Below are 55,342 nucleotides of genomic sequence, written 5' to 3' on the forward strand. Positions count from 1 at the left end.
CGAAGGGCCCGGCGGAGTCCGTGACCTCCAAGAAATCGCCAATGACCTCGGCGCACTGTCGATCATTCGTCCCGCTATCGAGGCGGTGCTGGCCTGATGCCGAACCCCACCCGTGACACCACGGCTGGTCGTATCTACAACGACCTGCGTAACCTGGCTCGTCGCACCGGGCGGTCCACCGATGAGGTCATGATCGAGTACGTGCTCGAACGCTTCCTCTACCGAGTCAGCCTCTCCCGTCCGGTGGACGACACTTCGTCTTCAAAGGCGGCCTTCTGCTCGCTCAGTTCGGCGCACGCCGCATGACCCGTGACATCGACATCCTGGGATGTGCGTTCCGCAACGACGAAGCCGAGATCATGCAGAGAATCGCGACCATCGCCGCCACCGAAGTGGACGACGGTGTCGAGTTCGATCCCGGCTCCCTCAAGACCGTCCCGATGCGAGCGGACGAGAAATACAACGGATTGCGCCTGACAATGACCGCGGCGATCGCCCGGGCGCGCCTCAAGCTGCAGCTCGACGTCAGCTTCGGGGATCCGGTCACGCCGAATCCTCAGATCATCCACTATCCGCAGCAGCTCTCCGCGGAGAGATTTCAGATCTTCGGTTATCCCTTGGCCACGGTCATCGCGGAAAAGCTTTCCACCGCCATCTCGCTCGGCGACCTCAATACCAGGGAACGCGACTACGCCGACCTTTACCGCCTCGTCACCCTCCACGAACTCGACGGCGGCGAACTCACCACGGCGTTGACGGCGACCGCCGAGCACCGCGGCATTCCACTGCGATCGCTCACATCGTCGATCACCGATCTCGGGAAACGCCGCCAGTCACCCTACGCCGCTTGGCGACGTCGGCAAGGGGTGGCGGCGAAGGGCTACCCGGACCTCTTCTCCGACGTCGTGTCGATCGTCACGGCCTTCGCGGATCCTCTCCTCATCGGTGATGCGGCGGTCCTGACCTGGCATCCCGAGTCGAATGCCTGGTCGTGAACACCGAGTGACCCTTCAGGGGATCGACCGGGCTCGGCGGGGAGCGGTTCAGTGGCAGAGCCCGGATCTGTCACATCTCCGTGGGCACCGTGGAGCGTCCTCGGAGCCGGACGGTCCGCAGGGCGCTTCCCCAGGCGATGAGCTGGTCCAGCATGAGGGTGACCGCGTCCTCCTGGCGGGCGGCCGGTTTGAAGACGCTGAAGTGCTCGAAGTCGGCGGCCAGCGTGAGGGAGACCTGTGCGCTCACGTCGGCGACCTGCAGTTCGCCCATGACCAGGCGCAGGTGCTCCACCGCCCGGATCCCGCCGAAGACGCCGTAGCCGACGAACCCCGCCGCCTTGTTGTGCCACTCGGCGTACAGGAAGTCGATGGCGTTCTTCAACGCGCCGGGGATCGAGCGGTTGTACTCGGGCGTGACGAATACATATGCGTCGAACTCGGAGATCTTGGCGGCCCACCGCCTGGTGTGCGGCAGGCCGTACCGCCCCATCGCCGCCGGTGACGCCTCGTCCAGGTGCGGCAGGCCGAACTCCTTGAGGTCCACGAGTTCGAACCGGGCGTCGCCGCGCTTGGCCGCGAGGTCGTGGACCCACCGGGCCACGGCCTCTCCGTTGCCTCCCGGGCGTGTGCTTCCGGCGATGATCGCTACGTTCATCACGGCTTCCTTCTCATTTCGGTGAATGGTCACGGACGGGTGGTCGCCGCGTCAGGGCAGGTCGCTGTCGCCGCCCAGATTCTCGATCATCCGGCGCAGGACATTCAGAGTGACCGCGTACTCCTCCGGGGAGACGCCGTCGTGCGTCCGCTCGTGTGCGCGCAGGGCGCGTTCCTGCGCTCGCGCACGCCCGGCCCGTCCCTCCTCGGTGAGGGTCAGCACGCCTGACTCCTCGGCCAGCCACCCCCGGTCCAGCAGGTCGTCGTAGACGCCGTCGAAATCGGTCCCCTGGTCGTCGAAGGACGCCAGCCGCTCGGTGAGCCGGGCCCGGGTCCACTCCCCGGGGGCCTTCTCGACGTGGTTGAGGATCCACCAGGCCGGCTGGTTGAGCCGCTCGACCGCCAGATCCGCCCTGATGCGCCCGACCACGGTGCGGTACGCCTCGCCGCTCCAGTAGCCGATGGGCTGCGCGGTGAGTTCGTCCAGCGTGTATTCCCTCATGACAGGGCTCTTCCTCCTCGACGGGACAGGCGGAGATCACGCTAAAATCTCAACGATGCTTGAGGTCAAGCCGGAGCCGCGACGGAGTCCGCGCCGGGGACGGTGACCTCGCGACGCGCATCCGGAGATCCAACGGTCACCCGCCTGCCCGCGGCCTCGGACGAGGCCGCGCTCGCCGCCGTGCGGGAGGCCCCGGCGCGCCGAGGACGCCGGGCTCGCCGCCGTGTGAAGGCCCGGCGCGCCGAGGACGCCGCCGGCGGGCGGCGATGAGTTCCGGGCTCCCCCGCGGTCGGTATGGCGGCACATCCGCATCCCGCGGATGTGAACGACCTCCGGGAGTTCTGAATGAGCGCCGTCATCCTGCACGTCACCATGTCCCTGGACGGCTTCGCGGCCGGACCGGACGTCAGTCCCGAGAACCCGATGGGCGTGGGCGGCCTGCGCCTGCACGAGTGGGTCTTCGGGGCCGCGGACGACGAGGTCGACTCCAAGGTGATCAAGGAGCTGTCCGCCGCCACGGGGGCGGTGGTGCTGGGCCGGCGGACGTTCGACGTCGGCATCGACGTCTGGGGCGACACCCCCTTCCCCGCAGCCTGCTTCGTCGTGACGCACCGGCCCCAGGACGACCTGGCGATGCGGAGCGGGACCTTCGCCTTCGTCGGCGACGGGGTCGAGAGCGCGATCCGGCGGGCCCGCGCGGCGGCGGGCGGCCGGAACGTCAACCTCATGGGCGTCGACGTCGCCCGGCAGGCCCTCTCGGCCGGCCTGCTCGACGAGATCCACCTGCAGGTCGCGCCGGTGCTGCTGGGCCGTGGGCGGCGACTGTTCGAGGAGATCGGCGCCGGTCCTGTCGAGCTGGAGCGCACGGCGGTCGCCGCGTCGTCGCGCGTGACGCACCTGCGTTTCCGCGTCGTACGGTGACCTTTGCTGGGAGGCGGGACCTGAAACCACCGCGCGGTGACCAGCCGTGGGAGGCGGAACCAGGCACCCCACCTGCAACCACCGCACGATGACCGGACGGTGGGAGGCGGAACCAGGCACCTCGCCTCCCACCGTCCGGCCCGCGACGCCCACGGTTCGACCCTCCTTCCGGAAGGGCGGGACCACCGGCAGACTGTGGAATGAAGCATTCCGTTCTGCTATAGTTGGAACAGAACGATCCGCTCCGCAGAGCGGGTCGGTGAACCGCGAGAGAGGCACGCCGGCATGACGAGCACCGAGATCCGCCGCTTCCACATCGACGTCCCGCAGGCCGACCTCGACGACCTCCGCGACCGGCTCCGCCGTACCCGCTGGAGCGGCGAGATCCCCGGCGCGGGCTGGAGCCGGGGCGTGCCGGTGGACTACCTGAAGGGGCTCGCCGGCCACTGGGCGGACGGCTACGACTGGCGCGCCGCCGAGGCGAGGCTGAACGAGCTCCCGCAGTTCACCACCGAGGTCGACGGCCAGACCATCCACTTCGCCCACGTCCGGTCCGACGCCGCCGACGCGCTCCCGCTGCTGCTCCTGCACGACTGGCCGGGATCCTTCACCCAGTTCACCGAGGTCGTCGAACCGCTGACCAAGGACTTCCACCTCGTCATCGCCTCGACCCCCGGCGTCGGCTTCGGCGGGCCGCTCACCGCCCCCGGCTGGAACACCGGGAAGATCGCGAGCGCGTTCACCGAGGTGATGGACCGTCTCGGCTACGACCGCTACGGCGTGCAGGGCGGCGGCGGGGGCGCCTGGATCGCCGCCGAGATGGGCCGCCAGGCCCCCGGGCGCGTCGTCGGGATCCACCTGAACGGGCTGGTCACCTTCCCCTCCGAGGACCCCGCCGACTTCGCCGGCCTGACCGGGGACGAGCAGGAGCGCCTGGCCCGGCTGCAGAACTTCCGCGACGACATGATGGGGTTCAACGTCATCCAGTCCACCCGCCCGCAGACCCTCGCGTACGGCCTGCACGACTCCCCCGTCGGGCAGCTCGCCTGGATCACCGAGAAGTTCAAGGAGTGGACGGACGCGGCGGCCGAGCTGCCCGAGGACGCCGTGGGCCGCGACGCCCTGCTGACGAACGTCAGCGTCTACTGGTTCACCGGCACCGCCGGCTCCTCGGCGAACCTCTACTACGAGATGGCCCACGACCCGGCGGCCTGGGCGCCCAAGGGTCGCGGCACCGTCCCCACGGCCGTCGCCCTCGCCCGCACCACCGACATCACGATCCGCCGGTTCGCCGAGCGCGACCACAACGTCACCCGGTGGACCGAGTTCGAGCGCGGCGGCAACTTCCTGTCCCTGGAGCAGCCGGAGGCGCTGGCCGGCGACGTCCGGGAGTTCTTCTCCGACCTGCGCTGACCGGGCGGCGAACGTCCCGGTGCCCGGCCCTCCCGGCCGGGCGGTGAGCGCCCCGGTGCCCGGCCCTCCCGGCCGGGCACCGGGGCGCCGGCGTTCCGGGCCTCATCGGGACACCCGTCCCGGACGAACCCACGGCGAGGTCAACTAGGCTGGGACCACCGATCCGGAGTTCGCCGCCGATGTCGTCTGTTCGACGTTCGTCCGGCGCGCGGCCGGGCATGTCATGGGAAACGCACCCTGACCCGCCCGTCACCGCCGGATCGGCGGCGCCGGTCCCTTGAGGTGGGACCGGCCGACGGGTCCACCGGCGTTCGCGCCCGGCCGCTCACGACGGCCGCCGTCCGGGGAGGCGCGCCGTGACAGACCGGTGAAACCGGTGGTCCGGCGGCGCCCCGAAGACGGAGCATGCGGTCACGGGGTGGAACTTGTCGTCACCGTGAGCCCGTGCGCGTCCGTCCAGGAGTGAGGAAACCCGAAGCATGACCACCCCGAACACCGCCCCCGCGTCCGACGACGCCGCCGTCCCGTCCGACGCCTCCGTGCCCGGCGCCTCCGCGACCGACGGCGTCGCGACCGGTTTCGCCGATCTGGAGCTGCGGCCCGAGATCCTGCGCGCGCTCTCCGGCCTGGGCTACGAGGAGCCCACGCCGATCCAGCGGGAGGCGATCCCGCCGCTGATGGAGGGCCGCGACCTGCTCGGCCAGGCCGCGACGGGCACCGGCAAGACGGCGGCCTTCGCGCTCCCCGTGCTCCAGAGCCTCGACCCCGAGGCCGAGAGGGAGGACCCGACGGCGCTGGTGCTGGTGCCCACCCGGGAGCTGGCCGTACAGGTGTCGGAGGCGTTCCACCACTACGGCCGTGAGCTGGGCGCCCGCGTCCTGCCGATCTACGGCGGGCAGCCGATCGGGCGGCAGCTCCGCGCGCTCGACCGCGGGGTCGACGTCGTGATCGCCACGCCCGGACGCGCGCTCGACCACATCGGCCGCGGCACGCTCCGGCTGTCGAACCTGCGCATGGTCGTGCTGGACGAGGCCGACGAGATGCTCGACATGGGTTTCGCCGAGGACATCGAGGCGATCCTCCAGGAGACCCCCGAGAACCGCCAGACGGTGCTCTTCTCCGCCACGATGCCGCCGCGCATCAACGGCATCGCCCGCCGCCACCTGCAGGACCCGGTCCGGATCGAGATCGGGCGGGAAGCGCCCGCGCCGGGTGAGTCCCCGCTGGTGCGGCAGACCGCCTACGTGGTCCCCCGGGCGCACAAGCCCGCGGCGCTCGGCCGCCTGCTGGACGTGGAGTCGCCCACCGCCGCGATCGTCTTCTGCCGTACCCGCGACGAGGTGGACCAGCTCACCGAGACCCTGAACGGCCGCGGCTACCGCGCCGAGGCCCTGCACGGCGGGATGGGCCAGGAGCAGCGCGACCGCGTCATGGGACGGCTGCGCAGCGGCACGGCCGACCTGCTGGTGGCGACCGACGTGGCCGCGCGCGGCCTCGACATCGAGCAGCTCACCCACGTGGTGAACTACGACGTTCCCTCCGCGCCCGAGGCGTACGTGCACCGGATCGGCCGGGTCGGCCGGGCCGGCCGCGAGGGCGTGGCCATCACCCTCGCCGAGCCGCGCGAGCACCGGATGCTCAAGACCATCGAGCGGGTGACCAAGCGCCGGATCCCGGTCGAGAAGGTGCCGACCGTGGCGGACCTGCGCGCCCGGCAGCTGGAGATGACGCGCGCCGCGCTGCACGAGAGCCTGCTGGAGGACGACTTCGACCGCTTCCGCGTCGTGGTCGAGACCCTCACCGACGAGTTCGACATCATGGAGGTGGCCCTCGCCGCGGTGAAGCTGGCGCACGAGGCCAGCGGGGCCGCCGCCGACGAGGAGGAGATCCCCGAGGTCACCCTCCGGGCCACCGAGGGCCGGGGCCGCCGCGACGGAACGGGCCGCGACGGCGGGCGGGACGGTGGCCGGGACGGCGGGCGCGAGCCTCGCCGCGGGCCGCGGGCCGCGACGGGCGGGATGACCCGCCTGTTCGTCGGCGCCGGGCGCAGCGCCGGCGTCCGGCCCCAGGACCTGGTCGGTGCGATCGCCGGTGAGACGGGCCTCAGCGGACGGGACATCGGGGCGATCGAGATCTTCGACCGCTTCTCCCTGGTGGAGGTCCCCGACCCGGCGGCCGAGCAGGTGATCGCGGGCCTGCGGGGAAGCACCATCAAGGGCCGCCGGGCGACGGTCCGCCGCGAGCGCTACTAGGTCCCCGTTCTCCGGCCTCCGGGCCCGGGTGCGGGCCCGCGCCCCGGCACCCGGGCCGGGGCGGTGCCGGCGGTCTCGTCGGCACCGCCCTGGTCCCGGCCCGGCAGTGGACGCCCGGCCCTCGCGTCGCCTCGGCCCCGCCGGACAGGTCCCGGTCCGGCCGGTCCTCAGTCGCCGCGCCGCGCGCGGAGCAGGTAGGCGGTCAGGACCGCCGCGCCGGTCAGCGCCTGCCCGGCCAGGAACGCGCCCGGCCCGGCGGAACCGCCGGTCAGCGCCGTCGCCAGGGGCAGGCACCCCGCCACGGCCAGGTCGGCGCCGGTCAGACCCCACAGCAGCGGTCCCGTGGGGACCGCGCCGCCGCCGGTGTCGATCACCGGCATCGAATGGTCGACGGGCCGTCTGCGGGCCATCCGCAGCGCGCCCGCGGCCAGGGCGGGCGCCGCGGCCGCGCCCAGGAGCCACCACGGGCCCGCCGGGAGCGCGCCCGTCAGCGTCAGCCCGCCCAGGGCGACGGCCAGCCATCCCGCGCCCAGCAGCGCCGGGAGCAGCGCCCTGGCCGCCAGGACCGATCGGAACCCCGTCCCGAGGAGCCGGGCGAGGGCGGGGTCGTCACCGTCGCGGCGCGCGCCGGAGACGCCGGACGCCGCGGCGGCCAGCCCGCCGGCGAGCACCGCCGCCGCGGTCAGCGGGGTGAGCCCGCCGGACGCCCGCGCGACCAGGGCGGGCAGTACGGCGGCGCCGAACAGTACGGCGAGCCGTCCCGGCCGCCGGGCGAGCCTGCGCCAGTCGTGCCACGCCGTCGCCAGCGGGGCCGGCAGCGACGGCCACGGACGGGACCGCAGGCGGCGCCCGCGCCAGTGGGCCTCCTCGGCGATCCAGGTCAGCAGGCTGGGATCCAGTCCTTCTGCCGCCCGTGTCACATGCCCGGCCCGGGTGGAGGCTCCGAGCACGGATCGCGCGGGCATCGCCGCCGTCGCCGCGCGGGCCCGCCGTACGAGCAGCGCGGCCACGGCGGCGGACGCCGCGGCGAGGGCCGCGCCGTACGCGGGGGGAGCGGAGGAGACGGCGAGCAGCCACCGTCCCGCGCCGCCGAGCAGCGCGACCGCCGCGGCCGCCACCACCGTCACGGCGACGGCGGCCTGCAGCCACGAGTCCCAGGCCTGCGACGCCTGGGCCGTCACGGCCGCGGCCATGCCCGCCGCGCTCGCCGCGAGGCCGAGCGCCACCGCCGCGGCCAGCCGTACCGCGGGCTGGCCGGGCGCCCCGAGCACGGCGAGCGCGACCACTCCCAGCGCGATCCCGACCGGCACGCAGACCAGCGCGAGGACCCGCGCCGTCCGCCCCAGCACGGCCCGCCGGTCCAGCGGGGACAGCAGCAGCCAGGAGGCGTCCGGCGCGGGCAGGACGACGGGACCGGCGGCGCGGGCCAGGGCGAGGAACCCGGCGTAGGCCAGCAGGACCAGCGCGGTCCCGGCCGCCGCCCGCGACGGGTCGCGCGGGTGGCCGAGCGCGGCCAGCGCCGACGAGAGCGGCTCGGCGAGGACCGCGAGGAGCATCACCAGCCCGAATCCGGCCACGTAGCGGTCCGACCAGCTCATCCGTCCGCGCCGGGGGCGGGTGAGCGCGCGCACGGCCCGGACCGCGGCCGCGCCCTCGCTCATCGGGCCCTCCTCGCCGCGCGGCCGCCCGCCGTCCCGCCGGTACGGCGGCCCGCCCGGCGTCCGGGGTTCCCGCGGGTGACCGGACCGCCCGCGACCGGGCCGTCCGCCGGGCCGCTCACAGCCGGGCCGTCCGTCGCCGGAGCGTCCGCGACCGGGGCGTCGGTCAGCTCGACGCGGCGGGCTCCGGTGGCCTCGGCGAGCCCGGGGTCGTGGGTCGCCGTGACCACCGTCCGCCCCTCGGCCGCGTAGCCGGTCAGGAGGGCCGCCAGGCGCTCGCGGAAGCCGGTGTCGAGCCCGCGTTCCGGCTCGTCGAGCAGGAGCAGCCGGCTCGGCCGGAGCAGCGCCGCGGCGAGGGAGAGCCGCTGGCGCTGGCCGGTGGACAGGTTCTGCGGCACCGCGTCGGCGCGGTCTCCCAGGCCGAAGGTCTCCAGCGCCTCCTCGACGTCCGTCCGCGGGGAGGGATGGACCGCGCGCACCAGCTCCAGGTGCTCTCTCACCGTCAGCCCGGGGTACCAGGCCGGCTCGTCGGCGACCAGCACCACCTCGCGCCAGAACGCGGGTGTGTCGCGGGGCGGGCCGCCGAGGACGGTGATCTCTCCCTCGTCGGGAGGTTGCAGGCCCGCCAGGCAGCGCAGCAGGGTCGACTTGCCCACGCCGTTCTGGCCCGTCACGGCGATGATCTCCCCCGCCGCGGCCGTCAGTTCGACGCCGCGCAGGACCGGGTTGCCGCCGAGGGCCACCCGCAGGCCGCGGAGCGTGATGATCGGTTCGGTCACCGTTCGACCCTAGCCAGGGACGGGGTACGGCGCGCTCCGGCCGACGTGCCGCGGCGGACGCCGCCACAGCGGGACGGGGCGGGCCGCACGGCGGACGAGGGCTCGGTCCCCGCGGCCCGGACGGCGGACGAGGGTTCAGTCCCCGCGGCCCGGACGGCGGACGAGGGTTCAGTCCCCGCGGCCCGGACGGCGGACGAGGGTTCAGTCCCCGCGGCCCGGACGGCGGAGGAGGGTGGCCAGCAGGAGGACGACGGCGGTCTGGGCGAGCGCGCCCGAGGCGAAGGGCGGCGCGGGTCCCACCGTCTCGCTCACGGCGTACCACCAGCGGGTGAGCTGGGGGAGGCTCTCCCAGGTCGCGGCGTACCGCTGGTCGAGGAAGCCCGTGTCGTAGTTGGCCGCGACGTGGAAGTAGACGCCGAGCGCCCCCACCGCCAGCGCGATCACCGACAGCGTCCGGACCACGGCGACCGCCCGCCGGGAGTCGCTGAGGGCCGCGATCACCAGCCCCGCCGTCAGGAGGACCAACGCCCCCCAGGGAGGGAGCTGGTTCCACGCCTGCCAGTGCCGCTCGGCGGCGAGTTCGAGGCCGGTGCCGAGGACGCTCACCGCGACCAGGGCGAGGAGGCCGGGGCGCAGCCAGACGGACCGGTCTCTCAAGGCTGGAGCACTGAGATGATCTTGTCGATCGTCTCCTGGCCGGGGTTGTACTTGGCGAGTTCCTCGCGGAGCTTCGTGAAGTTCCGGTCGTCGGCGGGGTACGGCCGGTACTCGACGACCTCCTTCGCCCACCGTTCGGCGTTGGGCACCCCGGCGGCCCGGAGCGCGGTGGCGATCTGGCTCTCACTGGCGGTGTTCGCCGACACCTTGGCGGGCTGCGAGCTCGGGGCGCCGCTGGGGGCACCGCCGGGCGCCCCGGCGGAGGCGGAGGCAGAGCCGCCGGGCGCGGAGGTGGCCGTGGGAGCGGTCGTGCCGCTGCCCGTCGTGGCCGCGGGGGCGGGGGCGGTGGGGCCGCCCGACTGCTCTCCGCCGCACGCCGTCAGAGGGACCAGGGCGGCGAGCGCCACCGTGACCCAGATCGTTCTCCTGGCCTCCATGCGAAATCCCCCGCGTCCCCTGTGAATTCCCGGTGCGATGCCGATGCCGTGTCAATCATGAGATTGCCAGCGCCGGATCCGGAGAACCTTCGCGAAGGGCCAAGAGCGTCTGAGGATGCGGTCATCAAACCAGGGCAGGCCAGGGCAGCCCAGGCCGAGTTCGGGTGCCGGGGACACGTCCGGCCGCCGGGGCCGCACCGGACCCCGTCGCGGCCCAGGCGGCCGGTCCAGGCAGCCGGCCCCGGCGGCCGGTCCAGGCCCGGTCGCACCGGGTTCGCCTGCTTCAGGCCGGCTGGTCCAGGCCGACGGCGGCGGCGCTGGCGTCCCAGAGGGCGCGGGCCAGTTCCGGATCGCTCATCCCCCGGGGGACGGCGGCGGGGGCGCGGTCGGCGAAGTAGCGGCCCGGGTGGTCGGCGCCGTCCGGGTGGGTGGCGAGGTGGACCATCGTGCTCGCGCCCTCCTCCGCCGTCCGTCCCACGCCCGGGACGTGCATCACCAACCACATCAGGAACGTTCCCGGCGCGAAACCCGTCTTGATCACACCCGGGTGGAAGCAGGTGGCGCTCACCCCGGTCCCCGCCAGCCGCCGGGCCAGCTCCACGGTGAACAGCGCGTTGGCCTGCTTGGAATCGCCGTACTGCAGCCAGCCGTTCCACTTCCGCCGCTCACGGTCGAGGTCGGCGGGGTCCAGGCGGCCCGACCTGCCGGCCCGGGACGAGGTGGTGATCACCCGGCCGCCCACCCGGTCCAGCAGCAGGTTCGTCAGGAGGAAGGGGGACAGGTGGTTGACCTGCATCATCGTCTCGTGGCCGTCGCGGGTGAGCGTCCGCCGAGTGGTCATCACGCCCGCGTTGTTGATCAGAACGTCGATGCGCGGGTAACGTGAGCGCAGTTCTGCGGCGAGCGCCCGGACGTCGTCGAACGAGGCGTAGTCGCACGTCAGCGTGTCCGGCGTGGCGCCTGCGGCGGCATCCGGGCCGGAGGCCGCCGCCCGGCCGGCCTCCTGGGCCACCTCGGCCAGTCGTCCGGCGTCGCGGCCGACCAGGACGAGCCGGTGCCCGCGGCGGGCCAGCTCCACCGCGGCGGCCGCGCCGATTCCGGCACTGGCCCCGGTAATCACACTAATCATCAGATCCTCCACTGCGCCGAAACCTTAATCGGTGCTAGTCTCCTGTGCGATCTTCCGGAGGCGCATTCCACCCCAGATTCAGTCACGAGCCTCCACATACTCACAGGTTGGGACGAGTGGGCATGGGCTCTGGAAACCGATCCATTCGGTTCAGAATCGTCTTGCTGCTGCTCCTGCCCCTGGTGTCGCTCAGCGCCCTGTGGGGCTTCGCCCTCAACCTGACGGTCGGCGACGGTGTCGCCCTCCTGCGTTCCTACGACCTCTACCAGGGCGTCGGGGTGGCCTCCACCGAGTTAGGGCTCCAGGTCCAGGCCGAACGGACCCAGGCCTCGGTGGCGATCAGCTCCGGGGTCATCACGAGTGTGACCGGTGAGCAGCGCGGCCGTACCGACCGGGCGGTGGAGGCGTTCCAGGCCGCCGTCCTGACCGCCGACCCCGGCGGCCCGGAGACGAGCACCGCGCTGGACGGCGTGCTCCGCCAGCTCGACCGGCTCCCCGGCATCCGCGCCGGCATCGACGGCGGGCAGCGGGACCGGCTGAACGCCCTGACGCAGTACAACCAGATCCTGGACTCGGTCTTCCTGCTGTACGACCGGCTCGTCGCCGTGCCCGACCTCGGCATCTTCCGGCAGGCCGTCGCCATGCAGTCGATGGGCAACGCCCGGGAGATGATCGCCCGGGAGAACGCCCTGGTCAGCGGCGCCCTGATCGACGAGCGACTGTCCCGGCGGGAGCGGGAGGCCTTCGGCGAGTACGTCGCCACCCGCAGGTTCCTGCACACGCGCGGCCTGGCGTCGCTGGACGGCGAGCTGGCCGGGCCGTACCGCGACGTCTTCGCCTCCGCGGCCTTCAAGAGGTTCGCCGAGCTGGAGAGGGCCGTCGTCGCGGCCCCCGGCGACCGCCTCCCCGTCGAGCTGGACACCTGGAAGGCGACCGTCGACGGCCTGTCGGCCTCGCTCGACCAGCTCGGCGTCTCCGCCACCGGTGTGCTGTCCGACCGGTCCGCGTCGGTGGCCACGGGCATCCTGGCCCGGATCGCCGTCGCCGGCGGTGTCGGCCTGCTGGCGGTGATCGCCTCCATCGTCATCTCGGTCCGCTTCGGCCGCCGGCTGTCCGGCGAGCTGGCCGGGCTGCGGTCGGCCGCGCTCGACCTGGCGGACGTGCGGCTCCCGCGCCTGGTGGAGCGGCTGCGGCTCGGCGAGAAGGTGGACGTGCGCGCCGAGACCCCGCCGATCGAGACCGCGGGCGACTCCGCCGAGGTCCGCGACGTGGCCCACGCGTTCGACTCGGTACGGCGCACCGCCGTCGAGGCCGCCGTCGGCCAGGCCGACCTGCGCCGCGGCGTCAGCCAGGTCTTCGTGAACCTCGCCCGCCGCAAGCAGGGGCTGCTGCACCGCCAGCTCACCCTCCTGGACGGCATGCAGCGCCGGACGAACGACCCGGACGCCCTTGAGGACCTGTTCCGGCTGGACCACCTGACCACCCGCATGAGGCGGCACGCCGAGAGCCTGATCATCCTGTCCGGCGCCGCGCCGGGCCGGACCTGGCGCAACCCGGTGCCGGTGCTCGACGTCGTCCGGGCCGCGCTGGCCGAGATCGAGGACTACCGGCGGGTCAAGGTGACGCCGATGCCCGCCGCCTCGGTCGACGGGGCCGCGGTGGCCGACCTCACGCACCTTCTCTCCGAGCTGATCGAGAACGCCACGGTGTACTCGCCGCCGCAGACCTCGGTGACCGTGCGCGGCGACGTGGTGGCCAACGGGTTCACCGTCGAGGTGGAGGACCGCGGCCTGGGGCTCAGCGCCACGGAGTACGCGATGGTCAACGAGCGGCTGGCCAGCCCGCCGGAGTTCGACCTGGCCGACAGCGACCGTCTCGGCCTGTTCGTGGTGGGCCAGCTCGCCGCCCGGCACGGCGTCCAGGTCACCCTGCGCAACTCGCCGTTCGGCGGCACCACGGCGATCGTGCTCATCCCCCGGGCGGTGCTCGCCGAGAACGACTCGCCGCTCGCCCCCGCCGTCGCCCGCGACCCGGAGGCGCCTGCGGGCGACGCTCCCCGGGCCGTCGCGCCGTCCCCGCTCACCGCGGCGGGCGGCGCCCGCCAGAACGGCGGCCGGCCGAACGCGGGCCGCCAGGGCGGCGGCCTGCCCCGGCGGACGAGGACGACGCCCAGGCCCACCCCCGGCGGCGTCCCCGACGGCTCCCCCACCGGACGGCCGCCCCTCGCCGCGCCGACGCTGACCGTGGTGCCCGGCTCGCCCGTCCCGGAGACGGCCCCCGGGACGGATCCCGGGCAGACCCGGGAGACCGCCCGCCGGGCCGACGGGACCGGCGAGGAGCGTGCGGGGCGGGGCGCCCACAGGGCCGCCACCGCGGAGACCGCCGCCACCGCCGGGGGCACCGCGGAGACCGCCGCGGGGAGCGCCACGGAGACCACCGGCCCCCGGGAACTGCCCCGCCGGGTCCGGCAGGCCAGCCTCGTGCCGCAACTCCGGCAGGAGACACAGGCGCCCGCCCCGCCGGAACCCGCCCGGCCGGGACCCGAACCCGGCCCGCCCGCCGAAGGCCGCTCGCCGGACGAGGTGCGGGCCCTGTTCTCCGCCTTCCAGGCGGGCACGCGACGGGCACGCGAGGAGAACGAAGACTTGGCACACCACACGACAGCCGACAAGAGGGACTGATGACCGGGAAGTTCACCAACACCGGCGAGTTGAACTGGCTCCTCGACGATCTGACGAGCCGGGTGGCCGCGGTGCGCCAAGCTGTGATCCTGTCCACCGACGGCCTGGCCGTGGGATTCTCCAAGGGCCTCAGCCGGGAGGACGCCGAGCACCTGTCGGCGGTCGCGGCCGGGTTCCAGAGCCTGGCGCGCGGGGCCGGCCGCCACTTCGGCGGGGGCGAGGTGCGCCAGACCATCGTGGAGATGGAATCGGCGTTCCTGTTCGTCACCGCCGCGGGGCAGGGCACGTGCCTCGCCGTGCTGAGCGACTCCGACGCCGACGTCGGCCACATCGCCTACGAGATGGCGATGCTGGTCAAGCGGGTCGGTCCGCACATCTCCACGCTCCCGCGCCAAGGTCTCTCGTGAGCGAGCGGGACACCGGGCGCGGCGTGCCGGGCGATCGTCCCGCGATCCGCTTCCCCTGCGGCCGCGCGGCCCGCCCGCCGTACGGCCGGGCGACGGCCCGCGTCCGGCACGGCCTCCGCGCGATCCGCCCGCCGTACGGTCACCGTGCGGTCCACGGCCGCCGTGTGATCCACACGCCGTACGGCCGGCCCGCGGCCCGCGCGCCGTACGGCCACCGAGGGGAGCGGCCGTCATGACGCGGTGGATGGACGAGGAGGCCGGGCCCGTGGTCCGGCCGTACGCGCTGATCGGCGGCCGGACCCGGTCGTCCGGTGACGCGCTGGACCTGGTCTCGATGATCACCGCCTCGGGAACGGCCCCGTCCGACGGGTTCGTCCCCGGACCGGAGCAGGAGCGGATCCTCTCCCTGGTCACCACGGCGACCTCGGTCGCCGACATCGCCTCCGACCTGGACCTGCCTCTCGGCGTGGTCCGGGTCCTCCTCGGCGACCTGCACGACCACAAGCTGATCTCGATAGGGCGCGCCTCGGCGAGCGAGCGCATTCTCAAGGAAGTGATCAATGGACTTCGAGCCCTCTGACGAACCAGTCGCGCTCAAGATCCTCATCGCAGGCGGCTTCGGGGTGGGCAAGACGACGCTGGTCGGCTCGATCAGCGAGATCCGGCCGCTCCGGACCGAGGAGGTGCTCTCCGACCGCGGCATCGGCATCGACGACGTCGAGGGCGTGGAGGGCAAGCACACCACCACGGTCGCGATGGACTTCGGCCGCATCACGATCCGGGAGGGCCTGGTCGTGTACCTGTTCGGCACCCCCGGGCAGGAGCGGTTCTGGTTCATGTGGGACGAGCTGTCCTACGGCGCGCTCGGCGCGGTGGTCCTCGCCGACACCCGGCGGCTGACCGACTGCTTCCCCTCGATCGACTACTTCGAGCAGCGGGGCACGCCGTTCATCGTGGCGGTCAACTGCTTCGACGACGCCGAGCAGTACGAGGCCGAGGAGGTGCGCTCCGCGCTGGACCTCGACGAGGACGTGCCGGTGCTGCTGTGCGACGTGCGGCGCCGCGCCTCGGCCAAGACGGTCCTGGTGACGCTCGTCGAGCACTCCCTGAGGGTCCTGACGGCCGACCAGCACTGACGGATCGGGCACTCCACGAAGGCGCCGGCGGCCGGCCGGCGCCGCCGGGCCGCGCGCCCGACGTCCCGCCCGCGTGGCCGGGTCGGGGACCGGCGTGAACGGGCCCGTGGCCCGCACTCCCGTCACGGACCGCCGTTCCCGCCCGCCGCCCCACCGTGCCCGCCGCGAGGGCGCGGACGGGCTCCCGGACGGGCTCAGAGCGCCCGGAGGCCGTTGATCACTTCCTGCAGGAGGCTCTCCACGGGCGGCGTGGCGGCCGGGACCGGCGACCGCACCAGGACGAGCCCCTGGTCCAGCAGGTCGCCCAGCAGCACCCTGACGACCCCCATCGGCAGCCCGGCCTCCGAGGCGACCTCCGCGACGGGCCTGGTCCGCCGGACCAGGCCCAGCAGCCGCCGGTGCTCCGACCCCAGGTGGGCGGCGGTGGTGGCCGCCGCGCCGGTCGCCAGCACCATTGACAGCACGTCGAACGAGGCCGAGGAGGCGCGCGTGCGCCCGCCGGTGAGGGCGTAGGGGCGGACGACCGGCCCGGCCTCCTCGTCCACCCATTCGACGTCGTCGCTCATTGGCCCGCCCGGGGGGCCGTGGCCATGTGCTGGCCGACCCGGGTCACCAGGCGGGCCATCTCGTAGGCGATCAGGCCCACGTCGGCGGCGCCGGTGGTCATGACCGCCAGGCAACTGCCCTGGCCGGCCGAGGTGACGAAGAGGAACGCCGAGTCCATCTCCACCATCGTCTGCCGGACGGCTCCGCCGCCGAACTGCAGGCTGGTCCCCTTGGCCAGACTCTGGAACCCGGAGGCCACCGCCGACAGATGGTCGGCGTCCTCCTTGCTCAGCTCCCGCGAGGAGGCCATCATCAACCCGTCGTTGGACAGGATCAGCGCGTGCGAGACGTCCGCCACGCTCGTGACGAAGTCATCCAGAAGCCAATACAGCTCACCCGGCACGTGGTAAAACCCCTTCCCCTGTGATGGTCGCGCTCGTTCGCGTGTCTACGCCGGCCGCCGGCCGGTCTCCTGTTCGGTGATCGTCATCACCGTTCCCGGTCCGGCCTCAGTGCTCCTCACCCCCGTCCTCGGCCCGGCCGCGCCGCCAGCCGGCCTGGAGCGAGCTGAGCACCGCCCGCGCCTCCTCCGGCGACCGCTCTCCGGCCTGCCCGGACATGTCCGGTTCATGCGACGGCCGCGGCGGGCTCGCCCGGCGGATCCGGCGGGGCAGGCCGTTCGCCGGCGGCGTCCGCGGCGCGGCCTCCGGCGACGGCACGATCCCGGTCGGCCCGGAGGGTTCCCCGGTCCCGGCGAGCCGTACAGTCCCGGCGAACCCGGCCTTCCCGGACTGCGTCACGCCCGCGGCGGTCCCCGGCCCGGCGGTCCCGGCGGGCCGTACGGCCTCGGCCGGTTCGTCGCCGATCCCGGCCTCGGGGATCTCCCGCGGCGGCTGTCCCTCCGTATGCGGCTCTCCCAGCAGCGACCCGGGGATCAGCACGACGACCCCGGTCCCGCCGTACGGCGAGGGCCGCACCGTCACCTTCGCCCCGTACCGCGCGGCCAGCATGCCGACCACCGCGAAGCCCAGCCGGTCGGTCTCGGCCGGGTCGAACTCCGGCGGACTGGCCAGCCGCTCGTTGACCGCGGCGCGCTTCTCCGAGGTCATGCCGAGACCCCGGTCCTCGACCTCCACCGTGAAACCCCGGTGGCCGGCGCACTCGCCCCGGATCGACACCTCGCCCCCCGGCGGGGAGAAGGCCGTGGCGTTCTCGATGATCTCGGCGAACAGGTGCATCATGTCCGCGACCGCGTCACCGGCCAGGGTGGCGCCGAGCATGGGATAGATCCGCACCCGGGCGTAGTCCTCGACCTGGGCGGCGGCGCCGCGCAGCATGTCCTCGATCAGGACGGGCGAGCGCCACTTGCGACCCGCGGCTCCGCCGGAGAGGATCACCAGGCCCTCGGCATGGCGGCGCATGCGGGTGGTCAGGTGGTCGAGCCGGAACAGGTTCTCCAGCGCCTCGGGGTCCTCGGCCTGCTTCTGCATGCCGTCGAGGAGCTTGAGCTGGCGCTGCAGCAGCGACTGGCTGCGCCGGGCGAGGCTGCGGAAGGACTGCGCGACGGCCTCGCGCAGCCTGGCCTGCTCCACGGCGGCGTCCACGGCGCGGTGCTGGACGCTGTCGAAGGCGGCGGCGACGTCGTGGACCTCGGTGGTGCTGCCCAGCGGCTCCAGCGGGGGCGCCTCGGCGGCCACGTCCACCGGCTCGCCCCGGCGCAGCCTCTCCATGACGCGCGGCAGCCGCACCTCCGCCAGGTCGGCGGCGGCGCGCCGGACCCCGGCGAGCTCACGGGTGAGGTTGCGGCCGATCCGGTAGGAGACCAGCAGCGAGGCGATGACCGCGACGAGGCCGAGCGCGCCGGCGGTCCCGGCCTTGGCGAAGGTCGAGAGGGCCGCCGGCGTCGCCCGGTCGATCAGCCCGCGACCGGCCGCCGACAGCCCCTTCTGGTAGGCGGTCTCCAGGCGGTCGGTGGCGGCCCGCCAGTCGGCCTCGGCGACCACGCCGCCGGACATCAGGCGGCCCTCCATCTCGGTGAGGGCCCTCACCGGCTGCGACGAGGGGACCAGACCGGCGAAGGGGGCGCGCATCCCGGCGTCGAGCTGCGACATGCCCTCCTCCATGAGGAAGGCGCGTTTGGTGGCGAACTGCCCGAACAACCGCAGCTCGGCCGGCGTCAGACGGCGGCCCGTGGCCAGCGCGCCCGCGGCGAGCGCCCGCTCGTGGCAGAAGAAGGCCAGCGAGTAGCCGACCGTGTTGACACCGCGCATCTGCCGGGACAGGGCATGGTCGTCGGCGACGGCCGCGATGTCGATGAACCGGTAGAACGCCTCGGGCACCGGGCCGAACTCCCCGGCGAGCTCGATGGACCCGATCCGGCCGCCGTCCACCTTGGCCCGTACCGCGTCGAGCGCGTCGACCGCGGCCGTCAGGTCGGCGAACCGGGCCTTGGACGTCGTACCCAGGTCCGCGAAGCCCAGGCCGCGCCGCGCCCCGTCACGCAGCCGGGACCGTTCCCCGTCGGTGACGGCGCGCTGGGCGGCCAGGGCCGTCCGGGCGTCCTCGGAGCGGACGGCGAGATACTCGGCCGACAGCATGTGCTCGCGCTCCACGGCGTAGCTCAGCTCGTTGGCGGGCGCGATGACGGCGTCGTAGAGGTCGTCGGCCTCCAGCATGCTCACCGAGTCGCCCACGGTGACCGTCGCCGCGAACCCCCAGAGGGCGACGAGCGAGGTCAGCGGGATCGCCAGCAGAGCAGAGATCTTGAACCGGATGGACCTGCTCGATGCCATGTCACCTCAACGGTTCGGTCCCGGAGCGCGAGAACGGGAACCTCCGGACGATCTTCAGATCGCCGACGAGGATAGCATCGGACAGGAGAAATATTCTTGTCCTATTTGTGACCTGTCAGGAAACAGTCATGTTCCCGGACAAGTCAGCTAGAAGCGCCCGGCCAGCGCTCGGCACGCGGGCGGCGGCCGGCGCCCAGGCCAGCCACGCCAGCCATACGGCGAGCACCCCGAGCAGGGCGACCTCGGTGACCAGCAGCCCCCGCTCGGCCAGGCCGATCAGCACCCTGTCCCCCGGGAGCGCCACGTAGGTGAGGGCCAGCAGCCCGAACCCACCGGCCAGGGTCAGCCACTCCACCGGCCTGGCCACCGCCCGCCACCGCTCGTCCCGGCCCAGCCCGGGGGCCATCAGCGCGCCCGCCGCGGGCAGCGCGAGGAAGGCGGCGATGGAGACGTAGCGGTGCACCTGGGCGCCGAGGTCCAGCGCCAGGCCCGGGGCGACCGTCGGCACGACCGCGATCACGATCAGCGCCGCGCTCCAGGCCAGCATCAGCCGCCCGGCCGCCGCGCCGATCGGGGCACGGGCCGCCCGCAGCCCCGCCACCAGCGCGAAGGACGCGACGCCCAGGCACGCCATGGCGAACTCGGTGGCCCCGCCGCGGTCGAGCGCGGCGTACTCGCTGATCGTCAGGTTGAGCGGGTCCAGCTGCGGATCCGGGTCGATCTGACCGGCGATCGCGGCCACGACCGCCGCGGCCACACCGGCACAGGCGATCAGGGGGTAGAGCCTCTTCGACGCGAGCATGGACCCAGACTGTCCCGGGGACGCGGTTCCACACATCCGGCGGCACCCCTGATCCGACCCTGAGCGGCCCCCGAGATCCCACCCCGTGTCGCGGGTCCCGGGGACCGCCCGCCGGACCCCCGTCCAGGCCGTACCGCGGGCGGTTCCACGGGCCGGGGCCGGCCGTTCGCGGGTCCCGGCCCGTCGTTCAGGCCGTGCCGCGGGCGGTTCCACGGGCCGTCGTTCAGGCCGTGTCGCGGCCCCCGGTGTACCGGGCGCGCGCCTCGGCGTAGCGGTCCCTGATCTCCGGCACGGCGTCCGTCTCGAAGCTCAGGGAGCCGGCCCGCTCCCAGACGGGCGGCTCTTCCCCGCCCGCGACCAGCCAGGCGGCCTGCCGCGCCGCGCCGTCGGCGACGTACTCCCCCGCCTCGGGGACGACCACCGGCCGCCCGAAGACCGCCGGGGCGATCCGCCGCACCGCCTCCGACCGCGCCCCGCCGCCGATGAGCAGCACCCTGGACGGCTCCAGCCCGAGGGCGTCGAAGGCGTCGGCCAGGTGGCAGAGCATGCCCTCCACCGCGGCCCGCGCCAGGTGGGCGGGGGTGGAGGTGGCCAGGGTCAGACCGTGCAGCGTCCCGGTGGCCTCGGGCAGGTTCGGCGTCCGCTCCCCCTCCAGGTAGGGAACGCACACCAGGCCGCCCGCCCCGGGCGGGGCCTGCAGCGCCAGCCGGTCGAGGTCGGCGGGGCCGACCCCGAGCATCCGGGCGGCGGCGTCGAGGACCCGGGCCGCGTTGAGCGTGCACACCAGCGGCAGGAACCGTCCGGTGGCGTCGGCGAATCCGGCCACCGCGCCGGTCGGGTCGGCGCTCGGACTCTCCGCCACCGCGAACGCCGTGCCGGACGTCCCGATCGACACCACCACGTCGCCGGGCCCCGCGCCCACCCCGAGGGCGGCGGCCATGTTGTCGCCGGTGCCGGGGGCCAGCCGTACCGGGCCGGACGTCGCGGACGGACCCGGGACCCGCAGCTCGCCGGCCTCCTCGCGGGGGCCGAGCACGCGCGGCAGGCCGGGCACCGAGCCGAACGCCGCCTTGAGCAGGTCGGTGCGGTAGGAGCCGGTGGCGGGCGAGAAGTAGCCGGTGCCGGAGGCGTCGCCCCGGTCGGTGACGATCTCGCCGTCCCCGCCGCCCAGCCGCCAGGTCAGCCAGTCGTGCGGCAGGCACACCCGCGCCGTACGGCGGGCCGACTCCGGCTCGTGGGCCGCCAGCCAGCGGAGCTTGGCCACCGTGAACGACGCGACCGGCACGCTGCCGACCGCCTCGGCCCACCGCTCCGGCCCGCCCAGCTCCGCGACCAGGTCGCCCGCGGCGCCGGCCGAGCGGGTGTCGTTCCACAGCAGCGCGTCCCGCACGACCTGCCCGGACTCGTCCAGGCAGACCATGCCGTGCTGCTGGGCGGCGACGCTCACCGCGGCGACGTCGTCGAGCCCGCCGGCCTGGGCGACCGCCTCCTGGAGCGCGGCCCACCAGACGGCCGGGGCCACCTCGGTGCCGTCGGGATGGGCCGCGCGGCCCTGGCGGACCAGGGCTCCGGTTCCGGCGTCCCTGATGACCACCTTGCAGCTCTGGGTCGAGGAGTCGACCCCGGCCACGAGCGTCATGCCCGGTCGCCCCCGCGGACCCCGAGGAGGTGGTCCATGGCGAGCTGGCTGAGGCGGGAGAAGTGGAAGCCGCGCGCCGCCGCCGCGTCGACGTCGAAGTCGTCGTTCGCCAGGTCGGCCAGGGTCTCGCCGGGGGCCAGCGTGGGCTCGCCCAGCTCGTCGACCCGGCTCGCGGCGAGCGCCTCGGCGACCTCGGGGTCGGCGCGGAACGCCCGGGACTTCTCCTTCAGGATCAGGTACATCCGCATGTTGGAGGCGGCCGACACCCACACGTCCTCGACGTCGTCGGTGCGGACCGGCTTGTAGTCGAAGTGCCGGGGGCCGTCGTAGCCGCCGTTCTCCAGCAGGTCCACCAGGAAGAACGCGTTCTTCACGTCGCCGTGGCCGAAGACCAGGTCCTGGTCGAAGCGGGGGCCGTGCTGGCCGTTGAGGTCGATGTGGAACAGCTTGCCGTGCCACAGGGCCTGCGCGATGCCGTGGGCGAAGTTGAGCCCGGCCATCTCCTCGTGCCCCACCTCGGGGTTGAGGCCGACCCGCTCGGAGTGCTCCAGCTCGTTGATGAACGCCAGGGCGTGGCCGATCGTCGGCAGCAGGATGTCGCCGCGCGGCTCGTTCGGCTTGGGCTCGATGGCGAACCTGATGTCGTAGCCCTGCTCGATCACGTAGGAGGTCAGCAGGTCCATGCCCTCCTTGTAGCGGCTGAGCGCGGCCCGGATGTCCTTGGCGGCGCCGGACTCGGCGCCCTCGCGCCCGCCCCAGCAGACGTAGGTGGTCGCGCCCAGCTCGGCGGCCAGGTCGATGTTGCGCATCACCTTGCGCAGGGCGTACCGGCGGACGTCGCGGTCGTTGCTGGTGAACGCGCCGTCCTTGAAGACGGGGTGGGTGAAGAGGTTCGTGGTGGCCATCGGGACCTTCATCCCGGTCTCCGACAGCGCCTTCTTGAAGGCCGCGACCGCCCGGTCGCGGTCGGGCTCGACGGCCAGCAGGTCGTCGTCGTGGAAGGTGACGCCGTACGCGCCGAGCTCCGCCAGGCGGTGGACGGTCTCGACCGGGTCCAGCGCGGGACGGCTGGCGTCTCCGAACTGGTCTCGGGCCTGCCAGCCCACGGTCCACAGCCCGAAGGTGAAGCGGTCCTCCGGCCTGGGGGTGTAGTCGCTCATCGCGTCTCCTCCTATTTAATCCACATTATGGACTTAATATGGTCCGGCAGGGTGGGATCGTCAAGAGGTGGGTTCCATGGGTTCCATGACGACGGGTCGCACGACGGATCGCACGACGGGTTCCGCGACGTGCGCGACGGCCCGCGCGACGTACGCGGCGGGTCGCGCGACGTACGCGGCGGGTCGCTCGGCGACGCGGGCCGGGCGGGTTCCGTGACGGGCCCCATGCCGGGCTCCATGCCGGGTTCCGTGACGGGCCCCATGCCGGGTTCCGTGACGGGCCCCATGCCGGGTTCCGCGCCGGGCTCCGTGACGACGCGGGCCGTACGCCACGACTCGATGCGCGCCCGCAACCTCGCCGTGGTGCTGGGCGAGGTGCGCCGGAGCGGCCCGGTCACCCGGGCGGCGCTCGCCGAGATCACCGGGCTGACCAAGACCACGGTCTCCAAGATGGTCGGGGACCTGCTGGAGGCCGGGATGGTCGCCGAGTCGGCGGCGCCCCGCGACGGCGAGCGCGGCCGGCCCGGCACGGCCGTCTCCCTCAGCGGCGACCGGGTGGCCGCGCTCGGCCTGGAGATCACCGCCGGCCACCTGTCGGCCTGCGTGGCGGACCTCACCCTCGCGGTGCGGCTCCGTTGTGCACAGGCTGTGGACAACCGGTCCCGCCCTCCTGTGGAAACCATGGCCCATCTGCAAGAACTTGCCCACAGGGCTGTGGACGAAGCACGTACGGCGGGCCTGTCCGTCGTCGGCTCCACGCTCGCCGTCCCCGGGCCCGTGGACGGCGGGCTGCTGCACACCGCGCCCAACCTCGGGTGGCGCGGCGTCCGGGCCGGCGACCTGCTGGACTTCCCGGTCGCCGTGGAGAACGAAGCCAACCTCGCCGCCCTGGGCGAGCTGTGGTTCGGCGGCGGGCCCGGCGACTTCCTGCACGTGTCGGGGGAGACCGGCATCGGCGCCGGCCTGGTGGTCGGCGGCGAGCTGTTCCGCGGCGCGCACGGCCTGGCCGGAGAGCTGGGTCACGTGGTCGTCTTCCCCGACGGCCCGGACTGCCGCTGCGGAGGGCGGGGCTGCCTGGAACGGTACGCCGGTCAGGAGGCCCTGCTCCGCGCCTCCGGCGCCGCCGGGGTGCCCGAACTGGCCGACCGGCTCCGGGCCGGCGAGGCGGACGCGCTGCGCGCCTGCGAGCGCGCCGGACGGGCGCTGGGCGTCGCCCTCACCTCGGCGGTCAACCTGATGGACCCCGGGACGGTCGTGCTGGGCGGGATCTTCGCGCCGCTGTTCGAGTGGATCGCCGATCCGGTCCGCGAGGCGATGTCCACCCGGCTGGCCGGGATGCGCCGCTCCGTGCCCGAACTGGCGGTCTCCCGGCTCGGCGGCGACGCCGCGACCCTCGGCGGGGCCGGACGGGTCATCCACCGCGTCCTCGCCGACCCCGCCCCCCACCTCCCCGCCACCCGCCCGCTCGCCCCCTGACCCGCCGGGCGATCCTGAGCTTCGCGGAGGTAATCTGGTTGAAGGTTCAAATTCTTAGGAGAGAGCCATGCCCGTCCAGCGGCTCAACCACGCGGTCCTGTACGTGCGCGACGTCGAGCGCAGCGTCGCCTTCTACCGGGAGGCCCTCGGCTTCGAGGTCGTCATGGGCATGCGGGGCGCGGCGTTCCTGCAGGCCGCAGGCTCCGCCAACGACCACGACCTCGGCCTGTTCGAGGTCGGCGACCAGGCCGCCCCCTCGCCCGCCGGTCGCTCCGCCGTCGGGCTGTACCACCTGGCCTGGGAGGTCGACACCCTGGAGGAGCTGGAGCGGATCGCCGCCAAGCTGACGGAGCTGGGCGCCCTGGCCGGCGCCTCCGACCACTCCACGACCAAGGCCCTGTACGCCAAGGACCCCGACGGGCTGGAGTTCGAGGTGTCCTGGCTCGTCCCGGCCGCCCTGCTCACCGAGGAGACGCTGCGCGGACGCAGCCGCATCCGGCCGCTCGACCTCGCCGCGGAGAAGGAGCGGTACGGCGCGCACACCCGGGGCGGCGTCGGCGTCTCGACGCCGGCCTGACGGCTCGGGCCCCGGTCCCGGCTTGCCGCACCGGCTCAGGCCCCGATCCCGGTCCCGGTCTGTCGCACCTCAGCCCCGGCCCCGGCCGGGCCCCCTCGCGGTGGGACCCGTCCGGCGTCACCGCCCGGGTCCCGTCTCCGGGAGACGGCCACCCCCGCCAGGCACAGCAGCCCGCCGAGGAGGGACAGCCATCCGGGGATCTCCCCCAGCGCCGCCCAGGCCATCAGGACCACCAGCGCCGGGACGAGGTAGGTCGTGGCGCCCATCCTGCCCGCGGTGGTGCGGGCGAGGGCGTAGGCCCAGGTGGTGAAGGCCACCGCCGTCGGGAAGACGCCGAGGTACACGACGTCCAGGGTCGCCGCCAGCGGGGCCCTGGCGGCCTGCGACACGAGCTGCCCGGCGAACGGCAGGCACGCCGCCGTCCCGACGAAGCAGCCGAACGCGGTGACCTGGAGCGGTGAGGCGTGGCGCAGCGCGGGTTTCTGCGACAGCACGCCCACCGCGTACGTCACCGCCGCGGCCAGGCAGAGCAGGACGCCCGTCACCGACGCCCGCCCCTCGCCGGACATGGAGGCCCCGACCACGATCGCGCCGGTGAACGACACCGCCATGCCCGCCAGCAGGCGGGGCGGGAGTCCCTCGCCGAGCAGCCGGGCGCCGAGGAGCGCGATGAGCAGCGGGCCGATGTTCACGACCATCGCCGCGGTGCCCGCGTCGACCTCCTGCTCGCCCCAGTTCAGCGCGACCGTGTAGGCGCCGAACCACAGGATCCCCGAGACGAGGACGCCCGGCCAGGCGGCCCGCGGCGGCGGCCCTTCGCGCCGCGCCAGCAGGACGACGCCCAGCACCACCGAGCCCGCCAGCAACCGTCCCAGGGCGAGCGCCCCCGGGGAGAAGTACGGCGCCGCGCCGCGGATGCCGACGAACGCCGAGGCCCACAGCAGCACGGTTACACCGGCCGCCGCCATCGCGCGCCGGTCCAGCCGGTCCTGCGTGCCTTCCGTCCGGGTTGGCATGGTCTGTCTCATATGCGGCACCTTATGGCCCCCACTCTTCGGGCCGCGCCGAACCGTCGGCCCGCATGGAAGCCCGGGATATGGGAATGCGGATCCCTTTTGTGGTTTTTCGTGGTCGATGATGCCCGATACCGACCGTTCATGCCGAGGGGCAGGTCGAGAGCCCTTTATCGCCGTTTATGAATGTGTTGAATCGACGGGGGTAGCGGCGGTGTCACGGAAGACGCGCACGACTTTGGAGGCATCGGTGAACGAATTCCCAGCCGGGACGGGGGAGCGCTCCATGCCGGGCGACCAGCCCCACACGACGACCGAACACGCCAAGGCAGCCGTCGGAGAGGTGGCCGGGACCGCCAAGGACCAGACCCGCGCGGTCGCCCACGAGACCCGGTACCAGGCGCAGAACGTCGTCGGGCAGCTGCGTGACCGGGTCGGCGAGCAGAGCAGGCACCAGAGCCGGCGCGCCGCCCAGGGCATCCGCCAGTGGGCCGACGACCTCAGCTCGATGACCGAGGCCGCCAAGCCCGACTCCCCGGTGACCAACGCGGTGCACCATGTCGCCGGGACCGGCCGCCGCGCGGCCGACTACCTGGAGCAGGAGGGCCTGGCCGGGGTGGTCCGGGACGTCCAGAGCTTCGCCCGCCGCCGTCCTGGAGCGTTCCTCATGGGCGCGGTGGCCGCGGGCTTCCTCGTCGGCCGGATGGCCAAGGCGACGGCCGCCTCCCAGAACGACACCTCCGGCACGGCGTACCCCGGCGCCCAGGACGGCTACCGCCCGCAGCAGTACGCCCAGCCGTCGCAGCCGTACGGACAGCCCTCTGAGTCGTACACCCAGCCGACCGGCACGCAGTACCCCTCGGCCCAGCCGTACACCACGGACGGCACCTCCACCACCGCCGACCCCTACGGCTCGGCCGAGCCGTACCCGTCGTCCCCCTCGTCGGCCCAGACCCGGCCGACGACGCCGACGACGCAGTACCCGTCCGAGACCCCTCCCTCGACCCCCTGGGACGGTGAGCCACGGTGAGCTCGCCCGCCTACGAACCGGCCTCACCGGCCTACGAACCGGCCGAGCCGTCGCTGGGACAGCTCGTCGGCGAGGTCGGCGAGGACCTCTCCAAGCTCTTCCGCCAGGAGGTGGAGCTGGCCAAGGCCGAGATCCGCCAAGAGGCGGCCAAGGCCGGCAAGGCCGGCGGAATGCTCGGCGGCGCCGGGGTGGCGGGCCTGCTGGCCGCCCTCTTCGTGTCGCTGACGGTCATGTTCGGCCTGGGCGCCGTCATGCCCCTGGGCTGGGCCGCCCTGATCGTCGCGGTCGTGTGGGCCGTGGTCGGCGGAGTGCTGTACACCAACGGGCGCAAGCGGATGAGCGAGGTCTCCCCCAAGCCCGAGCAGACGGTCGAGACGCTCAAGGAGGATGCGCGATGGGCGCGGAACCTGACGAAATAAGAAGAGAGATCGCCGCCACTAGGGCGGAGCTGGCCGCCGACGTGAATCGGCTGGCCGACCGGACGAGCCCGTCGCGGATCATTCAACGGAGGACCGATCGCATGCGTGAGAAGCTCTACTCGGTGCGCGAGCGGGTGATGGGCACCCCGACCCACGCCGCTCACCAGGCTCGCTACCAGGCCGGGCACGCCGTCCACGGTGTCCGCGAGACCGCCGCCGACGCCGCCGGCACCGTCCGCGAGACCGCCGCCGGTGCCGCCGACACCGTCAGGCACGGCGCACAGCAGGCCACCGAGATGGTCCGCGAGGCGCCGGAGCAGGCGATGCGCGGCACCCAGGGCAACCCGCTGGCCGCCGGTCTGATCGCCTTCGGCGCCGGGCTGCTCGCCGCGGCCCTCATCCCGGCGACCGAGGCCGAGCAGCGGGCGGCCCAGCAGGTCAAGGAGCAGGCCGGCGACATGATCGAGCCGGTCAAGGAGGCGGTGCGCGAGTCGGCCCAGCAGCTGGGCGAGGAGGCCAAGCAGGTCGCTCAGGAGGCCGTCGGCCAGGTCAGGGACACCGCCGGTGAGGCGGCCAGGGCCACCGGCGACCACGCCCGCGAGCAGGCCCACCAGGTGACCGACACGGCCCGCTCCTCCCACGGGGTCTGACGGGCGCCCGGGAGGACGCCCGGCGAGGACGCCCGGGAGGGCGCCTGGTCAGGCGCCCGGGAGGACGCCTCATGAGTGAACGCCGTCGCCGCCGCCCTCCCCGGCAGGGGAGGGCGGCGGCGGGCAATCGTAAGCTGCGTCAAGAGAACGGTGCGCGATGATCCAGCACGACACCCCACGCCACGACGACCGGAACGCGGCCCGCGACCCCGGCACCGCGGACGGGCCGGCTCCCCAGAGCCCGTCCGAGCTTCCCAAGCGGTCGTGGTGGGGCGTGCTCAAGCGCACCGTCAAGGAGTTCCAGCAGGACAACCTCACCGACTGGGCCGCCGGGCTCACCTACTACGCGGTGCTGTCGATCTTCCCGGCGCTGCTGGCCGTGGTGTCCGTGCTTGGGCTGTTCGGCCAGAACACCACCAAGGCGCTCACCGACAACCTGAGCGTCATCGCGCCCGGTCCCGCCCGGCAGACCATCGACGCCGTGCTCCAGGCGCTCCAGGGCAACCAGGGCGCCGCCGGGATCACCACGATCCTGGGCATCGCCGTCGCCCTCTGGTCCGCCTCCGGATACGTGGGGGCGTTCATCCGGGCGGCCAACGTCATGTACGAGATGCCCGAGGGCAGGCCCGTCTGGAAGACCCTCCCGCTGCGGCTGGGCATCACCGCGGTCCTGGTGCTCCTGATGGCGGCCGGCTCGGTCTCCGTCGTGTTCACCGGGTCGCTCGCCCAGCAGACGGGGAGGCTCCTGGGCATCGGTGAGACCGCCCTGACCGTCTGGAGCATCGTCAAGTGGCCGGTCCTGGTGCTCGTCGTGGCGCTGGTCCTGGCCCTGCTGTACTGGGCGGCCCCCAACGTCTCCCACCCCGGTTTCCGCTGGATCACCCCCGGCAGCCTGCTGGCCGTCGTGCTGTGGATCGTCGCGTCCGCGGCGTTCGCGTTCTACGTGGCCAACTTCGGCTCCTACAGCAAGACCTACGCCGCCCTGGCCGGGGTCATCGTCTTCCTGATCTGGCTGTGGATCACGAACATCGCCGTGCTGCTCGGCGTGGAGTTCGACGCCGAACTCGCCCGCGAGCGCGCCATCGAGGCGGGCGTCCCGGCCGACGCCGAGCCGTACGTCGAGCCCCGCGACACCCGCAAGTTCGACGAGGAGGAGCGCGCGGAGGTCCGCAGGTTCGAGAAGCGGGAACGCGACTGACCCGGCGCGCCCCGGCCGGTGGGAAGGTATGGCGGCCCGTGCCGGTCCGTTGACCGTCCGGTCCGCCGGAAGGGGTACGGGTTCCGTATGCGCGAGGAGCACAGCGAGGAACACGGCTCGGGACAGGGCGGGGAACACGGCGCGGACGAGTTGTCCGTCGGTGACGAGGTCACCTGGAACAGCCACGGCTCCACCGTTTCGGGGAAGGTGGAGAAGAAGATCACTGAGAGGACGGAGGCCGCCGGGCGCGTCGTCGACGCCTCACCCGACGAGCCGCGGTACCTGGTCCGCAGCGACGAGAGCGGCAGGAGCGCCGTGCACCGGCCGTCGGCGCTGCGGAGGAGGGGCTGACATGGTCGCGGACCGGGAGCGGATCTCCGCCGAGTTCGGCGAGGCGGTCAACATGACCGCCGCCGAACTGGAACGCTGGCTGCGCACCTCCGAGTCCGAGGCCGCCGGCGACAGGTCAGGGGGCGGCGAGTCGACGGGACACGAGTCCGGCCGCCGCATCACCGAGATCCTCCGCAAGAAGAAGGGCGACCTGTCCGACGACGACTACGCCCACATGCGGAAGGTGACCGGGTACGTCCACCGTCACCTCGCGCAGCGCCCGTCGGGGGACGTCACGGACACCCGGTGGCGGCACTCCCTGATGAACTGGGGCCACGACCCGCTCAAATGACGCCCGCCGCCCCTCGACGGGCCGCCGTTCCTCGCCCGGACAGGCTTCCGACGGCACGGGCTTCCGACGGCACGGGCTTCCGACGGCACGGGCCGGGGACACGGCCGCTCGTGCGGCGTGTCCCCGGCCCGTGCCGGTCCCCGGGACGGCTTCGCCCGGGGCGTCAGCGGACGCCGCCGCGCCTGCCGTACACGCTGGCGATCAGGAAGACGCCCAGCGCGGCCACGACGACCTGAAGGATCAGTTCGATCCAGTCGATGCCGCTCGTCGTGCCGACCCCGATGGCCCTGGCGATCCCGGAGCCGATGAATGCGGCGATGATGCCGATCACGACCGTGAGCCAGATGGGGATGTTCTGCTTTCCCGGCAGGATGAGCCGGCCGAGAGCGCCGATGATGGCCCCGATGATGATGGCACTGATGATGCCGGTGACTGTCATGTCTCACACTCCCCCTGATCGCACGGCTTTTCCGCCGTACGCCCCCTGGAAGCCGTATGCCCGGCGCGGAAAGAACGACACATAAGACAGATCCTTCATTTAAATAATCCTTATTGATTAATCGCTTTTTCCACTCCATACGGCACCACGACGGCACGCGGTGGGAACGGCGGGCGCGGCGGGCCCCGAGGGCCGTGACGGGTCCCGCGCCAGGATCCTGAGGCCGCGGCGGTATCACCGTTCGACGCCGGGCACCCGCCACCCCGATGATTCAGGTGTCCGCGACGACGGGGACGGCGGCGGCGCCGTACCCTCACACGACAGGGGGCCGGTAACGATGACCGGGACGTTCACCGCCATCGCCGGGAGGACGCTGTCCTTCCCCGACGGCTTCGTCTGGGGGGCCGCGACCGCCGCCTATCAGGTCGAGGGGGCGGCGGAGGAGGACGGCCGCGGCAGGTCGATCTGGGACGTCTTCGCCCACACCCCCGGGCGCGTCGCGGGCGGCCACACCGGCGACATGGCCTGCGACCACTACCACCGCTACCGCGACGACGTCCGCCTGATGCGGGAGCTGGGCCTGGGCGCCTACCGCTTCTCGGTGGCGTGGCCGCGGATCCAGCCGACCGGCTCCGGCCCCGTCAACACCGCCGGGCTCGACTTCTACGACCGTCTCGTGGACGAGCTGCTCGCGGCCGACGTCTCCCCCTACGTGACGCTGTACCACTGGGACCTGCCCCAGGCGCTGGAGGAACGCGGCGGCTGGACGGACCGCGACACGGCCCACCGGTTCGCCGACTACGCGCGGATCGTGCACGACCGGCTGGGCGACCGCGTCGGCACGTGGATCACGGTCAACGAGCCCTGGGTGGCGTCCGTCCTCGGGTACGGCATCGGCGCGCACGCGCCGGGCCGCGCGTCCTGGCGGGACGCCTTCCACGCCTCCCACCACCTGCTGCTCGCCCACGGGCTGGGCGCCCGGGCGCTGCGCGACGCGGGCGCCCGGGAGATCGCCCTGACGCTGAACCTCGCCCCCGTGACGACCCCCGGACGGCTGGACGACCCCGAGGCGGCGCTCTCCGCCGAGGACGCCGCGGCGGTGGACCTCGTCGACTGCCTGATAAACCGGCAGTTCCTCGACCCGGTGCTGCGCGGGGAGTATCCCGCCGCCGTCCTGGACGTCATGGAGCGGGTCGCCGGCCTCGGGCACATCCGCGACGGCGACCTGGAGACCGTCAACCAGCCGCCCGACCTGCTCGGGGTCAACTACTACACCCCCTGCGTGGTGAGCGCCGAGCCGGGCGAGGCGGCCAACCCGGCCTATCCCGGCACCGAGGGCATCCGGTTCGGCGACTCCTACGCCCCCACGACCGCCATGGGCTGGCCGATCGTCCCCACGGGCCTCACCAGCCTGCTCGTCCGCCTCGCCCGCGACTACCCCGAGGCCGGTCTGCTCGTCACCGAGAACGGCGCCGCCTTCGAGGACACGGTCTCCGGCGAGCACGTGCACGACGCCGACAGGACCGCCTTCCTGGAGGGCCACCTGCGGGCCGCGCACGCCGCCGTCGACGCCGGAGCCGACCTGCGCGGGTATCTCGTCTGGTCGCTGCTGGACAACTTCGAGTGGGCCGAGGGGTACGGCAAGCGCTTCGGGATCGTGCACGTCGACTTCGTCACCCAGCGCCGGCTGCCCAAGGACAGCGCGCTGTGGTTCCGCGACGTCATCCGGAACAACGGGCTGCGCGCCGGGCGGGCCCGGCGTCCCACCCTGGAGGAGGTGGCCGCCCGGGCGGGCGTGTCCAGGTCGACCGTCTCCCGGGTGATCAACGGCGAGGCCGCGGTCAGCCCGGAGTTCCGGGAGGTCGTCATGAACGCGGTCACCGAACTCGGCTACGTGCCCAACTCGGCGGCCCGGAGCCTGGTGACCCGGCGCACGGAGTCGATCGCGCTGGTCGTCCCGGGCGGCGCCCGGGCGGGGGACCCGCTGTTCGCCGCGGCCGTGGACGCGGCGGGCCGGGAGCTGGAGCGGGCGGGCAAACGGGTCACGCTCATGTTCGCCGGCTCCCCCGCGGACCGGAGCCGGGTGGAGCGCCATCTGTCCGCTGGGCACGCGGACGGAGCCCTGCTGCTGCCCGCCCGGGTCTCCGATCCGCTGCCCGGCGCGCTGGCCGGGACGGGCGTCCCCGTCGTGTCTCTGGGCAGGCCGCCGGCCGCGGTGGCACTGCCGTACGCCGGGACCGACGACGCGGGCGGGGCCGCGGCGGCGGTCGGGCACCTGCTCGGCCGGGGACGGCGGCGGATCGCGACGATCCGCGGGCCGGTGGACCTCGCCGCCGCGAGGGACCGGTTCGACGGCTACCGGGACGCCCTGCGGGACACAGGGTTCCGGTCCGCCGACGCGGTCGGCGACCTCTGCCGCGCCTCGGGGGCCGCCGCCATGCGCGAACTGCTCACCGCGGACCCGTCGCTGGACGCGGTCTTCGTGGCCGGCGACCTGATGGCGGCCGGCGCCCTGCACGCGCTGCGGGAGGCCGGGCTGCGGGTGCCCGAGGACGTCGCGGTCGTGGGGTTCGGCGACGACGAGGACGCCGCCTACACCGTTCCCTCGCTGACCACGGTGCGCGTCCCGTGGGCGGACCAGGTCCTGGCGGCGGTGCGCCTGCTCCTGCGCCAGATCGGCGGCGGCCCCTCGTCCTCGATGATCCTCCCCACCGAACTGGTCGTCCGGTCCTCCTCCTGACCCCCGCCGGCACGGCGGGCCGCCCGGCGCGGCATCCCGGGGCCCGGAGCGGCGGTACGGCGAGGCGGGCCGCGACGCCACGGCGGGGCGGTCCGTCCTTCCCTACCCTTGACCGGGACAGGGGTGGGCACCGGCGGCCCGATCGTCCATCGTGTGAGGTGACGATGACGGAGTCGTCGGTGAGACCGGCGGCGGGCACCCGGCGAGGTGCCGCGAGCACGCGGAGGCGGGAATGGAAGACCACGGCGTCACGGGAGCCAGGGTGGAGATCGAGACCACCGTCGGCCTGCCTCCGGAGCGGTTGTGGGACCTCATCACGGACGTGCCGCGGATCGCCGACTGGAGCCCGGAGTGCGAGCACCTGGCCTGGCTGGACGCCGACGACGCCGCGCCGCGCGTCGGGGCGCGGTTCGAGGGGCGCAACCGCCGCCAGGACCGGGTGTGGACGGTGACGTCCGTGGTCACCGAGGCCGACCGCCCCCGCTCGTTCGCCTGGTCGGTGCTCGACCGCGCGGGCGACCCGGAGCGCCCCTCCTCCCGGTGGCGCTACGACCTGGAGCCGGCCGAGGAGCCGGGCCGGACCGTCGTGCGCCACAGCTTCGAGCACGGCCCCGGCAACAGCGGCCTGCGCGAGATGATCCAGGGCAACCCGGAGATCGCCTCGGTCATCCTCGACGTACGGCTGGGCGAGCTGCGCAAGCACATGACCGAGACCCTGGACGCGATGACCCGCGACTGAGCGCCGAGGCGCCATCGTCCCGAGCCCGTCCGGGCGTACCCGGGACCGCCGGGCACGTCCGCCGGAACCTCAGGCGTGCCAGGGACCGCCGGATCCCGGACGTGGAACGCGCCATGTCCGGGGTTCCGGCGTGCCTTTCACGACGGGTTTCAGCCTCCGCTGAAAAGCCTGTTCCGGTCTTCCCCGGCGTTGCTAGCGTGCCCCGGAACTCTCCGTCCCGGCACCGCCGCCGGCCCGTGCCGCGCGGCGGCTCACGCGCGGGACGGACCGGGAAACGAGGAGAGCAGTGTGCCGAAGGAAGACGACGATCGCCGGGAGAGCCGGCACGTGGGGATGCCACGGCGCGTCGCACGGGTGATCGCCCCGATCGTGATCGCCCTGTCGGTCGTCCCCGCGACGACCGCCCAGGCCGGGGCGGTCCCTCCCGCCCAGCGGCACACGAGCACGACGACCGCGACGGCGGGCGGCTCGGTGACCGTTCCGGCGAGCGCCGACACCTACGTCGTCCAGGAGCAGCCGGCCACGGCCTACGGCTCGGCCACGAAGATCACGGCGGCGAACTGGGCGAGCTGGCATTCCGAGGCGCTCGTCAGGTTCGCCGTACCGGCGACCCCCAAGGGGAAGACGATCACATCGGCGCGGCTGCAACTGGATTTCGCCAAGCTCGACCAGCAGCCCGGCGAGGTCCGCCTGAACACGGTCGCGGACGACTCCTGGTCGGAGGCCACGACCTACAGCGGCAGGCCGGCCCTCGGCGCGGCGGCCGGCAAGGCGCAGATCAGCTCGCAGGGCACCGAGACGATCTCCGTGAACGTGGCGCCCGAATCGCTGAGGGGTTCGAGCACCGTCTCCTTCGCGCTGACCGATCCGACCTCCGGCTCCGCGGCCTCCTTCCACAGCCGTGAGCACGGGGCCGACGGCCCGCGCCTGGTCATCGGCTACGGGGACACCGCCGCCGCAACGTCCCTGTGTGGCGCGTCGATCGGCAAGGAGGCGAACGAGACGCAGCAGCAGGCGTTCGACCGGATGAACAAACTCTTCGGCGGCCTCGACATGGTGCGGATCTTCTACACCGGCCTGCCCGACGCCTGGCCCGGGAAGCTGAACGTCGGCACCCGGCCGGTCGTCGTGTCGTTCAAGGGGAACGCGAAGGACCACCTCAAGGGAACCTACGACGCCCGGATGCGGGCATGGTTCGCCGGCGCACCGCGCGACCGCGATGTCTACTGGGTCTACTACCACGAGCCCGAGGACAACATCCGCGACGGTGAGTTCAGCGCGTCCGAGTACAGGGCCGCGTGGAAGCACCTGAGCGCGCTCGCCAAGGCGGCGGACAACCCGCGGCTGCACGCCACCATGGTCCTGATGCAGTGGAGCCTCACGGACGCGTCCGGCCGCGACTGGCGGGACTACTATCCCGGGGACGGGGTGCTCGACGCGCTCGGCTGGGACGTCTACAACCATCCCTCGGCGGCTTCCAAGGGTGTCTACACCGAACCGGCGAAACTGCTCGCCGAGATGGTGCGGGTCAGCGAGAGCGTGAACCTGCCGTTCGGCGTGGCCGAGATGGGCTCGGCGATCGCGAAGGGCGACGACGGCACGCGGCGCGCGGCCTGGATCCGCGCGATGAACACGTACCTGAAGGACAGCGGTTCGCTGTGGAATCTCTGGTTCAACGTGAACTGGCCGTCGGGTGACTACCGGCTCACCGACCCGGCCGGCATCGGCGCCTGGAAGGACTTCTGCGCGGAGAGCTGAGCGGTCTCCCCATGGTCTCCGCGCGGTGAGCCGGGAACCGGTCCGGGGTGCGCGCCGGGCCCGCGTCGCCGTACGCGGGCCCGGCGTCCGGCCGGGAGCACGCCGCCGCGGTCACCGCGTCTGAGGGCCGTACGGCCTGGGAGTGCCCCGCGGCGGCCGTCGCATCGAGGACCGTACGGCCGCGTCGGGACGTGCGGCGGCCGTACGGAACCCCGTGGCGGTCAGCGGACGGCGGCCGCCGCGAGCCGCGCCGCGGAGGTGCCGAGCCCGGTCGGCGCGAACGGGAAGCCGGTCGTGGCGGTGAACCGGTGACGGAGCAGCTCCGCCTCGGTGTACCGGGCGCACCGGCGGTGCCACTCCAGGATGCCGGACATCCACTCCTTGAGGTCGTCGGCGTGACGGGTGAGGATCCGGCGGGCCGTCTCGTCGAGCTCGAAGTCGTCGAACAGGGCGGGAAGCCCCTCGGCGACGATGTGCTCGAACTGCCGCATCCGCGCCTCCATCAGGTCGGCCACGACGTCCCGGGCGATGAGCCGGTCCACCCCGAGGAAGTGCTCCACCACCACGACGATGTTGTGGAACTCGCCCTCGAACTCGACCTCCTTCTGGTAGGAGAACAGGTCGTTGGTGAAGCAGGCGTAGTCCTGCGCCGCGGTGTCCAGCTCGCGCATGGTCCGCGTCCGGTAGATCTCCTCGGGCACCGCGTCGGAGTGCGCGAGCCGGGCCAGGCTCATCGTCATGTCCGACCCGAACGTCCTGCGGCGCATCTCGATGTAGTCGACCGGGTCGGGGACGCGGTTCTGGGCCTGGTTGGCCAGCTCCCACAGCCAGCTGGAGGTCATGTCCTCGACCGCCCGGCGGAACCGCCGCCGGTGATCGGCCGTCATCGGCCCCGCCGTACGCCGCCACAGGTCCGCGAGGCCCGCCTCGATCGGGTTCACCGGCTCGGGGACGGCCTCGCCGTCGTCCAGCGGCATGAACAGGCGCAGCCGCTCGTCGCAGAGCTTCGCCGCCGCGAGGTCGCGGGTCGCGCCGAACACCACGGGGAAGTAGTCGTCGCCGTACGTCCCCCAGGCCAGCCAGTCGGACGACAGGTCGAGCTGCCCGGGGGTCGCGTCGGCGTGGATCATGGCGGCGCAGTGCGGGAAGTCGAAGCCGCGGAAACGCCGCTCGTCCCATATCCCACCGGCCTCCACCCCCGGCACGGAGTCGAACATGCCCATCCCCCTGGCCCAGCCGACCGCGTGACGCCGGGCGGCGTCCAGGTGGGGGCTGGTACGGACCGCGTACGGCATGGGCAGGGCGGGCAGCGGCAGGTGCCCCACCGGGCGGAACGGCGCGAAGGAGTGCTGACGCGCCCGGGTCCGCAGCCCGAGCCGTCCCTGGGAGGGCGCGAGCCTGGCGGCGGAGGTGCCGAGACCGGCCGGCCCGCCCGGCACGGCGGCCGGGACGGGTGCGGTGGGGCCGGATGCGGTTCCCGGGTCGGGGACGATGAGCCCGGAGGCGACACCGGAACCGGAGCCGGCACCCGGGCCGGAGGCGCCGGAGGCGGGGACGTCGGAGGCGGTGGCGGTGGCGGTGGCCGTGGCGTCGTTCATGTAACGGCTGGACCGCGCGTGCCACTCGTGCCCACCGGACTGCCAGTCCTGAAGCCCCTTGACGTAGGCCGCCACCGCGACCGCCTCGGACGGGGACGCGGAGTGCTCGGACAGCAGCGACGGGACCTCGGCCAGCGCCGTGTTCTCGAACTGCTGCAACCGCGAGGTCAGCAGGTCGTTGACCAGCTCGGCGGCCTCCTGAGTGGAACAGCCGAAGAACCGCTCGAAGACCAGCACCGCGTTGGAGTTCTCGCCCTCCTCCTGGACCTCGCGCTGGTAGGAGAACAGGTCGTTGCGCAGGTGCACGGCGTCGGAGAACGTGTCCGACAGCACCCGCATCGGCCTCGCCTCGGCGAAGGCTTCGGGGATCTCCGCGCCGGAGGCGTACTCGACGAGGTTCGCCGACCACGGGGCCCCGCCGACCCGCCTCCTCATCTGGACGTACTCGATCGGGTTGGCGATCCGGCCGCGGTCGATGTTGTCCAGCTCCCACATCGACTCGACCATCAGGTTGTGCGTGCTGGTGACGAAGCGCCGCCGCCACCCCTCGGACATCGCCGGGACCGTGCGCTCCCACAGGTCGGCGAGGCCCGCCTCGGCCGGGTTCGCGGGCTCCGGCGGCGTCTCGCCGCCGGCGGTCATGAACAGCTCCAGGCGGTCGAGGTACGCCTTGGCCCCGGTGAGGTCACGGGAGTACTTGAAGTGCTCCAGGAAGTGGTCGTCGAAGAAGAACACCCAGACGTACCAGTCGGTGACCAGGTCGAGGGTGGGGCCGTCACAGTCGGGGTGGGTGTAGGCGCACATCAGCGCGTAGTCCATGCGGGCCAGCGCTTCCTCGTCCCAGACGACGCCGCCGCCGGGCCGGGGGGCGTCGAGCATGCCCATCCGCCGGGCCCAGTCCGTGCTGTGCTCCCGGGCGCGCTCCAGATGGGGGCTCAGTCTCGCCGGGTACGGCATGTAGAAGTCGGGCAGCGTGAAAGCCTGCATGTGGGCGCCTACTCTCGTGCTCCTGGACCTTCGCCCGGCGGGCCGCGCTCGCCTCCGCCCGGACATGACCTATCACTGACGGTAATGAGACTGACACTTTACGCGCCCGGCCCGCAAGGAGGTACGGGAAATCCCGGCCGGACAGATGAAACGGTCAGACGAGCCGGGCGGACGGAACGGACGGGTGATCCGGACGGGTGGAACGGGCGGACGGCAGGAGCCCGTCCGCCCGGCCCCGGCGAAGGGGTGCGGAGCCGTACGGCGCGGGAGTCCCGGGACCGCCCGGCGAGGTGGCCCCAGGACCGTTCGAAGGGCCCGGGACCACCGGGTCAGCCGGCGCGCAGTTCCTCCGGACGGACCCAGCGGCGCAGGATCGGCCGCGCGGCCCCCGCCACCAGCACGGCGGCCAGCACGCCGATCCCGGCCATCGCCGCCGCCGCCACGACGGAGGCGGCCAGCGCGCCGGGTCTCCGAAGGTAGAGGTCGGCCAAGGCCAGGATCGTGACGCCCGTCCCGGCGACCGCGCTGACCACGCACACCGGCAGCGCCGCGATGAGCGCCTGCCGGGTGAGGACCCGCCCCAGCGCGGGGACGGGGACACCGGAGGCGGCCAGGACCGCGAACGACCTCCGGTGGTCCAGCAGTTCCTCGGCCTGGTGCACCACGAGGGCGCCGGCCGAGGTGACCATGGCCGCCAGCAGGGCGAGGTACATCAGCGTGTAGGCCGTCGCCTGGAAGGCGGTCAGCTGATCTCTTTGGAACACGGTGAGCGTCTGGTTGGCGGCCACGGCCGCGCCGAAGAACACCGTCAGCCCGACCACCGACAGCGCGCGGGCCCACGCCCGGGGGTCGGCCTCGACCATCCGCGCGGCCAGCAGCGTCTCGGGCGCCGACGTCCCACGCCCGGTCCGGCGGGCGGCCGTCCGCCCGGCCCGGCGGGCGGCCCTCCCGACCAGCCACGCGGTGGCCAGCACCAGTCCGAAGAGCAGCAGCACCGCCCCGGCGGCGATGGCCACGGCCGCGCCGTACTTGCCCCCGAGGAGGAAACGGCCCCTGCTGAGGAGCGCGGACGCGAACAGGGCGGCGCCCAGCGCGACGAGCCCGAGGTCGCGTGCCCTCGGTCCCCGCGGCCGGGCCCGCCGTACCACGCCGAGCGGGGAGGCGATCACGTGCCGGCCCGCCAGCAGGCCGGACCACACGCCGCCGAGCACGACCGCGGCGAGCACGACCGGCGTCCAGAGCAGCGGACGCACCGGTACGACGTCGCCCAGCGACCATCTCGCCACCAGGGCGGCGAGCAGGTAGACCGCGACGCCGAGCGATCCGCCCACCAGCGCCGACCGTCCGCTCTCGGCCGCCCCGACGAGCCGTACCTCGCGTGGGGTGGCCCCGGCCAGCCGGAGCGCGGCCAGCCGCCGTTCCCTGGCCGCGGTCGTCAGGCGGCTCACCTGGTAGAGGAACGCGACGGCGGGTACGGCCAGCAGCGCCAGGGTGAGCGCCACCACGAGCCGCGGCTCCTTCTCGGTGAGGACGCCGAGACTCCCACGCCGCTCGTCGAGCCGGAACGCCGTCAGGTGCAGTGCCAGGCACAGCAGGACGGTCGCGAGCGCCGCTCCCGCGGCCATCAGGCGTCCGCGTGTCCGCTCGCGGCTGGACCTTCCCCGGCTGAGCATCCGGATCACGGTGATCACCGGCTCACCCCGCCGGTCGCCGGCGCTCCGCCCGCGGCCTCTCCCGGCGTCTCCGCCGGTTCCTCTTCCGGCGCCCTGTCCGCCGGCGTCTCCCGCGCCGAGGCGGTCGCGCCCGCGACGACCCGGCCGTCCCGCAGCGCGATCTCCCGGTCGGCGTAGGCGGCCACCCGGTTGTCGTGGGTGACGACCACCAGCGTCGCCCGGCTCTCCCTGACCGCGCCGACGAGCTCGCCCATCACCCGTTCCCCGGCCAGCGAGTCGAGCGCGCCGGTGGGCTCGTCGGCGAAGACCACCCGCGGTTCGGCGGCCAGCGCGCGGGCCACCGCGACCCGCTGGAGCTGGCCCCCGGACAGCTCCGCGGGCCGCTGCCGGGCGCAGCCCGCCACGTCCAGCCGCTCCAGCCAGGCACGGGCGGCCTCCAGGGACTCCTGACGTCCTCGCCCGCCGAACAGCAGCGGCAGCACGACGTTCTCCTCCGCGGTCAGCTCGGGCACCAGTTCGCCGAACTGGAAGACGACGCCGAAGTTCTCCCGGCGCAGCCTCGTCCGGGCGTCCTCGTCGAGGGTGTCGAGACGCCGCCCGGCGAACAGGACCTCCCCGGCCTCGGGGCGGACGATCCCGGCCAGGCAGTGCAGCAGAGTGGACTTGCCGGAGCCGCTCGGGCCGGTGACGGCGACGACCTCGCCCTCCCCGATCTCCACGGACGCGCCGTCCAGCGCCGTGGTCCGGCCGAAGGACTTGCGCAACGCTCGCGCCTCAAGCATCGGTCTCTCCCATCAGCACGGTGTGCCGTTCCAGCGCCGTCTCGATCCATCGCAGGTCGGCGTCGAGGTGCTGGAGCGCGTAGTCGGCGGCCAGCACCTGGGCGGGCGGCCCCGACGCCTTCTGAGCGGTGAGCTCCCGCATCCGCGCCAGGTGGGCGGCGCGCTGCCTGAGCAGGTAGTCCTCGGCCGTCCCGCCCGCCAGTGTCGCCACCACCACCCGCGCGAACAGCGGGCTCGCGACGTACGGCGCGGGCGTCTCGGTCTCCGCCAGCCACCGGTCCAGCTCGGCCCGCCCGGCCCCGGTGATCGTGTGGACCGTGCGTTCCGGGCCGCCCTCCTGGGCCGTCCCGGTCACCTCGGTGAAACCGTCACGCTCCAGCCGCTGCAGGGTCGCGTAGACCTGCCCGTAGGCGAGCGGTTTGGCGCCGGGGAGACGTTGGTCGTGTTCCTTCTTGAGTTCGTAGCCGTGCTTGGGCCGCTCACTGAGCAGCCCGAGCAGGACATGTCCGGTCGACATGATCGCGACTATACATTCACTGTATACATTGAGCGAATAGTTTCCCCCGACGCGGCCCGGCAGCGGTCCGTCCGCCCGTGGGTCCTCCGCCCGTGGGTCCTCCGCCCGTGGCTCATCCGCCCATGGCTCATCCGGGCACGGGCCATGCCCCGCCGTCCGGCCGGATCGGCGGGCATCCGGGTCGGCGGGCGTCCGGCCATGTCAGCGGGCGCCTGGTGGTGTCACTCCTCCGCGAGGGCCAGCAGCTTCGTGACGGTGTTCCAGTTGCGCATCGTGGCCTGCGTGTTCGACCGCTTCTCCAGCAGGGGCGGCAGCTTCGGACGGCGCAGGCCGTCCGGGAAGTACACGTAGAGCTCGCGCCTGCCCACCGCCATCTCCTCCGGCGCGTACTCGGCCGGGTCCAGGGCAGCGAGCACCTTCCGGTCGGGGGCCTCCGGCAGGAAGAACACCCCGAACCTGGCCGGATCCCGTACCTCCAGCGGGTTCTCCTCGACCACGGCGCGCAGTTCCACGGCCGTCCGCACCATGACGGCCACCGACAGCCCCAGCTCCGCGGTGATCCGCCGCTCGATCTCCGCGGCGACCCGCTCGGGCCGCCTCTCCGCCTCGGGCCGCCTCTCCGCCGGGACGAACAGGGCGTTCCCGCTCCGGAGATGGGTCCGCACGCCGGTGTGGCCGAGCCCCTCCAGCAGTGCACGGAGATCGGACATCGCGACCGTGGTCGCGGGGCTGACGTTGATGCCGCGCAACAGCGCCACGTACCGCATCGGACCGCCTTCCTCTCGAAGAGCTCGCGGGCGACGCTACCGCCCGTACCTGCCGCCCGACGTCAGGTTCCCCGGAACCGGCGCGGCACCGGACCTCCCGGCGCCGCCGCCCGCGGGCCTGTCCCGACGGCTCGTCCCGTGCCCGCCCTCCCGTGGGCCCCCCGCGGCCGGGCGGGCACGCCCGCGACGCTCAAGCGCCGGTCCCGGCACCGGTCGCCGGCCGGTCTCCGCGCCGCCGCGGGGCCAGGAACGTCCCTGCGAGCAGCGCCCCGGCCAGGACCAGCGCCGCGTTGACGAGGACGGCGAGCGAGACGCCGGACAGGACGGCCGCCGGCCCGGTCTCCCCCAGGACGGCCGTCCGGGCGGTGACGACGGCGCTCATGACCGGGATGCCCAGGGTGATGCCGACCTGCTGGGTCATCGTGGCCAGGCCGGTGGCCATCCCCTGCTCGGAGTCGGGCAGACTGGACGTGGCGGCGACCATGAACCCGACGATCATCAGCATGTTGCCGACGCCGCCGACGAAGGTCGCGGCGAGCAGCAGCCAGATCCAGGAGCCGGAGGCGCCGAGCGCCACCAGCGAGAGGGTCGCCGCGGCCTGGACGACTCCGCCGCCGGCGATCGTCGCGCGGGCGCCGAACCGGCCGACCACCCTGCCGCCGAGGGTCCCGCCGAGCACGGTGCCGACGCCCAGGACCCCGAACGCCAGGCCGGTGGCCATCGGGGAGTAGCCGAGGACCTCCTGCAGGTAGAGGGTGAGCAGGAAGACGAGCGAGGTCTCGGTGGCGAAGGCGACCAGCCCGGCGGCGTTGCCCCAGACGACGCTCCGGCGCCGCATGACGGCGGGCGGCACCAGCGGCGCGGCCGAGCGCCTCTCGACGAACCAGAATCCGATCAGCAGCGCGCCCCCGGCGGCCAGCGCGGCCACCGTGAGCGGAGAGGCCCAGCCCGAGGCGCCCGCCCGGGTGAGGCCGTAGACCAGCAGGAGCAGCCCGCCGGTGACGGTCACGGCGCCGGGCAGGTCGAGTCGCGGGCGCTCGGACGGCCGTGAGTCGTCGATCACGGACGGCGCCAGGGCGACGACGAGCGCGGCGACGGGAACGTTGACGAGGAAGGCCCACCGCCAGGAGAGCAGGTCGGTGAGCAGGCCGCCGAGGATGGCCCCGGCGGTGAACCCGGCCGACATCAGCGCGCCGTTGAGCCCGAGGGCCCGTTCCCGCAGCGGCCCCTCCCGGAACGCCGTGGTCAGCAGGGCGAGCCCCGCCGGGGTGACGGCCGCGGTGGCCAGCCCCTGCAGTACCCGGGCGACCAGGAGCACCCCGGGCGAGGTGGCGAAGCCGCCCAGGGCGGAGGCCAGGCCGAGGACGGCCATGCCCGCCAGGAACAGGCGCTTGCGGCCGACGAGGTCGGCGATCCGGCCGAACAGCAGCGTGAATCCGGCCGCGGCCAGGGCGAAGGCGGTGGCCACCCACTGGAGGTCCGCCAGGGAGAAGCCGAGGCCCGCGCCGACGGCGGGCAGCGCGACGTTCAGGATCGAGAAGTCCACGGCGATCATGAACTGGGCGCCGAGCAGCAGGGTCAGCACCAGCTTCTGCCGTCCGGTCATGCGGACCGTCCGGCCGGGTTCACTTCGGTCGGGTTCACTTCGGTCGGGTTCGTTCCGGTCGGGTTCGTTCCAGGCGGGGGCGGATCGAGGGGGCTCGTTCTGGTCGAGAGCGGCCCTGGCGGGTTCGTCCCGGACGGGCGCGGACCGGACGGGCCCGCTCTGGGCGGAGGCGGCTCGATCGAGCGTGGACATGGGGATCCTCCTGAGAGCGTGGCAGTTAACGGGACAAGAGTTCCGTTAGAATGAGAGAACGGTAACAGACGACCATCCCGTAATGGAACAGGAGTCCCGTTATGACCGCTGGACGTATGGAAGCCCGCCAGGTGGAAGCCGGACGCACGGAAGCCGAGCACACGGAACCTGGACGGATGGAAGCCGGCCGTACGGAACCCGAACGCGCGGAAACCGGGCGCACGGAAACCGGGCGCACGGAAGCCGACCGGGTCGAGCCGGGCACCGTACGGCCCGGCGGACGGACCGCCCGCGTCCGGGCGGCCGTGCTGCGGGCGGCCGGGGACGCCCTGGCGGAGCACGGCTTCCACCTGCTCGACCTCGCCGACGTCGCCCGCCGCGCGGAGGTGGGCAAGACGACCGTCTACCGGCGCTGGGGCACGCCGACCGGCCTCGTCACCGACCTGCTGGCCGACATGGCCGAGCAGTCCCTGCCCCGCACGGACACCGGCTCGCTCGCCGGGGACCTCAGGGCCAATGCCCGGCTCGTGGTGAAGACCCTGACCGATCCTCGCCAGGGCGCCCTGTTCAGGGCGGTGATCGCCGCCGCCGCCTGTGACGGGCGCACCGCGGAGGCCCTGCGCCGCTTCTACGCGACCCGCATCGGGGAGTGGGCCCCGTGCGTCGTCCTGGCCGTCGAACGCGGGGAGCTGCCGGCCGGCACCGACCCGGCGGAGGTGATCCGCGCCGTCTCGGCCCCCCTCTACTACCGGCTGCTGGCCAGCGGCGACCCGCTCGACGACGCCGCGGCCGACCGCGCCGCCACGGCCGCCATGGCGGCGGCACGAGCGGGGGCGTACGTCACCGCCTGAACCGCCCGAGCCCCCTGAACTGTCCGAGCCGTCTGAATCGCCTGAACCGCCTGAGCCGTCCGATCCGCCCGACCCACCTGAACCGCCCGACCCACCTGAACCGCCCGAGCCGCCCGAGCCGTCCGAGCCGCCCGGCCGTGCCGGCACGGTGGCGGGTCCGCATGACCGCGCACGTCGCGGACTACGCGGATCCGCGTACGGCGATGCCTCCGGTGAGCGGACGACCCGCCCCGGGCCGCGCGGACACACTCGGCGCATGCCGACCGCTCTCCTCCGCGCCTTCCGCGTACCCGATCTCCGCAGGAAGCTGCTCTTCACCCTGGGACTGATCGCCCTGTTCCGGTTCGGGCAGATCCTGCCCTCGCCCGGTGTGGACGTGACCGCGGTACGGCGATGCCTGAGCGGCACCGGCGGCGGGCTGGTCGACATGCTGCAGCTGTTCAGCGGCGGGGCGATGCTGAAGCTGTCGGTCTTCGCCCTCGGCGTCATGCCGTACATCACCGCGGGCATCATGATGCAGTTGCTCACCGTGCTGATCCCGCGCCTCGCGGAGCTCAGGAAGGAGGGGCAGAACGGGCAGGCGAAGATCACCCAGTACACGAGGTACGCGGCGGTGGCGCTGTCCGTGCCCTACGCCGCGACGATCACGGCGACGGCCCGCTCCGGCCGGATCTTCCCCACCTGCCGGCAGCCGCTGCTGCACGACCAGGGCACGATGACGGTCGTGGTCATCACGACCGTCATGGTCGCGGGCACCTGCGTGATCATGTGGCTGGGCGAGCTGATCACCGAGCGGGGGATCGGGAACGGCATGTCCGTCCTGATCTTCACGCAGACCGTCGCCGTCTTCCCCTCCTACGTGTCGAACATCTTCCGGCTCAGCCCGTTCGCGCTGGCGGCGATGCTGGTGGCGGGGGTCTTCCTGGTGGCGGCGGTGGTGTTCGTCGAGCAGGCGCAGCGGCGCGTCCCGGTGCAGTACGCCAGGCGCATGGTCGGGCGCAGGATGTACGGCGGGACCTCCACCTACCTCCCGCTCAAGGTCAACCAGGCCGGGATCGTCCCCGTCATCTTCGCCTCCTCGCTGCTCTTCCTGCCGCAGCCGGCCGTACAGCTGACGGGCGGCACCGGGCCGGTCGCGGAGTGGGTCTCCCGCTATCTCGTCTCCGGCGACCACCCGGTCCACATGACGGCGTACCTGCTGCTGGTCGTGGCGTTCACCTACTTCTACGTGTCGATCACCTTCGACCCGGACGAGGTGGCCGGCACCATGAGGCGGTTCGGCGGATTCGTGCCCGGCATCCGGCCGGGCCCGCCCACCGCCGGCTACCTGCGGTTCGTGCTCTCCCGGCTGACCGCGCCGGGGGCGGTCTACCTCGGCGTGCTGTCGCTCGTCCCGATCATCGCCTTCGTGGTGCTGCGCGACCCGGCGACGCAGCAGAACTTCCCGTTCGGCGGAACGACCGTGCTCATCATGGTCGGCGTGGGCCTGGAGACCGTGAAGCAGATCCAGGCCCAGGTCGAACAGCGCGACTACCGCGGGTTCCTCCGCGACCGCGGAGCCGGAGCGTCCCGGGACGGCGGAGCCGCGGGAGCCGGGACCGGCGGGCGATCCCGGCGGACCGGGCGCCTCCGGGCCTCCGGAGGTCTCAGGGGACCGTCAGACCGGACCTGACCGCGAACACGACGAGCTGGGCCCGGTCGCGGGCCCGGAGCTTGACCATGGCACGGCTGACATGGGTGCGCACGGTGTCGGGGCTGATGACCAGCTCGCGGGCGATCTCGTCGTTCGACCGGCCGGTGGCGACCCAGGCGACCATCTCACGCTCCCGGGGCGTGAGGGAGTCGAGGCCCTCGACCGGGCCGGCGCCGGGGCGGCCGAACAGGCCGATGACCTTCCTCGTGACGGACGGCGAGAGCAGCGCCTCACCCGAGGCGACGACCCTGATCGCGTGGGCCAGCTCCTCCGGGGCGCCGTCCTTGAGGACGAACCCGCTGGCTCCGGCCTGAAGCGCGGCGAAGACGTGCCGGTCGGTCCCGAAGGTCGTGACGACGACCACCCGCGTGCCGTCGAGCGCGGGGTCCGCCGCGACGGCCCGCAACGTGTCGATGCCGTCCACGCCCGGCATGCGGATGTCGAGCAGGAGGACATCGGGCCGGGTGTCGGCCAGCAAGCGGAGGGCCGCGGCGCCGTCGGCCGCCTCGCCGGCGAACTCCAGGTCCGGCTCGCGCTCGATGAGAGCCCGCAGCCCCATGCGCACGACGGCCTGGTCGTCGGCGACCGCGACGCGGATCGGACCGGCGGGCGCGTTCACACGTCCCCCCGCGGGTCCGCGCCGTCCGCCGGGAGACACACGCCGTCCCTGGGGAAGCGCGCGACCACCCGGAAGCCGTCGCCCGGGAGAGACCCCGCGGCGAACGTGCCGCCCGCCTCCGCCACCCGGGCCCGCATCCCGGCGAGCCCCCGCCCTCCGACCACCCGGACCGTGCCGGGACGAAGGCCGGGACGCGGGCCGGGACCGGCCGTCCGCGCCGAAGCGGGATCCGCGTGATCGCCGGGGGCGGCCGTCGGGACGGACCCGGCCGCGAGGGCGGGACCCGTCACGTGACCGGGACCGGCGGGCCCGGCGGGGCCGCCTCCCCGGTCGGCGACCTCCAGGACGAACTCGTGCGGCCCGTCGGCGAGGCGGATCAGGGCTCCACCGGGGCCGGCGTGGCGCATGACGTTGGTCAGCGCCTCGCGCGCCACCCGGTAGACCGTCTCTTCGAGCCCCGCGGGGACGTACGGCTCTGCCGGCTCGACGTCCACCGGCAGGCCCGCCGCCCGCACCCCGCCGACCAGCCGGAGCAGGTCGTGGTCCGCGGGCTCGGGGTCCATGAGGTCGAGCGCGGAACGGAGCCGGCCGAGTGCCTGCGCGCTGGTCGAGCGGATCGCCTCCAGTGACTCGCGGACCCGCTCGGGATGCTCGTCGAGCATGAGCAGCGCCACCCCGGCCTGCATGGCGATGGTCGCGAAGCCGTGCCCGGCGGCGTCGTGCACCTCGTCGGCGATGCGCGCGCGTTCCGCGGCGACCAGCTCCCGCGCCCCCGCCTCCGCCGTCGCCGCCCCGGTGTCCGGTCCGGCGGCCGGTCCGTTCCGGGCGATTCCGGCGCCCGCCTCCCGGCCCGCCGCCTCGGCGCACGGCCGGGGAAGGAGACGGTCCGGCTCCGCGGCACGGGGACGGTCCGGCTCCGCGGCCACGGGTCGCCGGTCCGGCTTCACCAGCGGCGCCGGCCGCGCCGGGGCCGCGGCGAGCGCCCAGCCCGCCGTACCCGCGCCTCTCGAAGCGCCCGGGGCGGTGCCCGGGGCTCCGGAGACGCCCGGGACGCGCGCACCGGACGCCGGGTCCGCCGCGATGTCGGTGCTGAGCTGCCGCCCGCCCCCGTCGCGCACCGCGGCGAGGCCGGCGGACGGCCACGGGATGGCCAGCCAGCCCGCCCACGCCAGCATCAGGACGACCGGCAGGTCCCGCACCCGGCCCAACCGGAGCAACGCCTTCGCGGCCGCGGCGAGGGAGTCGCGCCGACGGCCCTCCGGATGCGTGTGCTCGGTCACCGTCCCCCCAGAACATGTGCGTACGCGCCGATCCTAACCAGCTCCGGACGATCGCGCCCGGGATCGGTGCCTCCATTTCCGATGGAGACTCTCGTACAAACCATCGAATACCGCGTGGATTCATGTGTAGATTGCCGGACGTAATCCCCGCGAGAAAGGCAGCCGCGCATGCCGTCAGCTCTCACACTCACCGTCGACCAGGCCAGGCGGCTCGCCGTGGGCGCGCAGTGCCTCGCGGGCCCCGGTCCCATGAGCATGGAGCAGGTCCTGCGGCGGCTGCGGTGCCTCCAGCTCGATCCCATCGACGTCGTCGCCCGGAGCCACCTGCTGGTGCTGTGGAGCCGCCTGGGCTCCTACGACCGGGCCGAGCTGGACACGCGGCTGTGGAAGGAACGCAGCCTGTTCGAGTACTGGGCGCACGCCGCCTCGATCGTGCTGACCGAGGACTATCCGATCCACCAGGTCATGATGCGGGGCTACGCCACGGGCGACTCCCCTCACGCCCGGAGGGTCCGCGACTGGATGACCGCCAACGAGCGCCTGCGCCTGCACGTCCTGGAACGGCTGGACGAGGCGGGCCCGCTGCCGACCGACGGGTTCGACGACATCGCCGAGGTGCCGTGGCAGTCGAGCGGCTGGACCGCGGGCCGCAACGTGGAGCGCATGCTCGACTTCCTGTGGCGGCAGGGCACGGTGATGGTCGCCGGACGCGACGGCCGCCGCCGGCTCTGGGACCTGGCCGACCGCTGCCTTCCCGGCTGGACGGAGCGGGAGCCGCTCTCCGCGCCCGAGGCGGTGGCGCGGTCGGCCGAGCACGCGCTGCGGTCACTGGGCGTGGCGCGTCCGGCGGACATCGAGCAGCACTTCGTGCGGGACCGCTACCCCGACCTGCCCGTCGCACTGGCCGCCCTGGAACACGCGGGCCGCGTCCACCGCGCCCGCATCGGCTCCGCCGGCACGGAGACCTGGTACGTCCACGACGACGCCCTCCCGCTCCTGGAGACCCCGGCCGACGGATCCTCCCGCACGGTCCTGCTGTCGCCCTTCGACAACCTCGTCTGCGACCGCGCCAGGACCGAGCGCCTGTGGGACTTCGTCTTCCGCACCGAGATGTACGTCCCCCGCGCCAAGCGCCGCTACGGCTACTACGTCCTGCCCGTCCTGCACGGGGAACGCCTGATCGGCCGGATCGCGCCGCGCTTCGACCGGCGCTCCGCCGTACTGACGGTGGAGGGGCTCTACGCCGAGCCCGACGCCCCCGCCTCGGCCGCCGAGCCGGTCGCCGAGGCCGTCGCCGCCCTCGCCGCGTTCCTCGGCGCCCGGACCATCACGTACGGCGGGCCGGTCCCGGACGCCTGGCGCACGGCCCTGCACTCCCGCTGAGCCCCGGACCCCCGCAGCCCCGGACGCCCGCTGAGCCCCGGACGCCCGGTACAAGGCCGGACGCCCGGTACAAGGCCCCGGCGGGTGGACGCCGGGGCCGGAGACGAGCCGTCAGGGCTTGACCGTGTTGACGATCTCCTTGGGGTCGGAGAAGTCGAAGAGGTAGTCGATCTTCAGGTCCTTCTCGTCGAGGACCTTGTCGGCGGGCGGAGCCAGGACGGTGACCGGCATGCCCCAGTCGGTGTAGCGGGTGTCCGTCCTGAAGGTCATCGAGACCTTCTTGCCCATCCGCATGGTCTCGGTGCTCATCATGCGCTGGGGCAGGCCGTCGCCGTTCGTCCAGAGCCGCCAGGAGATCGACCTCTTCGCGGCCTCGCGGCCGAGCTCGCCGGGGAGGGCGGGGTAGGACTTGGGGGACGCCTTGGACAGCTGCCCCAGGCTCACGGTGCCCCGGTAGAGGAAACCGCCGGAGGCGGGTTCGCGCTTCGCGCCCTTCAGCATGGTCTTGAGGACCGTCGGCTCGAACACGTTGACGGTCTGGCTGCTGACGGCCTTGAGGTCGGCGGGGGCCTTCGTGCGGACCCACTCCTTGCTCTCGGGCAGGTTGCCGTACGTGCTGTTGGAGACGTAGAGCTTGCCGTCCACGGCGGTCACCGAGGACGGGGTGAAGAAGTCGAAGGACGACTCCGCGCCCTCAAGGGCCTTTGTGAGCTCCGGGTCGGCGACGATCTGCCAGGTGCCGTCGAAGGCGACCGGTCCGGAACGGCCGAACTGCAGCCTGGCGTTGTTGCGGATCCGTATCGAGGTCTTGTCGATGACGACCCGCGTGACCTCGGCGAGCTGGACGCCGTGCCCGTCGCGGAACTGCCGCTTGACCGCCTGCACCGGGTCCGGAGAACCCGCCTGCGCGGCGGCGGGCACGGCGGCGACCGGCACGGACGCGATCAGCGCCGCGACGGTTAGGACAATCCATCGCCTCATGAGGATTCGTCCCTTTCTGGAGGGGTGGGAGAGCACCAAAGGGGCCATCATTCCAAAAGGGGATGAATGTTGCACAGGATATATGTGATGAAATAGTGCAGATTTGCCGGAATTGTCCGGAGAGGGTGGCGACCCGTGGAAAAGCAGCCGTGTTCCTCGCCGGACGCGCCGTCCCGTCCCCGCCCGCCCCTCACCCGGAGGGCTCACCCATCGGCTTCCCGGCCTCGCCGGATTCGTCGGCCCCGCGGGCTCCGGCCCCCCGTGCCGTCGCCCCCGCCGCCCGCCGGGCGAGCCGCCTGCCGAGGCGCTGGGCCGGGGCCTCGACCAGCCGGTGGGTCAGGTAGGCGAGCGGCACCAGGACGAGGAAGAACAGCGGGAGGTTCGGGACCACCCGCAGCAGGAGCGGATGCAGCAGGTAGAGGGAGAAGCTGATCACCCCGAGGTGGGTCAGCCAGTGGGGGAACGACCTGCGCCGCAGCGCGAACCCGGCCGCGAAGAAGGCCGCGGCCAGCAGGAGCGCCGGGGCCCAGCCGGGGTCGTCCTTGGCGAGGAACCCGCAGGCCAGGACCGTCAGCACGGTGGCCACGGCGGTGCGCCACCGGATCGCCCCCCGCTCCGCGCGGTACACGGCCGTACCGGCGAACATCATGGCCAGGACGATGAGGCCCTGCCACGCGCCGACCCGGCTGCCGAGGACCACCAGCGCCAGGCCGAGGACCCCGCCCGACACCGCGGCGACCGTGGTGCCGTTGACGCCGGTGACGCCGGTGACGCCGCCGCGTGCCCCGCCCCGCCCGCGCACCGACATCGCGATCGCCGCGACGACAGCCACTCCGAGCAGCGCGGCCACCAGGTCGGCGCCCCCCTTGATGGCCGGGCGCGGCAGCAGGAGCCCCAGCGGCACCGCCGCCAGTGCAAGGACGACCGCGACCACGGCCGAACGGTGCGCCTGCCGTACGGTGAACAGCCCCGCCGTCAGCAGGTAGAACGTCATCTCGTAGGAGAGCGTCCACATCACGCCGATGACGGCGGGCACGCCGAGCAGCTCCTGCAGCATCGTCGCGTTCCCGAGGACGACCAGCGGCAGCGGGCGGCTGCCCAGCCCCGGATGGAGGTCGAACGCCCCGGCGGCGGCGAGGAGCAGCGCCAGGACGACCGCGACGGCCAGCAGGGGAAGGAGGCGGAAGGCGCGGCCGATCCAGAAGGTCCGCAGGTCGCCGCGCCGTTCCAGGGAGGCCGGGATGATGTAGCCGCTGACCATGAAGAACACGAAGACGCCCCACGTGCCGACGTCGATCCTGCGGTCCACCTCCGCCCAGAGGTCCGGCAGGAACGTCCAGCCCGAGTGGTGCAGCGCGACGGCGAGCGCGGCGGGCCCGCGCAGGGCGTCCAGCCAGGCCAGCCGGGCCTGCCGGGAGGATTTCGGGGGCATTCGCCCGACTTTAGGCGACGAAAGCGACCCCACCGTACGCTTCGGAGCACCCCGCCACGCGAGAACACGTCAGCGGACGAGAGCCGAGAGCCCGTTCAGACCACAGGACTCCAGGCGGACCCCGTGCGTACGTTCAGGCCGCGGACCTCTGTCGGACCCCGCGCCTGTTCAGACCGCGGAACCCCCGGCGGACTCCGGTGAGCCCGGTCAGGCGGCGGACCCTCCGGCGGACCCCGCGCGCCGCAGGGCCTCGCGGGTCGCGGCGACGGCGGCCGCTCCGGCCACCTCCACGGGCTCGGTGGTCCGCAGCGCGCGGCTCAGGACGAACGCCCCCTCCAGCCCCGCCACCATGGAGATCGTGAGCTCGCGGGCCACGTCGTCGGGAACGCCCGCGGCGGCGAAGCGCTCGGTGCCGGCGGCGATCCAGGCGGAGAAGACGTCGGCGGTAGCCCGGCGCAGCGGTTCGCTGGTGCTCGCGACCTCCAGCGCGACGGTGGCGATCGGGCAGGCGTCGGCGTACCCGGTCTCCACGAGCAGCCGGGCGGCTCCGGCGAAGAAGTCACGGACACCGGCGACCGGGTCCGGGGCGGCGTCCATGACCGCGTCGAACATCTCGACGTACGTTCCGCCGGACCGGCGGATGACCTCCTCGCCGAGCTGCTCCTTCCCGCCGGGGAAGAAGTGGTAGATCGAGCCGAAGGGGGCCTCGGCCGCGGCCACGATCTGCTTGAGGCCGGTTCCGGTGTACCCGTTGCGGCGGAACAGCTCGGCGCTGGCGCCCATGATCCGGTCCTTGGTGCTCGCCACCTTGGTCCCTCCCCCTCGTCGTCACGGCCTTCCGATCGTACGCTACTCTCTCGCTAGAGCGATCTATCAACTAGCTTCGCCGGGAGCGGCCATGCCTGAGATCGAACTGTCCGCCGGAATCATCGAGTACGAGGACACCGGCGGCGACAAGCCGGTCATCGTCCTGCTGCACGGCCTCACCATGGACGGCTCCCTGTGGCGGAACGTCGTCCCCCACCTGCGCGCCGACCACCGCTGTGTGCTTCCGGTCCTGCCCCTGGGCGGCCACCACCGGCCGATGCGTCCCGACGCCGACCTCTCCCTGCGCGGACTCGGGCTGCTGGTGGCCGAGTTCCTGGAGCGGCTGGACCTGCGCGACGTCACCCTGGTCTTCAACGACTGGGGCGGCGCGCAGGTCCTGATCGCCGAAGGGCGCGCCGACCGGGTGGGCCGGCTCGTGCTCAGCGGCTGCGAGGCGTTCGACAACTACCCGCCCGGCGTTCCCGGCCGCATCATCGCCGCGGCCGCCAGGATCCCAGGCGGGCTCACGGTGGCCATGCGGTCGCTGCGGGTGCGTCCCCTGCGCAGGATGCCGGGAGGCTGGGGCTGGATGTCCAAGCGACCGGTCCCCGCCGACGTCATGGACGCCTGGTTCCGCCCGGCCCAGACGCGGCCGGAGATCAGGCGCGACCTGCGGAAGTACGCCCTGTCCACCACTCCGCGGCACACGCTGCTCGAATGGGCCGACCGGATGCGGTCCTTCGACCGGCCCGTCCTCGTCGTCTGGGCGGCGGAGGACCGCGTGATGCCGCGGGACCACGGCAGGCGGCTGGCCGAGCTCTTCCCGGACGGCCGGCTCGTCGAGATCGAGGACAGCTACACCCTGATCCCGGAGGACCAGCCCCGGGCGTTCACGCGCGCCGTCCTCGACTTCCTCCGCGACACGGCCCCGGCTCCCCGCCCCGACCGGGCCGCGGGCTGACCGGCGAACGGCTCCGGGCGGCCGGGATACTTGCGGCCGCCCGGAACGTTCTGTCACCCCCGGCGGCTACGCTCCGCTGATGGTCACCGAAACCGATCTCGAACTGGACGACGGGCGCGTCCTGCACGTGTACGACACGGGTGCGCCCGACGGCGGTGACCACCTCACCGTCTTCTGGCACCACGGCACGCCGAACATCGGCGCGCCCCCCGAGCCCCTCTTCCCGGCCGCGGAGCGGCTCGGCCTCCGCTGGGTCTCCTACGACCGGCCCGGGTACGGCGGATCCACGCCTCTCCCGGGCCGGGACATCGCGTCGGCCGCCGCCTGCGTCTCGGCCGTCGCCGACGCGCTGGGCATCGGCCGGTTCGCGGTCATGGGCCACTCCGGCGGCGCACCGCACGCCCTGGCGTGCGGCGCGCTGCTGCCCGACCGCGTCCTGGGCGTGGTCGGCGTCGCGGGAATGGCGCCCTTCGACGCCGAGGGGCTCGACTGGTTCGCGGGCATGGCCCCCTCCGGCGTGGCGTCCCTGCGCGCCGCCTCCGAGGGGCGCGAGGCGAAGGAGCGGTACGAGACCTCCGGAGCCGACTACGATCCGGAGTTCACCCCGGCGGACCACGCGGCGCTCTCCGGCACGTGGTCCTGGCTGAACAAGGTGGTCGGCGCGGCCGTCGAGGACGGCCCGGGAGCGCTGATCGACGACGACCTCGCCTACGTCGCCCCGTGGGGCTTCGAACCCCGGCGGGTGCGCGTGCCGGTCCTCCTCGTGCACGGCGGCCGGGACCGGGTCGTGCCCGCCGCGCACGGCGAGTGGCTCGCCCGTCGCTGCCCCTCGGCGGAGCTGTGGCCGCGCCCGGACGACGGGCACATCTCGGTGCTCGGCTCCGCCGAGTCGGCCCTGGAATGGCTCCGGACCCGCACCGGCTGACCGGGATCCGCCGCTCCGGCCCGCGTCGGCCGGCCGGGATCCGATGTTCGGGATCAACGCGGCTGACCGGGATCCGCTTCCCCGGGCCCACGCCGGCCGGGGGGCGATGCGTGGACCCCGTCCCGGGCCGCCGTTCCGTTCCGTCGTCCCGGAGGGAGAGGGCCTCGGTGAACTCCGCGCCCAGCCGGTCGCGCGACCGACCGTTAAGCCCAGGACTACATCCTTTGCCCGGTACCGCACGCGCCTGTGAGTCTCGGCGCATGACGACGCGCCCGACGCCGGAGCCCCACCGGGAGGGTCACCGGATGATCCTGTTGCTGGCCCTGGCCTGCGGCGTGGCCGTGGGCAACATCTACTTCCCCCAGGCGGTCAGCCCGCTGATCGCCTCCGGTCTGCACGTGCCGCCGGGTTCGGCCGCCCTGGCGGTGACCGCGGCCCAGCTCGGCTACGCAATGGGGATCTTCCTGCTGGTTCCCCTCGGCGACCGGCTGCCGCACCGCCCGCTGATCGTCACCCTGTTCGGCCTCACCGGCCTGGGTCTGCTCGCCGCGGGACTCGCCCCCTCCCTGCCGCCTCTCATCGGCGCCGGGGTCCTCGTCGGCGTCACGACCGTGGCCGCCCCGGTCATCGGGCCGATGGCGGCCGGCCTGGTGCCGGAGAACCGTCGCGGCGTGGTCTCCGGGACGCTGCTGAGCGGCTCGATCGGCGGCATGCTGCTGTCGCGCACCTTCGGCGGCTCCCTCGGCGAGTGGCTGGGGTGGCGGGCGCCCTACCTGCTGGCCGCCGCGCTCGCCCTGCTCCTCGCGGCGGTCCTCGCCCGCTCGCTGCCCGTGACGGTCCCCGCGACGCGCCGGCCGTACCCGGAGCTGCTGGCCGAGCCGCTGCGCCTGCTCCGCCGCGAACCCGAGCTGCGCCGCTCCTGCTTCTACCAGGCGACCGTCTTCGCCGGCTTCTCCGCGGTCTGGACGAGCCTCGCCCTGCTGCTCACCGGTCCCGTCTACGGCCTG

General features: G+C 73.6%; 53 protein-coding genes and 2 pseudogenes (2 of these 55 cut by a window edge). 29 read left to right on the top strand and 26 right to left on the bottom strand.

Annotated features, from left to right (window positions below; translation table 11 throughout):
- The 3 genes in view from ACFYSC_RS26465 to ACFYSC_RS26475 are tightly spaced (each overlapping or abutting the next) and all read left to right on the top strand, a layout consistent with a single transcriptional unit that may run on beyond the window.
- Positions 1-97, top strand: the end of a protein-coding gene (locus ACFYSC_RS26465; protein ID WP_389966892.1) for a type IV toxin-antitoxin system AbiEi family antitoxin domain-containing protein. Its footprint begins 518 nt before the window's first position; the window shows 97 of its 615 coding nt (coding positions 519-615); the start codon falls outside the window, past its left edge; it ends in the stop codon at positions 95-97.
- On the top strand, positions 97-306 hold the full coding sequence (locus tag ACFYSC_RS26470; protein WP_389966894.1) for a hypothetical protein: 210 nt from the start codon (positions 97-99) through the stop codon (positions 304-306). The genes ACFYSC_RS26465 and ACFYSC_RS26470 overlap by 1 nt, the downstream gene beginning before the upstream one ends.
- Positions 276-995, top strand: coding sequence for a nucleotidyl transferase AbiEii/AbiGii toxin family protein (locus ACFYSC_RS26475; RefSeq protein ID WP_389967144.1), 720 nt, complete (start codon positions 276-278; stop codon positions 993-995). The genes ACFYSC_RS26470 and ACFYSC_RS26475 overlap by 31 nt, the downstream gene beginning before the upstream one ends.
- A gap of 70 nt (positions 996-1,065) precedes the next feature.
- On the opposite strand, the gene ACFYSC_RS26480 is transcribed toward ACFYSC_RS26475, so the two are convergent.
- The gene (locus tag ACFYSC_RS26480) at positions 1,066-1,650 is read right to left on the bottom strand and encodes an NADPH-dependent FMN reductase (protein WP_389966897.1); all 585 of its coding nucleotides are present in this window, start codon (positions 1,648-1,650) and stop codon (positions 1,066-1,068) included.
- Positions 1,651-1,701: 51 nt separating this feature from the next.
- Entirely contained in the window at positions 1,702-2,151 is a 450-nt protein-coding gene (locus ACFYSC_RS26485) for a MarR family transcriptional regulator (protein WP_389966900.1), read from the bottom strand.
- A 345-nt stretch (positions 2,152-2,496) separates the two neighbouring features.
- On the opposite strand from ACFYSC_RS26485, the gene ACFYSC_RS26490 reads away from it, so the two are divergent.
- From ACFYSC_RS26490 to ACFYSC_RS26500, 3 genes are all read left to right on the top strand, one after another.
- Positions 2,497-3,072 (top strand): dihydrofolate reductase family protein, encoded by a 576-nt coding sequence (locus ACFYSC_RS26490; protein WP_389966903.1) that lies wholly within the window; start codon positions 2,497-2,499, stop codon positions 3,070-3,072.
- A 285-nt stretch (positions 3,073-3,357) separates the two neighbouring features.
- Positions 3,358-4,485, top strand: coding sequence for an epoxide hydrolase family protein (locus ACFYSC_RS26495; protein ID WP_389966906.1), 1,128 nt, complete (start codon positions 3,358-3,360; stop codon positions 4,483-4,485).
- Positions 4,486-4,964: 479 nt separating this feature from the next.
- On the top strand, positions 4,965-6,737 hold the full coding sequence (locus ACFYSC_RS26500) for a DEAD/DEAH box helicase (RefSeq protein ID WP_389966909.1): 1,773 nt from the start codon (positions 4,965-4,967) through the stop codon (positions 6,735-6,737).
- A 167-nt stretch (positions 6,738-6,904) separates the two neighbouring features.
- On the opposite strand, the gene ACFYSC_RS26505 is transcribed toward ACFYSC_RS26500, so the two are convergent.
- From ACFYSC_RS26505 to ACFYSC_RS26525, 5 genes are all read right to left on the bottom strand, one after another.
- Positions 6,905-8,398, bottom strand: coding sequence for a DUF6297 family protein (locus tag ACFYSC_RS26505; RefSeq protein WP_389966912.1), 1,494 nt, complete (start codon positions 8,396-8,398; stop codon positions 6,905-6,907).
- Positions 8,395-9,174 carry a heme ABC exporter ATP-binding protein CcmA gene (gene ccmA / locus ACFYSC_RS26510; RefSeq protein WP_389966915.1) on the bottom strand — a complete coding sequence of 260 codons (780 nt, stop codon included), beginning with the start codon at positions 9,172-9,174 and terminating at the stop codon, positions 8,395-8,397. Before ccmA ends, ACFYSC_RS26505 begins: the two co-directional genes overlap by 4 nt.
- 201 nt (positions 9,175-9,375) lie before the next feature.
- Positions 9,376-9,831, bottom strand: coding sequence for a hypothetical protein (locus ACFYSC_RS26515; RefSeq protein ID WP_389966918.1), 456 nt, complete (start codon positions 9,829-9,831; stop codon positions 9,376-9,378).
- Positions 9,828-10,268, bottom strand: coding sequence for a hypothetical protein (locus ACFYSC_RS26520; protein ID WP_389966921.1), 441 nt, complete (start codon positions 10,266-10,268; stop codon positions 9,828-9,830). The genes ACFYSC_RS26515 and ACFYSC_RS26520 overlap by 4 nt, the downstream gene beginning before the upstream one ends.
- A 283-nt stretch (positions 10,269-10,551) precedes the next feature.
- On the bottom strand, positions 10,552-11,397 hold the full coding sequence (locus ACFYSC_RS26525) for an SDR family NAD(P)-dependent oxidoreductase (RefSeq protein WP_389966924.1): 846 nt from the start codon (positions 11,395-11,397) through the stop codon (positions 10,552-10,554).
- A gap of 161 nt (positions 11,398-11,558) precedes the next feature.
- Here ACFYSC_RS26525 and ACFYSC_RS26530 point away from each other — a divergent pair, with 161 nt between their 5' ends.
- The 4 genes from ACFYSC_RS26530 to ACFYSC_RS26545 all read left to right on the top strand — a co-directional run bounded on the left by ACFYSC_RS26530 (position 11,559) and on the right by ACFYSC_RS26545 (position 15,621).
- Positions 11,559-14,078: a nitrate- and nitrite sensing domain-containing protein gene (locus ACFYSC_RS26530; RefSeq protein ID WP_389966927.1), complete on the top strand. Its 2,520-nt coding sequence runs from the start codon at positions 11,559-11,561 to the stop codon at positions 14,076-14,078.
- A complete protein-coding gene (locus ACFYSC_RS26535; RefSeq protein ID WP_362939784.1) occupies positions 14,078-14,485 on the top strand; it encodes a roadblock/LC7 domain-containing protein in 408 nt (135 codons plus the stop codon). Before ACFYSC_RS26530 ends, ACFYSC_RS26535 begins: the two co-directional genes overlap by 1 nt.
- A 232-nt stretch (positions 14,486-14,717) precedes the next feature.
- On the top strand, positions 14,718-15,065 hold the full coding sequence (locus ACFYSC_RS26540) for a DUF742 domain-containing protein (protein ID WP_362939781.1): 348 nt from the start codon (positions 14,718-14,720) through the stop codon (positions 15,063-15,065).
- Positions 15,046-15,621: an ATP/GTP-binding protein gene (locus ACFYSC_RS26545; protein WP_362939778.1), complete on the top strand. Its 576-nt coding sequence runs from the start codon at positions 15,046-15,048 to the stop codon at positions 15,619-15,621. Before ACFYSC_RS26540 ends, ACFYSC_RS26545 begins: the two co-directional genes overlap by 20 nt.
- Before the next feature lie 194 nt (positions 15,622-15,815).
- Here ACFYSC_RS26545 and ACFYSC_RS26550 read toward each other — a convergent pair whose 3' ends face one another.
- From ACFYSC_RS26550 to xylA, 6 genes are all read right to left on the bottom strand, one after another.
- Positions 15,816-16,187: a DUF742 domain-containing protein gene (locus ACFYSC_RS26550; protein ID WP_389966932.1), complete on the bottom strand. Its 372-nt coding sequence runs from the start codon at positions 16,185-16,187 to the stop codon at positions 15,816-15,818.
- Complete coding sequence (locus tag ACFYSC_RS26555) at positions 16,184-16,570, bottom strand: roadblock/LC7 domain-containing protein (RefSeq protein ID WP_362939772.1); 387 nt, start codon at positions 16,568-16,570, stop codon at positions 16,184-16,186. Before ACFYSC_RS26555 ends, ACFYSC_RS26550 begins: the two co-directional genes overlap by 4 nt.
- Positions 16,571-16,676: 106 nt before the next feature.
- Positions 16,677-18,959, bottom strand: a complete 2,283-nt coding sequence (locus ACFYSC_RS26560) for a nitrate- and nitrite sensing domain-containing protein (protein WP_389966936.1) — start codon at positions 18,957-18,959, stop codon at positions 16,677-16,679.
- A 115-nt stretch (positions 18,960-19,074) separates the two neighbouring features.
- Positions 19,075-19,761, bottom strand: a complete 687-nt coding sequence (locus ACFYSC_RS26565) for a DUF998 domain-containing protein (RefSeq protein ID WP_389966939.1) — start codon at positions 19,759-19,761, stop codon at positions 19,075-19,077.
- A gap of 223 nt (positions 19,762-19,984) precedes the next feature.
- Entirely contained in the window at positions 19,985-21,400 is a 1,416-nt protein-coding gene (gene xylB / locus ACFYSC_RS26570; protein ID WP_389966942.1) for a xylulokinase, read from the bottom strand.
- Positions 21,397-22,560, bottom strand: a complete 1,164-nt coding sequence (gene xylA, locus ACFYSC_RS26575; protein WP_389966946.1) for a xylose isomerase — start codon at positions 22,558-22,560, stop codon at positions 21,397-21,399. Before xylA ends, xylB begins: the two co-directional genes overlap by 4 nt.
- 285 nt (positions 22,561-22,845) lie before the next feature.
- Between xylA and ACFYSC_RS26580 the strand changes: the two genes are divergently transcribed.
- The gene (locus ACFYSC_RS26580; protein WP_389966949.1) at positions 22,846-24,036 is read left to right on the top strand and encodes an ROK family protein; all 1,191 of its coding nucleotides are present in this window, start codon (positions 22,846-22,848) and stop codon (positions 24,034-24,036) included.
- Between the two features lie 67 nt (positions 24,037-24,103).
- Entirely contained in the window at positions 24,104-24,613 is a 510-nt protein-coding gene (locus ACFYSC_RS26585) for a VOC family protein (RefSeq protein WP_389966952.1), read from the top strand.
- Between the two features lie 35 nt (positions 24,614-24,648).
- On the opposite strand, the gene ACFYSC_RS26590 is transcribed toward ACFYSC_RS26585, so the two are convergent.
- Positions 24,649-25,629, bottom strand: coding sequence for a DMT family transporter (locus ACFYSC_RS26590; protein ID WP_389966955.1), 981 nt, complete (start codon positions 25,627-25,629; stop codon positions 24,649-24,651).
- A 247-nt stretch (positions 25,630-25,876) separates the two neighbouring features.
- Here ACFYSC_RS26590 and ACFYSC_RS26595 point away from each other — a divergent pair, with 247 nt between their 5' ends.
- The 7 genes and pseudogenes from ACFYSC_RS26595 (at position 25,877) to ACFYSC_RS26625 (ending at position 29,605) form a co-directional block, all read left to right on the top strand.
- Positions 25,877-26,656 (top strand): hypothetical protein, encoded by a 780-nt coding sequence (locus tag ACFYSC_RS26595; RefSeq protein ID WP_389966958.1) that lies wholly within the window; start codon positions 25,877-25,879, stop codon positions 26,654-26,656.
- A complete protein-coding gene (locus ACFYSC_RS26600) occupies positions 26,653-27,075 on the top strand; it encodes a phage holin family protein (RefSeq protein ID WP_362939745.1) in 423 nt (140 codons plus the stop codon). Before ACFYSC_RS26595 ends, ACFYSC_RS26600 begins: the two co-directional genes overlap by 4 nt.
- Positions 27,051-27,131, top strand: a pseudogene (locus tag ACFYSC_RS26605) (DUF3618 domain-containing protein); the annotation flags it as partial. The gene ACFYSC_RS26600 and the pseudogene ACFYSC_RS26605, both read left to right, overlap by 25 nt.
- A 45-nt stretch (positions 27,132-27,176) precedes the next feature.
- On the top strand, positions 27,177-27,725 hold the full coding sequence (locus tag ACFYSC_RS26610; protein ID WP_389967153.1) for a hypothetical protein: 549 nt from the start codon (positions 27,177-27,179) through the stop codon (positions 27,723-27,725).
- A 157-nt stretch (positions 27,726-27,882) separates the two neighbouring features.
- Positions 27,883-28,923 (top strand): YihY/virulence factor BrkB family protein, encoded by a 1,041-nt coding sequence (locus ACFYSC_RS26615; RefSeq protein ID WP_389966962.1) that lies wholly within the window; start codon positions 27,883-27,885, stop codon positions 28,921-28,923.
- An 87-nt stretch (positions 28,924-29,010) separates the two neighbouring features.
- On the top strand, positions 29,011-29,274 hold the full coding sequence (locus ACFYSC_RS26620) for a DUF2945 domain-containing protein (protein WP_389966965.1): 264 nt from the start codon (positions 29,011-29,013) through the stop codon (positions 29,272-29,274).
- A gap of 1 nt (position 29,275) precedes the next feature.
- On the top strand, positions 29,276-29,605 hold the full coding sequence (locus ACFYSC_RS26625) for a DUF3140 domain-containing protein (RefSeq protein ID WP_389966968.1): 330 nt from the start codon (positions 29,276-29,278) through the stop codon (positions 29,603-29,605).
- A gap of 163 nt (positions 29,606-29,768) precedes the next feature.
- On the opposite strand, the gene ACFYSC_RS26630 is transcribed toward ACFYSC_RS26625, so the two are convergent.
- Positions 29,769-30,044, bottom strand: a complete 276-nt coding sequence (locus ACFYSC_RS26630; protein WP_389966971.1) for a GlsB/YeaQ/YmgE family stress response membrane protein — start codon at positions 30,042-30,044, stop codon at positions 29,769-29,771.
- Positions 30,045-30,381: 337 nt separating this feature from the next.
- On the opposite strand from ACFYSC_RS26630, the pseudogene ACFYSC_RS26635 reads away from it, so the two are divergent.
- The 4 genes and pseudogenes from ACFYSC_RS26635 to ACFYSC_RS26650 all read left to right on the top strand — a co-directional run.
- Positions 30,382-31,935 (top strand): annotated as a pseudogene (locus ACFYSC_RS26635) (GH1 family beta-glucosidase); the annotation flags it as partial.
- A complete protein-coding gene (locus ACFYSC_RS26640) occupies positions 31,912-32,784 on the top strand; it encodes a LacI family DNA-binding transcriptional regulator (RefSeq protein WP_389967147.1) in 873 nt (290 codons plus the stop codon). The pseudogene ACFYSC_RS26635 and the gene ACFYSC_RS26640, both read left to right, overlap by 24 nt.
- Positions 32,785-33,016: 232 nt before the next feature.
- Positions 33,017-33,523 (top strand): SRPBCC family protein, encoded by a 507-nt coding sequence (locus tag ACFYSC_RS26645; protein ID WP_389966974.1) that lies wholly within the window; start codon positions 33,017-33,019, stop codon positions 33,521-33,523.
- A gap of 288 nt (positions 33,524-33,811) precedes the next feature.
- Entirely contained in the window at positions 33,812-35,281 is a 1,470-nt protein-coding gene (locus ACFYSC_RS26650) for a DNRLRE domain-containing protein (RefSeq protein WP_389966976.1), read from the top strand.
- A 221-nt stretch (positions 35,282-35,502) separates the two neighbouring features.
- Here the strand turns inward: ACFYSC_RS26650 and ACFYSC_RS26655 are convergent, their stop codons facing one another.
- The 6 genes from ACFYSC_RS26655 to ACFYSC_RS26680 form a co-directional block, all read right to left on the bottom strand.
- On the bottom strand, positions 35,503-37,866 hold the full coding sequence (locus ACFYSC_RS26655) for a germacradienol/geosmin synthase (protein WP_389966979.1): 2,364 nt from the start codon (positions 37,864-37,866) through the stop codon (positions 35,503-35,505).
- Positions 37,867-38,195: 329 nt separating this feature from the next.
- The gene (locus ACFYSC_RS26660) at positions 38,196-39,557 is read right to left on the bottom strand and encodes a hypothetical protein (RefSeq protein ID WP_389966982.1); all 1,362 of its coding nucleotides are present in this window, start codon (positions 39,555-39,557) and stop codon (positions 38,196-38,198) included.
- Complete coding sequence (locus ACFYSC_RS26665; RefSeq protein WP_389966984.1) at positions 39,554-40,321, bottom strand: ABC transporter ATP-binding protein; 768 nt, start codon at positions 40,319-40,321, stop codon at positions 39,554-39,556. Before ACFYSC_RS26665 ends, ACFYSC_RS26660 begins: the two co-directional genes overlap by 4 nt.
- Positions 40,314-40,838 carry a PadR family transcriptional regulator gene (locus tag ACFYSC_RS26670; protein WP_389966987.1) on the bottom strand — a complete coding sequence of 175 codons (525 nt, stop codon included), beginning with the start codon at positions 40,836-40,838 and terminating at the stop codon, positions 40,314-40,316. Before ACFYSC_RS26670 ends, ACFYSC_RS26665 begins: the two co-directional genes overlap by 8 nt.
- 221 nt (positions 40,839-41,059) lie before the next feature.
- Positions 41,060-41,605 carry a DUF1697 domain-containing protein gene (locus tag ACFYSC_RS26675; protein WP_389966990.1) on the bottom strand — a complete coding sequence of 182 codons (546 nt, stop codon included), beginning with the start codon at positions 41,603-41,605 and terminating at the stop codon, positions 41,060-41,062.
- A 190-nt stretch (positions 41,606-41,795) separates the two neighbouring features.
- Positions 41,796-43,211: an MFS transporter gene (locus tag ACFYSC_RS26680; RefSeq protein WP_389966993.1), complete on the bottom strand. Its 1,416-nt coding sequence runs from the start codon at positions 43,209-43,211 to the stop codon at positions 41,796-41,798.
- Positions 43,212-43,579: 368 nt separating this feature from the next.
- Here ACFYSC_RS26680 and ACFYSC_RS26685 point away from each other — a divergent pair, with 368 nt between their 5' ends.
- Both ACFYSC_RS26685 and secY read left to right on the top strand, forming a co-directional pair.
- Entirely contained in the window at positions 43,580-44,254 is a 675-nt protein-coding gene (locus ACFYSC_RS26685) for a TetR/AcrR family transcriptional regulator (protein ID WP_389966996.1), read from the top strand.
- A 256-nt stretch (positions 44,255-44,510) separates the two neighbouring features.
- On the top strand, positions 44,511-45,926 hold the full coding sequence (secY, locus tag ACFYSC_RS26690; RefSeq protein WP_389966998.1) for a preprotein translocase subunit SecY: 1,416 nt from the start codon (positions 44,511-44,513) through the stop codon (positions 45,924-45,926).
- Here the strand turns inward: secY and ACFYSC_RS26695 are convergent.
- Positions 45,901-46,566 (bottom strand): response regulator, encoded by a 666-nt coding sequence (locus ACFYSC_RS26695; RefSeq protein WP_389967001.1) that lies wholly within the window; start codon positions 46,564-46,566, stop codon positions 45,901-45,903. The genes secY and ACFYSC_RS26695 overlap by 26 nt on opposite strands.
- Complete coding sequence (locus ACFYSC_RS26700; protein WP_389967004.1) at positions 46,563-47,846, bottom strand: sensor histidine kinase; 1,284 nt, start codon at positions 47,844-47,846, stop codon at positions 46,563-46,565. The genes ACFYSC_RS26695 and ACFYSC_RS26700 overlap by 4 nt, the downstream gene beginning before the upstream one ends.
- Positions 47,847-48,014: 168 nt before the next feature.
- Here ACFYSC_RS26700 and ACFYSC_RS26705 point away from each other — a divergent pair, with 168 nt between their 5' ends.
- Entirely contained in the window at positions 48,015-49,229 is a 1,215-nt protein-coding gene (locus ACFYSC_RS26705; protein ID WP_389967007.1) for a winged helix-turn-helix domain-containing protein, read from the top strand.
- A gap of 111 nt (positions 49,230-49,340) precedes the next feature.
- Here the strand turns inward: ACFYSC_RS26705 and ACFYSC_RS26710 are convergent, their stop codons facing one another.
- The 3 genes from ACFYSC_RS26710 to ACFYSC_RS26720 all read right to left on the bottom strand — a co-directional run bounded on the left by ACFYSC_RS26710 (position 49,341) and on the right by ACFYSC_RS26720 (position 52,449).
- On the bottom strand, positions 49,341-50,210 hold the full coding sequence (locus tag ACFYSC_RS26710) for a hypothetical protein (RefSeq protein WP_389967010.1): 870 nt from the start codon (positions 50,208-50,210) through the stop codon (positions 49,341-49,343).
- A 190-nt stretch (positions 50,211-50,400) separates the two neighbouring features.
- Positions 50,401-51,642 (bottom strand): acyltransferase family protein, encoded by a 1,242-nt coding sequence (locus ACFYSC_RS26715; RefSeq protein ID WP_389967013.1) that lies wholly within the window; start codon positions 51,640-51,642, stop codon positions 50,401-50,403.
- A gap of 207 nt (positions 51,643-51,849) precedes the next feature.
- Positions 51,850-52,449, bottom strand: a complete 600-nt coding sequence (locus ACFYSC_RS26720; protein ID WP_389967016.1) for a TetR/AcrR family transcriptional regulator — start codon at positions 52,447-52,449, stop codon at positions 51,850-51,852.
- 91 nt (positions 52,450-52,540) lie between these two features.
- Between ACFYSC_RS26720 and ACFYSC_RS26725 the strand changes: the two genes are divergently transcribed.
- The 3 genes from ACFYSC_RS26725 to ACFYSC_RS26735 form a co-directional block, all read left to right on the top strand.
- Positions 52,541-53,410: an alpha/beta fold hydrolase gene (locus ACFYSC_RS26725; protein WP_389967018.1), complete on the top strand. Its 870-nt coding sequence runs from the start codon at positions 52,541-52,543 to the stop codon at positions 53,408-53,410.
- A gap of 79 nt (positions 53,411-53,489) precedes the next feature.
- Entirely contained in the window at positions 53,490-54,335 is an 846-nt protein-coding gene (locus ACFYSC_RS26730; RefSeq protein WP_389967021.1) for an alpha/beta fold hydrolase, read from the top strand.
- Between the two features lie 305 nt (positions 54,336-54,640).
- A protein-coding gene (locus ACFYSC_RS26735) for an MFS transporter (RefSeq protein WP_389967024.1) crosses the window boundary here: on the top strand, positions 54,641-55,342 show its 5' portion. The gene runs 672 nt beyond the window's last position; 702 of the gene's 1,374 nt are visible here — the first part of the coding sequence; its start codon is at positions 54,641-54,643; the stop codon falls past the right edge of the window.

Origin of the sequence: Streptosporangium sp. NPDC004379, assembly GCF_042873875.1 — a bacterium.
Classification (GTDB): domain Bacteria; phylum Actinomycetota; class Actinomycetes; order Streptosporangiales; family Streptosporangiaceae; genus Streptosporangium.

What these genes read in the sequence shown, in the direction of transcription:
- xylA (WP_389966946.1), bottom strand. Translation starts at nt 22,560, where the DNA reads ATGAGCGACTACACCCCCAGGCCGGAGGACCGCTTCACCTTCGGGCTG.
- ACFYSC_RS26550 (WP_389966932.1), bottom strand. Translation starts at nt 16,187, where the DNA reads ATGAGCGACGACGTCGAATGGGTGGACGAGGAGGCCGGGCCGGTCGTC.
- ACFYSC_RS26640 (WP_389967147.1), top strand. Translation starts at nt 31,912, where the DNA reads ATGAACGCGGTCACCGAACTCGGCTACGTGCCCAACTCGGCGGCCCGG.
- ACFYSC_RS26665 (WP_389966984.1), bottom strand. Translation starts at nt 40,321, where the DNA reads ATGCTTGAGGCGCGAGCGTTGCGCAAGTCCTTCGGCCGGACCACGGCG.
- ACFYSC_RS26725 (WP_389967018.1), top strand. Translation starts at nt 52,541, where the DNA reads ATGCCTGAGATCGAACTGTCCGCCGGAATCATCGAGTACGAGGACACC.
- ACFYSC_RS26560 (WP_389966936.1), bottom strand. Translation starts at nt 18,959, where the DNA reads ATGGCATCGAGCAGGTCCATCCGGTTCAAGATCTCTGCTCTGCTGGCG.
- ACFYSC_RS26500 (WP_389966909.1), top strand. Translation starts at nt 4,965, where the DNA reads ATGACCACCCCGAACACCGCCCCCGCGTCCGACGACGCCGCCGTCCCG.
- ACFYSC_RS26470 (WP_389966894.1), top strand. Translation starts at nt 97, where the DNA reads ATGCCGAACCCCACCCGTGACACCACGGCTGGTCGTATCTACAACGAC.
- ACFYSC_RS26715 (WP_389967013.1), bottom strand. Translation starts at nt 51,642, where the DNA reads ATGCCCCCGAAATCCTCCCGGCAGGCCCGGCTGGCCTGGCTGGACGCC.
- ACFYSC_RS26520 (WP_389966921.1), bottom strand. Translation starts at nt 10,268, where the DNA reads ATGGAGGCCAGGAGAACGATCTGGGTCACGGTGGCGCTCGCCGCCCTG.
- ACFYSC_RS26505 (WP_389966912.1), bottom strand. Translation starts at nt 8,398, where the DNA reads ATGAGCGAGGGCGCGGCCGCGGTCCGGGCCGTGCGCGCGCTCACCCGC.
- xylB (WP_389966942.1), bottom strand. Translation starts at nt 21,400, where the DNA reads ATGACGCTCGTGGCCGGGGTCGACTCCTCGACCCAGAGCTGCAAGGTG.
- ACFYSC_RS26680 (WP_389966993.1), bottom strand. Translation starts at nt 43,211, where the DNA reads ATGACCGGACGGCAGAAGCTGGTGCTGACCCTGCTGCTCGGCGCCCAG.
- ACFYSC_RS26545 (WP_362939778.1), top strand. Translation starts at nt 15,046, where the DNA reads ATGGACTTCGAGCCCTCTGACGAACCAGTCGCGCTCAAGATCCTCATC.
- ACFYSC_RS26580 (WP_389966949.1), top strand. Translation starts at nt 22,846, where the DNA reads ATGCCGGGTTCCGCGCCGGGCTCCGTGACGACGCGGGCCGTACGCCAC.
- ACFYSC_RS26705 (WP_389967007.1), top strand. Translation starts at nt 48,015, where the DNA reads ATGCCGTCAGCTCTCACACTCACCGTCGACCAGGCCAGGCGGCTCGCC.
- ACFYSC_RS26620 (WP_389966965.1), top strand. Translation starts at nt 29,011, where the DNA reads ATGCGCGAGGAGCACAGCGAGGAACACGGCTCGGGACAGGGCGGGGAA.
- ACFYSC_RS26615 (WP_389966962.1), top strand. Translation starts at nt 27,883, where the DNA reads ATGATCCAGCACGACACCCCACGCCACGACGACCGGAACGCGGCCCGC.
- ACFYSC_RS26710 (WP_389967010.1), bottom strand. Translation starts at nt 50,210, where the DNA reads ATGAGGCGATGGATTGTCCTAACCGTCGCGGCGCTGATCGCGTCCGTG.
- secY (WP_389966998.1), top strand. Translation starts at nt 44,511, where the DNA reads ATGCCGACCGCTCTCCTCCGCGCCTTCCGCGTACCCGATCTCCGCAGG.
- ACFYSC_RS26645 (WP_389966974.1), top strand. Translation starts at nt 33,017, where the DNA reads ATGGAAGACCACGGCGTCACGGGAGCCAGGGTGGAGATCGAGACCACC.
- ACFYSC_RS26540 (WP_362939781.1), top strand. Translation starts at nt 14,718, where the DNA reads ATGACGCGGTGGATGGACGAGGAGGCCGGGCCCGTGGTCCGGCCGTAC.
- ACFYSC_RS26495 (WP_389966906.1), top strand. Translation starts at nt 3,358, where the DNA reads ATGACGAGCACCGAGATCCGCCGCTTCCACATCGACGTCCCGCAGGCC.
- ACFYSC_RS26585 (WP_389966952.1), top strand. Translation starts at nt 24,104, where the DNA reads ATGCCCGTCCAGCGGCTCAACCACGCGGTCCTGTACGTGCGCGACGTC.
- ACFYSC_RS26610 (WP_389967153.1), top strand. Translation starts at nt 27,177, where the DNA reads ATGCGTGAGAAGCTCTACTCGGTGCGCGAGCGGGTGATGGGCACCCCG.
- ACFYSC_RS26590 (WP_389966955.1), bottom strand. Translation starts at nt 25,629, where the DNA reads ATGCCAACCCGGACGGAAGGCACGCAGGACCGGCTGGACCGGCGCGCG.
- ACFYSC_RS26675 (WP_389966990.1), bottom strand. Translation starts at nt 41,605, where the DNA reads ATGCGGTACGTGGCGCTGTTGCGCGGCATCAACGTCAGCCCCGCGACC.
- ACFYSC_RS26630 (WP_389966971.1), bottom strand. Translation starts at nt 30,044, where the DNA reads ATGACAGTCACCGGCATCATCAGTGCCATCATCATCGGGGCCATCATC.
- ACFYSC_RS26655 (WP_389966979.1), bottom strand. Translation starts at nt 37,866, where the DNA reads ATGCAGGCTTTCACGCTGCCCGACTTCTACATGCCGTACCCGGCGAGA.
- ACFYSC_RS26480 (WP_389966897.1), bottom strand. Translation starts at nt 1,650, where the DNA reads ATGAACGTAGCGATCATCGCCGGAAGCACACGCCCGGGAGGCAACGGA.
- ACFYSC_RS26535 (WP_362939784.1), top strand. Translation starts at nt 14,078, where the DNA reads ATGACCGGGAAGTTCACCAACACCGGCGAGTTGAACTGGCTCCTCGAC.
- ACFYSC_RS26730 (WP_389967021.1), top strand. Translation starts at nt 53,490, where the DNA reads ATGGTCACCGAAACCGATCTCGAACTGGACGACGGGCGCGTCCTGCAC.
- ACFYSC_RS26485 (WP_389966900.1), bottom strand. Translation starts at nt 2,151, where the DNA reads ATGAGGGAATACACGCTGGACGAACTCACCGCGCAGCCCATCGGCTAC.
- ACFYSC_RS26565 (WP_389966939.1), bottom strand. Translation starts at nt 19,761, where the DNA reads ATGCTCGCGTCGAAGAGGCTCTACCCCCTGATCGCCTGTGCCGGTGTG.
- ACFYSC_RS26625 (WP_389966968.1), top strand. Translation starts at nt 29,276, where the DNA reads ATGGTCGCGGACCGGGAGCGGATCTCCGCCGAGTTCGGCGAGGCGGTC.
- ACFYSC_RS26670 (WP_389966987.1), bottom strand. Translation starts at nt 40,838, where the DNA reads ATGTCGACCGGACATGTCCTGCTCGGGCTGCTCAGTGAGCGGCCCAAG.
- ACFYSC_RS26685 (WP_389966996.1), top strand. Translation starts at nt 43,580, where the DNA reads ATGGAAGCCGGCCGTACGGAACCCGAACGCGCGGAAACCGGGCGCACG.
- ACFYSC_RS26525 (WP_389966924.1), bottom strand. Translation starts at nt 11,397, where the DNA reads ATGATTAGTGTGATTACCGGGGCCAGTGCCGGAATCGGCGCGGCCGCC.
- ACFYSC_RS26490 (WP_389966903.1), top strand. Translation starts at nt 2,497, where the DNA reads ATGAGCGCCGTCATCCTGCACGTCACCATGTCCCTGGACGGCTTCGCG.